Genomic DNA, 57,671 nt, shown 5'->3' with positions numbered 1-57,671 from the left:
ACCGTCAACACCCTGCGTGATGTACTCGGTACCCGAATCGACGGCAGTGAAGGCTGGTCCTATCGCCGCGCCATGCAGCGCGTCGCCGAGGAGGGTTGCGGCGCGGTGATCATGATCGGTCAGGACCAGAGCGCAGCATCCCTGCTGGATGAAGTTCGCCAGTTCCCGGAACCCCCTCTGGTAGCGGGACCCGCCAGCTCCGACGGCACCCAGAACTACCGGGTCATCGGCACCGGCTCCCAGATTCTCAAGCGCCTGGGTGTGGGCAAGATGCGTCTGCTGTCAGCCCCGGTCCACTTCAACGCGCTGTCCGGCTTCAACCTGGAAGTCACCGAATTTATCCAGCCCTGAGCGGGGCTGCGCCGCCCATCAGTCGAAGCGGGGCTCGCGCTTCTCCATGATGGCCATCACCGCCTCGATGTTTTCCGCTGAGCCGGCCTGGCGCGCCATGGCGGCCTGCTCCGCGGCGAAGGCCGCGTCGATAGCGGCCCGGTGAGGCAGGCGCAGGCAGCGCTTGATCTCGCGCAGCCCGTTCAGCGGCCAGCGCGCCACGATCTGCGCCCGGGCCAGCGCCCGCTCCAGCAATTCGGCCTCCGGCACCACCTCCAGTACCAGGTTGAGCTCCCGCGCGCGACCGGCGTCAATCCACTCGGCGCTGTAGAACAGCTCCGCCGCTCGCTGGGCGCCGATATTGGCCTGCAGCATGTAACTGCTGGCCCACTCCGGCGGCAGGGCCAGTGCGGCAAAGGGCAGCCGCAAGCGCAGGCTTTCGCCGGCGTACACCATGTCGGCGTGAAACAGGACGGTTGCGCCGCCGCCCACCGCGACACCGTGCACCGCAGCGATAAAGGGCTTGTCGAAGTCCGCCACCGCGCGGGCGGCGGATTCAAAGGGGTGCTCACCCTCACCGGCGTCGGTGAAGCTGGAGAGATCCACCCCGGCGCTGAAATTGTCCCCGGCGCCGTGCAGGACCACGCAGCGCACGCTGTCATCCTCCGCCGCCGCGGTAAAGGCTTCCCGCAGGGCAATCCACAGGGCATTGTCGATGGCGTTTTTCTTGTGCGGGCGATTGAGTGTGAGTTGCAGGACGGCGCCGTGGCGTTGTTGCAGCAGGACCTCGCTCACGCCTGCCCCCCGTGGAAGCGGACAAAGTCGGTCAGCGGGGCGCGCTCGGTGCGGCAGCTGTTGACCGCGTCCTCCGGGTCCGGGTAGCCGAAGGAAATCCCGAACAACAGTTTATTGGTGCCCTCGATGCCCAGCGTTTCCCGCACCGGGTTGGCCAGGAAGCTCAGGGCTGTCTGGGGGCAGCTGCCGAGGCCCCGGGCGGTCATGGCCAGCATCAGGGTCTGGGCAAACATGCCGAGATCGGCGGCTTCGCGCAGGCCGAAGGGTTCCGGCAGGAACAGGAAGGCTACATGGGGCGCATCGAAGAAGGTGAAATTGCGCATGAAGGCCTCCTGGCGGCGGGCCTTGTCTTCGCGGCTGATGCCGAGGGAGTCGTACAGTGCCTTGGCGGCCCCATACTGACGATCCTTGTAGACGCCCTCATAGGTGCCGTCGTAGGGAAAATCCATGCTGAATTCCCCCGCCAGGAATTTCTCCGGCAGGAGCCTGCGCAGTTCCTCCAGGACGGAGCCCGATGCCACGTGCACCTGCCATGGCTGGGTATTGCAGTTGCTGGGCGCCTGGGCCGCGTCGACAAAGATGGCCTCGAGGGTTGCCTGGTCAACCGGTTGCGGTAAAAAGGCCCGCAGTGAGCGACGCTCGGCCGCGACCGCACTAAAAACACTGGCCTGTTGGGACATAAAACCTCTCTGGTAACAAAGTGGGAAGTAATGGATGCGGAAGTTGAGCGAGCGGGCGACGGACGCGTGCCGGAATCGGCAGAGCCTCTGCTCACTCGCCGGTGAAGCGCGGAGGCCGCTTCTCCTTGAAGGCCTGCATGCCCTCCCGGGCATCCGCCGAGGCAAACACCGGGCCGGCGAGGGCATCGGAGGCGACCATGGCCGACTCTTCCGCCATGTTTTCCTGGTGTTCGCGCAGGGAGCAGGTCACCGCCTGGACGGCCAGTGGCCCGTTCTGGCAGATACGCCGGGCCATGCCGCGGGCGGTGGTAAGGGCTTCGCCGGGCTGCACGATACGGTTGATCAGCCCGCACTCGAGGGCCCGCTGGGCACTCATGTGCTCACCGCACAACAGCATCTCGGCGGCAATGCAGTAGGGTATCTGGCGCCGCAGGCGGATCGTGGACCCGCCCATGGGATACAGGCCCCGGGCCACCTCAGTGACCCCGAACACGGCGTCCTCGGCGGCGATCCGGATGTCGGTGCCCTGGAGAATCTCGGTGCCGCCGGCCAGGGCATAGCCCTCGACCGCCAGCAGAATGGGTTTACTCGGCAGGTTGTCCCGTAACAGCGCCTGCCAGTGCACGTTGGGCACTTCGGCCATCACTGCCAGGAACTCCTCATTGGCCTCCTGGCCGTCGGGGCCGGCCTTCAGGTCCATTCCGGCACAGAAGGTGTTGCCATTGGCGGTGAGTATGGCGCAGTAGAGGTCCTCCTCCTGGTCCAGCAGGCGCCAGGCCCGGTACATCCCCAACAGCATGGCGGGCGTAAAGGCGTTTTTCGCCTCCGGACGATTGAGGGTCACGATCAGGACGTGACCATCCTGCTCGATGATGCAGTTTTCGGTGCTGATATCCAGCTCTTCCACGGTGTTGCCCTCCCGCCCCACAGACATCTGCTTCTAACTCGCCAGGTGGCGCCCCGACAGGGCAATCTCGAGCGCCTTTGGATAGGCCGGCTTGCCACTTGGTGCCCTGGGCACTTCTTCCACCAGGTGCAGTTCCCTGGGAATCTTGTACCCCGCAATGTGCTCCCGTGCAACGCTTTGCAGCGATTCGAGGCTCAGTTCGGCGCCCGGCCGGGCTGCCACCACGGCAGTCACCTTGCTGCCGAGGCGCTCATCGGGGGTGGCAACCACGAGGCAATCGAACACCGCGGGGTGGATTTTAAGCGCCTGCTCTACCTCTTCAGGGTAGACCTTTTCTCCGCCTGTGTTGATGCAATTACTGCCGCGGCCGAAAACAGTGATGCTGTCGTCGGCTTCCAGGCGGGCTTCGTCGCCGGTCAGCAGCCAGGTCTGGCCTTCCACCGATACAAAGGTCCCGGCGGTTTTTTCCGGGTCGCCGTAGTAGCCGGTGGGAATGTGCCCGCCGCGGGAGAAGATACCGGTTTCCCCGGGCTGGGCGTGGCGCCAGCGCGCGTCGCCCTGCTCCACCAGCACCGACATGAAATCACTGCGGCTGACATTGCCAAGCCCTTCACCGCGCTTGCCGCCGCCATCCAGGCCCATGCTGCCGCTTTCCGAGGAGCCGAAGGAGTTGGTGATGAAGGCATTGGGGAAGTGTTCCTTGAAGGCATCCTGCTTGCTTTCGGAGAACACGGCGCCACCGGAGCCGATATTGAAAATAGCACTGAGGTCCCAGCGCCCGGGGTTGGCCTCCAGCGATTCCAGCAGGGGAATGGCCATGGCGTCACCGACGATGGTCACCGAGTTGACCTTTTCCCGCTCGGCAATGCTCCAGACCTGTTCGCCCACTAGAGAGTGGTGGGGATTGAGCACTACCGTATTCCCCGCCAGCAACTGGATACAGGCGTACCACCAGCAGGCGCCGTGCATCAGCGGCGCCAGCGCCATGCCGATAATGGGGAAATCGCCCACCCGGGATGCGATCTGCTCCGGCTCACTGATGGCCCCGTCCGGGTGATACCAGCCCCCGCCCCCCATGGCGGCATAAAACACGGCCTTGTGCGGCCACATCACTCCCTTGGGCATGCCAGTGGTACCGCCGGTATAGAGCACGAACAGGTCGTCGTCAGCCCGCTCGGGAAAATCCCGCTCCGCACTCTGGCCGGCCAGCACCGATTCGTATTCAGCGCTGCCCACGGCATCGACATCCGCTGCGCTGTCGTCGTCCACGTAGACCAGTGTGGTCAGTTTCGGGGCCGCCTCCAGCACCTCGGCGATATGCGGAGCGAACTCCCGATGATGCAGGCAGGCCACCAAGTCAGCGTTATCGAAGATATACAGCAGTTCATCGCGGACGTAGCGGTAGTTGACGTTGATGGGCACCGCACGCAATTTGAAACAGGCCAGCATGCCTTCAAGGTATTCGTTACAGTTATAGAGATACAGACCAACATGATCGCCTGGCCCTACCCCGCGACTGGCCAGGTAGTGGGCGAGCCGGTTGGCCCGTTGCTCGAGCTGGCCGTAGCTGGCACGCTGGCTCCCACACACCAGCGCATCGCGACCGGGAACCTTGTCGGCAACCATTTCAAACAGGTCGGCAATATTGAAATGCCTTGTCATAACGACGTCCTCGGCTGTTGTTGACAGTCTAGTTGGGTAACGGATGCAGTCCACCGGTCCCGGCGGAAGCGAGATGGCCTGAATCCGTGTGGGGAAAGGAAAATCAGGGTTTATCGGCCCCGACAATCCACATGGCGAAGAACTGGGCACCGCCGCCATAGGCATGCCCCATGGCGAGTCTGGCTCCCTCCACCTGGTGGGCGCCGGCGTCACCGCGCACCTGGCGAGCCGCTTCGGCGAAGCGGATCATGCCCGAAGCGCCAATAGGGTTTGAGGACAGCACCCCCCCGGAAGGATTCCAGGGAATGTCCCCCCCCTCATCCATGGACGTGGCCCCTTCCATGGTGAGGCGCCAGCCCTGGCCCTCCTCGGCAAAGCCCAGGTTCTCCAGCCACATGGGTTCGTACCAGCTGAAGGGAACGTAGATTTCGGCGCAGTCGAGCTCCCTGCGGGGATCGCGAATACCCGCCTGGGCGTAGACATCGGCAGCGCAGTCGCGCCCCGCGCGGGGGTTCACTTCCTCGCGCCCGGCGTACATGGTCGGCTCCGAGCGCATGGCCCCACCGCGAATCCACGCCGGGGGCCGGGGGCTGGAGTCCACGGCATCCTCGGCGGCAATCACCATGGCACAGGCCCCGTCCGAGGACGGACAGGCCTCCAGCAGGCGAATCGGGTCCCACAGCATCATGGACTCCTCCACCTCCTGCAGGGTGATATCGGGCTTCTGCAGATGGGCGAGCGGGTTGCGGGCTCCGTGCAGGCGATCCTTCACCGCGACCTTGATGCCCACATCGTAAGGCGCTCCGGAACGGCGCATGTACTCGCGAATAATCGGGGCAAAATAGCCCCCGGCGCCGGCGTTGAGGTGCACGGCGAAGGGTTGGGGGGTGGACAGCGCCCACATGGCATTGGACTCGGACTGTTTCTCGAAGGTGACCGTGAGGACCCGGCGGAAGGTGCCGCTCTGCACATGGGAGGCCGCCACCAGCGCGGTGGAGCCCCCCACTGAACCCGCGGTGTGCACCCGCAGCATGGGTTTGCCGTTGGCGCCCAGGGCGTCTGCCAGGTAACACTCGGGCATGACGATGCCCTCGAACATGTCCGGCGCCTTGCCGATCACCACGGCGTCGATATCCTCAAACCCGAGGCCGGCGTCCTCGAGGGCATTGACGGCGGCCTCGCGCAGGAGGCCGGCGATGGAAACGTCGCCGCGCCGGGTCTTGTACCGGGTCTGGCCGGTACCGATTACTGCTGCCAGTTGTGCCATTACGCTGCCTCCAAAACTGCGACCAGGTTCTGCTGCAGGCAGGGCCCGTTGGTGGCGTGAGCCACACCGCGCCCGGCCTCTCCGGCAACGATGCGCTGAAACACCTCGCCGATCCGGGACAGCCCCGAGGCCATCATCAGATTGCCGGCCAGCACCCCCCCCGAGGGGTTGACCCGGGTGTCCTCACCGAGGCCGAGCGCGCGGCTGAGGATGATTTCCTGGTGGCTGAAGGGCGCGTAGAGTTCGGCCACATCCACCGCGCCGGCATTCATCCCCGCGGCAGCCGCCGCCTTGCGGGTGGACACGGAATCGGTGAGGTCGCGCAGACACAGATTGTGGCTCTCTATCCGGTGATCGATCCCGCTCAGGCGAACGTAGGGCATACCCCAGGCTTTGGCCTGCTCCACAGTGGCGATAATCATCGCCGCCGCACCGTCGGATACCGGGCAGCAGTCGTGGCGGCGCAGGGGCGAGAGGTAATGCGGCTTGGCAAGAAGGTCGGCAACGGAGGTTTCACCGGCCAGCTGCGCCAAGGGATTGGTCATGGCATTCCGCCTGGACCGTTTTACCACTTCAGCCATATCACCCTCGGTGATCAGCCCGGCATCCAGCATCAGGCGGGCCTGCAGTGCCGCCAGAGACACGGTGTCCACCCACAGCGGCGCCAGATAGTAGGGGTCGAGCTGCTGCGACAGGACGATCGGCAATTCACCGGGAGAGGATTTGGCAAAGCCGTAGATCAGGGCCGAGTCCGCGTGGCCCATACGGATTTTTAACACGGCCTCATACAGCGCCCAGGCGGCGTCCATTTCCACATGGGACTCGCGTATGGGCGGCACCGCACCCAGGGCATCGACACCGGCCACGAAAGCGAAGGCAGCGCCCTGCAGATAGTCGCAACTGCCGGAACAGACGAAGTCCACGTCCTGGGCGTTGGCCAGCCCCACCTGGTCGAAGACGGCCCGCAATTCGGGCATGATCAGCTCCACCTCGTTGGCGGCACCGGCACTCGCCTGGCAGGGCGACTGATGAAACGCGACGATGGCAATTTCTCTCTGGGCACTCATCAGGCCTGGCCCTCCCAACCTTCCACCGGCAGCCGGCCAATCAGCTCCACCGGGACGTCGGGTTCCTCCAGGGGGCGGTAGTAGAGAATGTTGTCCATCTTGTAATCCCACTCCTGCGCCGGTTTCCACACCGCCTCAACCCGCTGACCGATATGTACCTCCTCGTTGACGCAGTCGCTGAGCAGGTGAATGAAGGAAATATTGGCACCGTCCGGCACCAGGTTGGCAACAATGTAGGGCGGCTTGATCGGGTTGCCGGGAATCGGGATGTAGACGATGGTGAAGGACTGCACCGTGGCCTTGTTGGACAGGGTTACCTCCTCATCGGTGGCAATGCCACAGGCCGGGCAGGACCCGCGCGGGGGAATGTAGACCTGGCTGCAGCCAGGGCAGCGCTGCCCGGTCAGGCGCCCCTGCTTGAGGGCATGCAGGAAGCGGCTGGGGGCGCGCCCCGCGGTGAACTGGTACTGCAGGTAGATTGGCGCGTCCATGCCGGTGACCGGCTCGCGTGCCTGCGCGTTGTTGTCTTCGCTCATGGCGCCACCCCCGCCAGTTCAAAACAGGCGATATCGCTGATATGACCACGGGGTTCATCTGCCCAGCGTACTTTGACCCGGGCGCCCGTGTGCAGGGCCGCTTCATCGGTCGCAGCAATACAGTGGATCATCGCCACATCGGCGCCATCGAGTTTGATCATCGCCCAGGCGAAGGGCTGCTGGAGGGGATGCGCCCGGCGCGGCTCACTGACCCAGCACCAGCTCATCACCTCGCCCTCCTGGCCAACCTCCACGAATTCGTCCAGGGCCGCCGCGGTCTCCGGGTCGTACTCCATCGGCGGCACGATCACCCGGCCGTCACTGGCGCGGATACCCTCGATGCGTTTGTCACGCAAGGCGGTGAGAAACCGGCCCATCACGGGCCCGGTGGAGCGGGTGTAGGTAAATCCCAGCTCGAATGCCTCGCTGAGTACGTCGACGTCGGTCATGGCTGCCCTCGCCTGATTGATTGGTCTTATGACGTTCAGTATCGAGCAGGCCCGGCCCTGTCTCAATGACATGAAGTTCCGGGACGGCTGACTTTTCTGATCAGCTGCCCGTGGACCAAAGGGTTATTCAAGGTCACCTGTGGTTCTGCTAGGGTGCGCGAGATAACTGCAGCCATGGAGCCACAGCATGCCCCTCACCCAGCGTCTGTTCGTTCGTTACTTCACCACCGCCCTGTTGCTGGCGGTGCTACTACCGTGCTGGGCGGTCTCCGCCAGGGCCGGCACCGCCGCTGTGGCCAGTCCGGAACCCCACGCCACCGCGGCGGCAGTGGCGGTGCTCGAGGAGGGGGGCAATGCGGTCGATGCCGCCATTGCCACGGCCTTCGTGCTGGCCGTTACCTACCCGGAGGCGGGCAATATTGGCGGTGGCGGCTTCATGCTCAGCTACATGGATGGCAGTAGCGACTTTCTCGATTTTCGGGAAAAAGCACCCGCCCTTGCCAGTCGCGACATGTACCTCAACGACAGCGGCGAAGTGCACCCCACCGCGTCGCTGTTCGGAGGCAAGGCCTCCGGGGTACCCGGCACGGTCGCCGGGATGAGAGCAGCCCACGAGCGCTACGGCAGCCTGCCCTGGAAACGCCTGCTGCAACCGGCCATCGACCTGGCTTACCGCGGCTTTGTGGTGCCCGAGCGCCTGGCCGAACTGGCCGACGAGGCGGCTGTCGAGTTTGGCCAGCACAGCAACTTCAGCAGCTGGTTTGGCGCCATGAAGGCCGGAGAGCGTTTCCCCCAGCCCGATCTGGCCACGACGCTGATGCGCCTGGCGCAGGACCCGGACGACTTCTACCGCGGGGTCACCGCAAAGAAAATCGTGCGCACGATGAAGGCCACCGGGGGCCTGATCACGGCTGCGGACCTGGCCAGGTACGAACCTGTGTGGCGCCGGCCGCTCAGCGCACAGTGGCGCGATTACGAGGTGGTCACCGCACCGCCGCCCAGCTCCGGCGGGGTCGCCCTGCTGCAGTTGCTGCACATGCACGACCTGGCCGGCGCGCACTTCGAGGGCTTGCCCCACAACAGCCCGCGCTACGTCCACCTGCTGGCGGAGCTGGAAAAACGCATGTTCGCCGACCGCGCCGAGTACCTGGGTGATCCCGATTTCGTCGACGTGCCGGTGCAGGAGTTGCTGGCACCGGACTACCTCGCCCGACGGGCGAAGGAGATCCGCCCCGACAGCATCTCCCCTGCCACGGCGATCGAGCCCGGCCTGGAATCCACCGAGACCACCCACTTCTCGATCCTCGACGGCGACGGTAACGCGGTGTCTCTCACTTACACCCTGAACTGGGATTTCGGCTCCGGTACCGTGATCGAAGGCGCCGGCTTCCTCATGAACAACGAAATGGATGACTTCTCGGCCAAGGCCGGTGTGCCCAACGCCTTCGGGGTAGTGGGTTCCGACCGCAACGCCATAGCACCGGGCAAGCGCATGCTCTCCTCGATGACGCCAACCCTGCTACTGCGTGACGGCCAGGTGGCACTCGTGGTCGGCAGCCCCGGTGGCAGCACGATCTTCACCACGGTCTTCCAGGTGCTGCTGAACCTCGAGGACTACGCCATGCCGCTGCAGGAGGCCGTGGACGTGACCCGCTTCCATCACCAGTTGCCCGAGGCCACGCTGATCCGCCACGACCAGCGCGATATACCCGCCGCCAACCGCAAGGCACTGGAAGCCATGGGCTATACGGTAGAACCCAACAGCTGGGGTAATCTCGGCGACGTCCAGGCCATACAGGTCAGGCAGGGCACGGTCAGCGCCGCCGCCGACAGCCGCGGCCGGGGCACCGCAGAGGTGATCGCGCCAGACTGAGGGCCCGGCAAGTTCCCATAGCTATACCGTCGCCCGCAGAATGCCCCGGCAGGGCTGATGAGCGCGGCAAAAGCTCTGATAATGCGGCAAGCAACGGGCGGCCACCCGTTGCTCTCAACGTACAGGCAGCACACAGGAGTGAAACCATGGGACTGGCAAGTATTGGCTATCTAAGAATCCAGGCGAGCGACGCCGACGCCTGGATGGACTTCGGCACCAACATGCTGGGCCTGATGGATGCACAGCGCGAAGACAGCGCCGGTGCACGCTTCCTGCGCATGGACGCCCACCCCTTCCGCTTCATGATCGAGCCCGGTGACAGCGATTGCCTGCTGGCCTGCGGCCTCGAGTATCGCAGCCGCGACGACTTTGACAGCGTGTGCGCCGACCTGGAGTCCGCCGGTTTCAGCGTCGAGCCGGGCGCCAGCGGTGAGGCCGCGCGGCGCTGCGTCAGCGGTTTCGCGTCCATCACGGATCCCGGCGGCAATCTGCTCGAGCTGTATTACGGCCGCAAGCTGGACTACAAGCCGCTGATTTCCCCCACCGGGGTTTCAGCCTTTGTGACCGGTGACGAATACACCGGTGACATGGGCTTTGGCCACGCGGTGGTACCCGCTCCCGACATCGAGGCCAGCATCGACTTCTACACCGGCCTGATCGGCCTCGCCATCAGCGACGACCTGACGCCGCCCATGCCGGAGGGCGCCCCCGACACCCGGGTGGTCTTCCTGCATGCCGACAACCCCCGGCAGCACTCCCTCGCCCTGTACAACCACCCCAGCCCGCTGGGTGTGGTGCACATCATGGTGGAAGTGAGCACCCTCGACGAGGTCGGCCTGGCCCTGGACCGGGTCAACAAGGCCGGCCACCCGGTGATCGCCAGCCTGGGACGCCACGTGAACGACAACATGTGCTCGTTCTACGTGTTGGCGCCCGGCGGAATTGCCGTGGAATACGGCTACGACGGACTGCAGGTGGACTGGGACAACTACACCCCCACGGTCAGCACCGAGGGCGATCTCTGGGGCCACGAGTACAACTTCCCGGGCTGACCCATCGCAGGCCGCCGGCTGCTGGTCCCCACTTACTGCAGTGGGGACTTCACCTCGACCTGGACCGGAATCCAGCGACTCTGGATATAGGACAGGGTCCCGTTGCTGCGCATCAGGTTGAGCGCCCGTTCCAGTTCTGACTTGAGCGCGAGGTCTCCCTGGCGAACCGCCCAGGCCAGCATTTCTTCCGTCAGCGGCGCATAGGTACTGATCAGGTCGCCGTTGGCGGAATCGTTTGCCAGCTGCCAGCTGGTGGGCGCATCGTGCACATAGAGATCGATGCGATCCTCCCGCAGGGCCTTGAACGCCTGGTCGGGATTGGCGAACAAGCTGACCTCGGCATCCGGCAACTCCCGCGCGGCAAAGGCAGCACCGGTGGTCTCCGGCTCAACGCCTACACGCACACCTTCCCGATAGATCGCCCAGGGCTGGGAAAAGCGGGCAATCTTGTCCTGGTACATGATGGCCATCTGCCCCACCCGCATATAGGGTTCGGTGAATGTCACCCGGGCACTGCGTTCTGCGGTAACGCTCAGGCCCGACATCAGCACATCGACCTCGCCGCGCTCGAGCGCAGGCAGCAGGGCGTCGAATGGCATCGGAACCAGCTGTACTTCCCTGCCCAGGATCTTGCCAACCGCCAGGGCATTGTCAGGTTCGATACCCACGATGCGGCCGTCCTGGCGATAAGCCAGCGGCGCATAGTCCGGTGACAGGCCGACCCTGAGGGTTTCCGCCTCGCCTGTTTCCGCCTCGCCTGTTTCTACCTGGACAAGCGCGGTGCAGAACAGGCACAACGCGAAAAATACCTTTATTGTTTTCATAACACATCCCGGATAAAAGTCGCTTGGCATGGTAGGTGACTTGCCCGCACCCCGCAATTCCCCGCGTCCCCACGAGAGCCGCGGTCAGTTCACCGGCTTCAGGCGCAGCGAGCTCCACACCGCCGCCACCGCCAGTGCGGCCAGCAGAGCCAGGACCGTGGCGGTACCGTAGCGAGCATCGACCCATCCGAGCCCGCCGCCGCAGAGCAGGAACAGGCCGATCACAGTATTGCTAACGGCGGTGTACTGGGCCCTGTTGCCTCCACTGGCCATATCCACCAGATAGGTTTTGCGGCCGATGCGAACGCCGTGGTGGGCCACCGCAGCAAAGAACAGGAGCAGGCCCGCCACTGGCGGGAAACCCAGCCAGGCCGGATGCCAGAAATTGAGTGCGAGGGTCGCCAGCATCAACAGCAGTGACAGCGAGGCCGCGCTGGCCATCACCTTCTCCGAGGCATGGTCGGACCAGCGTCCCCAGACGTTCCCGGACAGCAGTCCCGCCAGGCCTTCTGCCAGCAGCAGGGTGGCGAAACCGAAGCCCCCCGCCCGGCTGTTCTGCTGGATCAGTACCACCAGGTAGGGAATGGCGAAGGCGGTCGACACCAGCAACATGCGCGAGATCACGAAGTGGCGGAAGTCTGCATCGCTGTGCAACAGTCCGATACTGCGCAGGGCCTCGGTAATGGCGTTACCCCCGCCCTCGGTGGCTCCCGGGACCTCCGGCACCCCGGAGTAGACCATGGCAGCCAGTAACCAGAGCACGGCGGAGGCGGCCAGCAATCCGGCAAAAAACCAGCGACTGCCGGCCACCGCGTCGCTGCTGTAAAACAGGGGGGCCAGCAACAGGGTGCCGGCCACCGCCAGGGTGATGGCCCCCGAGGCCGAGGCCGCCAGACCGCTCAGCCTGCCGCGCCGGCTCTTGGAGACCGTCTTGCCCAGCACATCCTTGGCCGCCACCGAGCACACCCCGCGGCTCAGGCTGAACAGCGCCAACAGGCCGACAACGGTTATCCCGAGGGCATGCCCCTCGAGCGCAAGTACCGCGGGCAGCATCAACAACAGGCAGACGCCCTGGCCCACGCTGCCCGCCACCCAGAACACTTTGCGCAGCGGATACCCGCGCATCGCCTGGGCGACGAACAGCTGCGGCATCAGCGACAGGGACTCCCTCAGGGGCACCAGCATGGCGATGTACAGCGCTGGCGCGCCGAGAGAGGACAGCATCCAGGCCAGCACCAGGCGCGAGCTGGTGAGGGTGTCGCCAATCTTGGTCAGTACCTGCGACAGCAACTGCAGGGTAAAGGCCCGCGGCTGGTCAGCGCAGGCAGACTCCGGAATATCGCGGCAAACTCGAGCATCCTCCTCCTCGACCAGTTTTGCGTACACCTGCTCGCTGAATGCTGCCATTTATCCGTGTCCCCTTTGCGACTGCTTTCTAATGCGTATGATGCGAATGTTGTAAGCTGAGTGACTGCCGCTCAAGGGCGGCCCTCCAGCAGAAGTGTGCAGCGCCGGCGGCCGCTTTCGCAAGCGGCGGGTGACGTCGCTGGTTCACGACTGGCATAATCTTGCGGGAAAGTTCCCCGTACCTCAGCCGACCACTCACTCGAAACTCGCACAGCGACAAGGCAGTTACATGAACCAAAGCCCCCCTCCCCAGGCCTGGATGCAGGACAGTCTGCGCGAGGGCTACGTGGCCCTGTCTCGCGGCAATCACCAGGGGGCCATCAACTGTGCCCGCAAGGTGCTCACCGCCAAGCCGGACCTGGCCGAGGGCCACTTCCTGGTGGGCCTGGTCGCCCAGGATCGCAACGAGACGGGGATGGCCGTACAGGCCTTCGGCTCGGTCACCAAGCTGGCGCCGCAACACGGTGCGGCCTGGGCCCAGCTGGCGCGCCTGTTCATGCGCATGGGACACGTCAATCGCGCCGATGAGGCACTGTCGAAAGCGGTGGAATTCCAGGACGACAATCCTGCGGTCCAGGACGCCATCGCCACGGTTTATACCCTGCTGGGCGACGCGCGCGAGGCGGGCATCTGGCTGGATCGCGCCCTGGCCAGCCAGCCTGACAATCTGCCTTTCCTGATCAATCACGCCAACAACCGCATGTTCCTCGGAGACTTTGACGTGGCGGAGACCAGCCTCCGTCGGGCGCTGGGCAACCGGCCCGGCAACGCCAACGCCCACTGGTTGTTATCCAACCTGCGCAAGGCGCAGGACCGGGAGCACATCGGCCAGTTGCACCAACTGATCGGCGCGAGCAGTGACCCGCGCGACCTGGCCTACCTGAATTACGGCCTGGGCAAGGAACTGGAGGATCTCAAGGACTGGGACGCCGCCTTCGCTGCATTTGCCGCCGGCGCGAAGGCCCGCCGCAGTACCCTGCAATACGACGAGGCCGGTGAGGTGGCGCTGTTCGATACCCTGCAGGACCTGCTCACCGGGGACTGGCTGGCGAGTCGCGCCCCCGGCTGCCCCGACCCGTCACCCATTTTCATCGTCGGTCAGCCGCGTACGGGCACCACCCTGGTCGAGCGGATCATCACCAGTCATTCCCAGGTGCACTCCGCAGGCGAGCTGCGCCAGTTCGACGGCGCCATCCGTCGCCTGCTGAACTACCAGGGCAAGTCCCGCAACTCGGCGGAGCTGGCGCGGGGTGCCAGTGAACTCGACATGGCCAGGCTCGGAGAGGCCTACCTCAGTACCAGCCGCAAGCTGCGCGGCAACCTGCCGCGCTTTGTCGACAAACTGCCCACCAACTACCGCTACCTGCCACTGATCCTGGCGGCCCTGCCCAACGCGCGCATCATCCATTTGCGACGGGATCCCATGGACGCCTGTTTCGCCAGCTTCAAGCAGTTGTTTGCCGACGCCTACCCCCACTCCTACGAGCAGACCGAGATGGCGAGGCACCACGCCCGCTACCATCGCATGATGGGCGTCTGGCGCCAGCGCTTTGGCGAGCGCTTCTTTGAAGTCGATTACGAAGCCGTGGCAGCCAATCCGGAGCCACACGCCCGCACCCTGCTCGAATTTCTCGACCTGCCCTGGGAGCCCGCCTGCCTGGAATTTCACCAGCAGGACGCGGCCGTTACCACCGCCAGCGTGGTCCAGGTCCGTGAGGCGGCACATACCCGGTCAGTCGGTCGCTGGCGGCGCTACGCTACTCAACTCACATCGATAAGCGACACCCTGACGGCGCTGGGCATTCCGCTCGAGCACACGCGCTGAGACACTCCCGCCTGCTGCCGCGGGCGACTCAGGACGGCCTACCCCTAAGTGGGTAGGCGTTTTTACCCGCACCATATTGCATCACCGGAATCGTTTCCGTAGTCTGAAATTCGCCCGACAGAACTGAACCACCAAACCAGAATCCGCTGTAAAAACAGCACTTCAGTTCGCCGAAATGCCATAAAACCTATTCCAGCGTTTCGGGTGGCTGTATGACGCCCGCAAACCGTTTTCATTCCTGCAACCCATCCTGGGTGAAGGACGTGTACTTGCAAAAAAAGGGGTAGTCATGAGTCCAAACCAGTTTTCCCGGTCCCGCACCGCTCTCGACAGGGCCGCTCGCCCAGGCAAGAAGTTCCAGCGCAACGGCCTCGCCATTGCCGTTTCCTCCATTCTGATGACCGGTGCCGGCGGCGCGAACGCCCAGGCGCTGGAAGAAGTCATCGTTACCGCTACCAAGCGCGCCGCCTCGGTGATGGACGTGCCGCTGTCTGTCTCCGCCCTCTCAGGGGATTTTCTCCGCGATGTGAACCTCGATGACGTCAAGGACCTGGTTTCCTTCACCCCGGGCGTTACCGGTAACTCCAAAGACAGCTTCATGGACTCGATCCGCGTCCGCGGCATCGTGACCAACGACTTCGGCAACGGCGGCGACCCCTCCCTCGGTGTGTACAAGAACGGTTTCTACCAGGGCCGTAACGGTTCCGCGGTGTCCAGCCTGTTTGACGTCGAGCGGGCCGAAGTACTGCGCGGCCCCCAGGGCTTCCTGTTCGGGCGCAACTCTATCTCCGGCGCGCTCAATATCTTCACCCGGACGCCGACCCAGGGGGAGCGCGACGGTTACATGGACGTGCGTATCGGCGAACGCGGTATCTTCACCGGCGAGTTGGGCGCGAGCTTTGATCTCACCGACAGCTTCTCGGTACGGGTGGCCGGCTATCATTCCGAGGAGGATGGCTACGTACGCAACATCGCCACCGGCAAGGATCACATCGACCACAACAAGGATGCCATCCGCATCACCGGTCTGTACGACGCCGGCGGCAACCTGACAGCCAAGCTGTACGTCGAATACGAGGACCGCGACCAGTCAGGCACCATCTACCGCGCCACCGGCAATGCCGGTTCCTTCGCCATGCTGGAGGAAATCTACGGCGACATCGTGGTGCCCTCGGACCCGCGCAAGATCAACATCGATGAGCCGGACAACGGCATTATCGACGAGGGCGAAGCCATGAGTATCGGCCTGGTGGTCGACTACGACCTGGGCTGGGCCACCCTGACCTCCCTCACCGGCTACAAGGACCACAACTACCACTACACCGAAGACTACGACGCCACTCCTCTCACCATCTTCAACTATGAACAGAAGCAGGACGGCGACTATTTCGAACAGGAACTGCGCCTGACCTCCGACAACGAGGGCATGTTCAACTGGTATACCGGGGTGTCCTACTACCGCGAGGAGATCGACTCCCTGTTCATGGGCCAGCAGGACGAGGACCTGTACTGCACGGTGTACTGGGGCGATACCTGTGAGGGCGTGTTCGACTACTACAACAACGCCTACGACGGCGCCTACGCCTACGTGCTCTACGACTACTTCGGCACCTACGACTGGGTCGCCAGCCCCACCGGGCGCATGGACGACTGGAACCAGACCAAGGGCGTGTTCTCCGGCTGGGCGGCCTACGTGGATCTCAACTTCCGCTTCAGCGAGCAGTGGGACGCCAGCGTCGGCGTGCGCTACAACGAGGACAAGAAAGAGTTTTCCCAGGAGGTACGGACCGACCTCAACCCGAGCCCGGTCCTCGGACCGCGGGTGCAGACCGGTTTTTACACGCCTGACGGCCCGGTCAAGGACTCCCGCACCTGGTCCGAGCCGACCTACCGCGGCGTGGTCAATTACCGACCCAATGACGACGTGCTGCTGTACGCCAGCGTCACCACCGGCTACAAGCAGGGTGGCTACAACAGCTTCAAAGTGGACCCCGACGGTTTGTGGGGAACCATCTACGCCTACCCCGGCACCCACAAACCCGGCTCCTTTGACGGCGAGAGCGTGATCTCCTATGAGGTGGGCTTCAAGGGCACCCAGTGGGACGGCCGCAGCCAGGTACAGTTGAGTGCCTTTATCTACGAATACGAGGACCTGCAGGCCACCTGCGGCGTGCCCGGAGAGCCCGGAGTCGTCATCTGTAATGTCGGCACCGTGGACGCCAACGGTGTCGAGGGCACCTGGAACCTGGGACTGAATGACTACATGGATATCGGCCTCGGCTTCGCCTGGTTCGACAGCGAGGCCAAGGGTATCCAGGAATTCTGCTCCGAGGGTGAGCGCGTGCTGGGCGACATCAACGCCTGCGAGGGCCAGGCCATGCCGGGGGCACCCGAATGGACCGCCTTTGCGGTAATCAACGGCAGTGTGCCCGTCGGCAAGGGCGAGATCTACGGCAACCTGTCCTGGAGCTGGGAAGACGACGCCCCCAACAGTTACCTGCCGCTGAACGCCCTCACCACAAGCTTCCCTGAAGGCGCCCGCGAGGTCGGTGAGTTCAACGACGTACAACTGCTCGCCGGTTACCGCGCCGACAGTGGCTGGGCCGTGGCCCTGTATGTCGAGAACCTGCTCGACGACGAGTACTACGACGCGGGCAACAGCGGAGGCAACCCTAGCAACCCCTACGTTCAGTTTGATATCAGCCCGAGCCGCCCCCGGACCACCGGTGTGCGCCTGATGTACAACTTCTAGGAACCGTTCATGTCCAGCAAGAAAGGTATCACCCGCCGGGATTTCCTCGGCGGGGTTGCCGTCGGCATGCTCGCCGGCGGCCTCCAGCCACTGCGAGGCTTTGCCCAGACGGCTTCGGGTTCAGGGATCTACTACCCGCCCTCGCTCACCGGGATGCGCGGCAGCCACCCAGGCTCCTTCGAGGTGGCCCACTCCATGTCCTGGGCCGGCGCGAAATACCCGCAACCGAAGCAGCTGACAGAAGCCGTCTACGATCTCATCGTGGTTGGCGGGGGTATCTCGGGCCTCGCCGCCGCCCACTTCTATCGCCAGAAACTGGGTGCGGGGGCAAAGATTCTGGTCCTCGACAACCACGACGATTTTGGCGGTCACGCCAAGCGCAACGAGTTCGATGTCGACGGCAAGAAACTGATCTGCTACGGCGGCAGCCAGTCGATCGACACCCCCGGCAGCTATTCCCCTGCGGCCAGCCAGTTGCTCAAGGATGTCGGTATCCACACCGAGCGCTTCTACGACTATTTCGACCGCACCTTCTTTGAGCGCAACCAGCTCGAGCGAGGCCTGTACTTCTCGAAATCGCGTTACGGGCAGGATGTGATTGCCCCCGATTACCGCAATGGACCCTCGGCGGAGAATCGCCAGCACAACACCGACATTTTGCAGCAGTACCCCCTCGATGAGAGTTCGCGGCAGGCACTGCTCAAATTATTGAATGAAGAGATCGACTACCTGGCCGGCAGGCCACAGGCCGAGAAAGTGGCCTACCTGCGCAGCATCACCTACAAGGATTTTCTGCTGGGGGATGCCGGCGTACCAGAGCCGGTTTACGTCCTGCTCAGAGACGGCATTCGCGGCTGGTGGGGTGTTGGCTGGGATGCCCAGAGCGCCCTCGAGGCGGCCCGCATGGGCTTGCCCGGAACCCTGCACCTGGACCTGGGCGACTACGACCAACGTTCCCCGGAGCGGGACGAACCCTATATTTTCCACTTCCCCGACGGCAACGCCGGGGTGGCCAGGTCGCTGGTGCGCAACCTGCTGCCGGAGGCGATCCCCGGGTCCACCATGGAAGACCTGGTGCTGGCACGCGCCGACTACGCCGCGCTGGACAAGGCCGACAGCAACACCCGCATCCGCCTGAACAGTACCGCCGTCGATGTGCGGCACACGGCAGACCAGAAGTTCGTGGACGTCACCTACGTCAACCAGGGCGATCTGTACAGGGTGCGCGGCAAGCACACGATCCTCGCCTGCTACAACGACCTCATTCCCTATATCTGCCCGGAACTGCCCGCCGAGCAGCGCGAGGCCATCGAGTACTCCACCAAGGTGCCGCTGGTGTACATGAGTATTGCCCTGCGCAACTGGCGGGCCTTTGCCAGTGCCGGCTACAGCAGTTTCACCATCCCCGATCCGGAGATGATGCACTCCATCGGCATGGATTTCCCGGTGAGCATGGGCGGCTACCACTACGCCAACGACCCGGACCAGCCCACGGTACTGCACGGATCCTACGTACCCTGCGCGCCCGACCAGGGCCTGGAGGCCAAGGAGCAACATGTCCTCGGCCGGCGCAAGCTGTATGAAACCCCCTTCGAGGCGTTCGAGCAGCACATTGTCAGCACCCTCGACGGCGCACTGGGCAGCAACGACTTCGACCCGGAGCGGGATATCGCCGCCATCACGGTCAACCGCTGGCCCCACGGCTACGCCTACGAATACAACGAGTATTCCGACCCACCCGAGTACGGCCCGGATAACGGACCTCACCTGTTGGGCGCGCGCCAGATGGGAAGAATATCCATCGCCAATTCCGATGCCTCGGCATATGCTTTCGTCAACGGCGCCATCGACGCCGCGTGGCGTGCCACCAACGAACAGGTGAGTTGATAAAGTATGGAAGTGAGCGGAACTGCGCTTTCCCTGGTGCCGACGGCACTGGTTTTCATCATGGCGGTGTGGACCCGCCGCCCCATCGAGTCGCTGATCTGCGGCGGCCTGCTGGGTTTGATCATGCTCCACGGCAGCGGCTTCGTTACCGGGCTCGCCGAGACGTCCCTGCGGGTGCTGACCGATGAGGACGTAGCCTGGGTGATCCTGGTCTGCGGTTTCATGGGCAGCCTGATCGGCCTGCTGATCCGCACCGGCTCTGCCCGGGCCTTTACCATCGCCCTGGCCAAGCGGGTACACAGCCAGACCGGCGCCCTCTTCACCACCTGGGCTCTCGGTATTCTGATGTTTGTCGACGACTACCTGAACTCCCTGGCGGTGGGCGCTGCCATGCGCGACCTCACGGATAAATTCCGGGTGTCCCGGGAAAAGCTGGCCTACGTGGTGGACACCACCGCGGCACCGATCAGCGTGATTATCCCCTTCTCCACCTGGGGCGCATTCTTTGGCGGCCTGCTGGTCGCCAACGGACTGGCCGAGGAAGGCCAGGGCCTGGCGGTGTACATCTCCGCCATTCCCTACATGTTCTACGCCTGGGCCGCAGTACTGCTGGTACCACTGGTGATCTGGCGTGTCATCCCGGACCTCGGGCCGATGAAGGCCGCCGAGACCCGCGCCCGGGAACTCGGCCAGATGGTGCCCCCGGATGCCGAACACATCGAAAAGGCCAACAAGGCCATCAAGCCACGGGACGATGTGCGCCCGCGGATGTGGCTGTTCGTGGTGCCGATGCTGCTGCTGGTATCCAGCACCATGTACTTCGACAACGACTTCCTCGTGGGTATCTACATCACCCTGGGCGTCACGGTGTGCCTGGTCCTGGGCCTGCGCCTGCTGGACATGCACGACACCTTCGACACGGTGATCGACGGCTTCAAGACCATGATCGAGCCCCTCGCCGTACTGGTGGCCGCGTTCATTCTCAAGGACGTCAACGATGCTCTCGCCCTGCCCTCCTACGTGGTGGGTGCCATGGAGCCCATCATGACCGCGGAGTTGTTGCCGGCGGTCATTTTCGTGAGCATGGCGCTGGTGTCCTTCATGACCGGCTCCAACTGGGGCGTGTTCGTGATCGTCTTGCCTATTGTGACCACCCTCGGTCACAAGTTGGGGGCCGACATGACCCTGGTGATTGGCGCCACCCTGTCAGCGAGTACCTTTGGCAGCCACGCCTGCTTCTACTCCGACGCCACGGTGCTCACCTCCCAGGCGACCGGGTGTACGCCGCTGCAACACGCCCTGACCCAGTTCCCCTACGCCCTGATTGCCGCGGTGGTCTCCACCATCGGCTACCTGGGTATTGCCTATCTCTAGCGACATAACACCCACAACGAGGAGTTTCGAAATGCGTTTGATTGCAACCGCCTGTGCCGCCCTGTTCGCCAGTTCTGTGGCCCTGGCCGACGATGTCATCACCCCCGCCGAAATGACCAGGGCTGACATTGCCGGCAAGATATTCGACAGCGAAGCCACCAAGAAAACCGAACGCGACAACGGCACCGTGCTGGATATCACCTCGCTGCTGAGTTCCGACAAGAAGTTCGCTTCGGGAATGTACAAGGCCCCCGCCTCCCGCTGGGAAATCAATGAACCCTATGGCGTCGATGAGTTCATGTACTTTCTCGAGGGCAGCGTGACCCTCACCTCCGCCGATGGCAGTGTGCAGGTGATCGAAGCCGGCGAAGCCGTTACCATCCCGAAGGAATGGACCGGTGTGTGGGAGACCGAGGGCTATACCAAAATCTGGGTCATCTACTCCCAGGACGGTTCCGGACTGTAATCACTGACAGGGAATGCACACCAGCATGAACAAACGCCTGACGCGCACTACCCTCGGCCTTCTCATGGGCATGGCCCTGTGCCTGCAAGCCTGCACCGAGCAGGAGGCAGCGGCCCCGGTACCCGAGCCTGCTCCGCGCTATGACGGCGTGATTCTCAACGGCACCGTCTACGACGGCAGCGGCGCGCCGGGCGTGCAGGCTGATGTCGCCATTGACGACGGCCGGATCGTCGCCCTGGGCGACTTTGACAGTGACAACACCAAAGACGGTGGTTTCACTATCGACGCCAGCGGCAAGGCGGTGGCACCCGGCTTTATCAACATGCTGAGCTGGGCACTGGATTCCCTGATTCACGACGGCCGCAGCCAGGGTGATATTCGCCAGGGTGTGACCCTGGAAGTGTTCGGTGAAGGGGAGTCCTGGGGCCCCTGGAACGACACCATGAAGGCCGAGGAAAAGGCCCGCCAGAGCGACATTACCTACGACATCGAGTGGACCAGCCTGGGGGAATTCCTGGAGTACCTCGAACAGCGCGGTGTATCGACCAACGTGGCCTCCTTCGTCGGTGCCACCACGGTGCGGGTGCACGAAGTGGGATACGAGGACCGGGCGCCGACCGCTGAAGAACTCGAGCGCATGCAGGCGCTGGTGCGCCAGGGCATGGAAGAAGGTGCGCTGGGCGTGGGCTCCTCGCTGATCTACGCGCCGGCCTACTACGCCAGTACCGAGGAACTCATTGCCCTCACTTCAGTAGCCGCCGAGTACGGCGGCATGTACATCTCCCACATGCGCAGCGAGGGCAACCGGCTGCTGGAAGCCATCGACGAACTGATCACGATCGCCCGGGAGTCGGGTGCACCGGCGGAGATCTACCACTTCAAGCAGAGCGGTGAATCCAACTGGAGCAAGTTCGACGAGGCGGTGGCGAAGATCGAACAGGCCCGGGCCGAGGGCCTGCGGATCAGCGCCGACATGTACACCTACACCGCGGGCTCCACCGGTCTGGACGCGGCCATGCCGCCCTGGGTGCAGGAAGGCGGCTACGCAGACTGGCGTGAACGCCTGCAGAACCCGGAGGTCCGCGCAAAGCTGCAGGAGGAAATGCTCGACCGTGAAGCCGACTGGTCCAACCTGATGCTGGCGGCCGGCCCCGAGGGCACCCTGCTGGTGGGCTTCCGCAATCCCGAGCTGCGCAAGTACACCGGTAGAACCTTGAGCGAAGTGGCCGAGGAACGCGGAACCAACCCCCAACAGACCGCCATGGACCTCGTCATCGAGGACGGCAGCCGGGTCCAGGTGGTGTACTTCCTGATGTCCGAGGAGAACGTGAAGCGCGGGATCGCCCTACCCTGGATGAGCTTCGGTTCCGACGCTTACTCCATGGCGCCCGAAGGCGTGTTTCTCAACAGCAGTACCCACCCCAGGGCCTATGGTAATTTCGCCCGCCTGCTGGGCCGCTATGTCAGGGACGAGCAGGTGATTCCGCTGGCGGAGGCCATTCGCAAGATGACCTCTCTGCCGGCGGCCCACCTCGGCCTGCGGGAACGCGGCTCACTGGTGCCGGGGTACCACGCCGACGTGGTGGTGTTTGACCCGGACACGATCAACGATGTGGCGACCTACGACGACCCGCACCGCTATGCCGTGGGCGTCAGTGACGTGATTGTCAACGGCGTGCAGGTACTGCAAGACGGCGAGCACACCGGTGCCACTCCCGGGCAGGTGGTGCGCGGCCCGGGCTGGACGGGCTGGCAGGACTGATCAGCCGCCCTGCTCTGCACCAGGCCCCGGTGCCGGCATCAGTTTTGCCCCTTCCTGATCGGTATTGATCGCGCGAATGGGATAGGGAATCACAATGCCCTCTTCGGCGTAGCGCTTGTGCAGGGCCTTGACGAAGGCGGACTTGACCCAGAATCGCTGGTAGTACTCCTGGGCCCGCAGCATGACCGTGAGGTTGATACTGGAGCTGTCGAAGGTGTGGAACAGCACGAAGGTGTCGTAGTCCCCCACCCCCCACTCGTGGGTTTTCAGTATCTCCCGCGCCACTTCCAGGGTCACCCGTTCCACGTGGTCGAGATCCGAACTGTAGTGCACCCCCACCTCCACCGGCACCGACAGCTCCTTGCTGGGATAGAAGTAGTTGATGATCTTCGAGTTCGACAGGGCGCTGTTGGGCATGATCACCGTATTGTTGGGCAACATGCGAATCCAGGTGGACCGCCAGCCGATCTTTTCCACGAAACCCTGCTCGCCCGAGTCCAGTTCGATAAAGTCGTCTACGCGAATCGGCTTGTCGATAACAAGTTGCACACCGGAAAAAAAGTTTTCCAGGGTGGGCTGCAAGGCCAGGGCAACGGCGAGCGAGGTGATCCCGAGCGAAGCGACGATGGGGGTGATGGAAATACCCAGGGTCCCCATGATCATCAACAACCCGATACCGAAGATCACCCCGCGGGTGATGCCCTTGAGAATACCCCGGCTACTCTGCAGGGTTTGGGAGCCGTCCGCGGCGTGCAGTTGCAAGGCGCCGATGGCAAAGCGGTCGACAAAAATCAGGATGGCGAAAATCAACAGTATCTTCGCGGCCACCACGCTATTGCCGTTGATCGGGCTCTGCATCACCCCGTAGTGGCGCAACAGGCTCTCCAGCAGGAACAGGCAGGCCACCAGGATGGCGATGGTCAGGGGAAAGTTGGCCGCCCGCAGCAGCAGCGAGTCGTAGCGATACTGGGAACGGTCAGTCAGTCGCGTAAGGCGCACCAGAATGAAGCGTTTTATCGCCAGGAATACGATCGCCAGGGCCAGGACAGCCCCGGTCAGTAGCAGCCAGGTAGGGATTTCCAGCGTTCCGATGGACACTTCGCTCATGCATCGCCCGAGAATTGCTCCGATAACCGGGTACGATGCAAGAATTATTCCGCGCCGGAGCGACCCTCAGTCAAACACCGAGCGCAGCAGTTCGAAGCTGCGCTTGCGATCATCGAGGTAGTACATGTTGCTCACGACCATGACCTCGTCGGCGGCAAAGCGCTGCGCCAGGTCCTGCAGCTGGGCCCGCACCTGGGCCGGGGTACCCACCGCCCGGTTGCGGTTGCGACTGGCGATAAACGCTTCCTCGCGGGGGCCGACGGGCCAGGCCAGGGCCTGCTCCGGGGTCAGCGAGTGGCCGTCGCTCTGCCCGGTCACGAAGCGATAGAAGTTCAGATCAAAGGTGAGCTGCAGGGCCCGGGCGCGGGCCTCGTCGTCGGCACAAAACACACTGGTGGTGATGATGGCGTAAGGCGCTGGTTGCAGTTCCGAGGGCTGGAAATGGGCCTTGTACAGATGGGTCAGCTCCGCCGCCGCCTGGGGATTGATAAACAGCCCCAGGTTGTAAGGCAGACCGCGCCGGGCGGCGAGTACTGCGCTGTCGGGACTCGAGCCGAGCATCCACAGGGGCAACCCGGCGGGTGGCCGGGGGCTCACCAGGGGCTTCGCCGCCGGATCCCACAGGTAATCACTGAGCGCCGCCACCTGCTCCGGAAAGCGTTCGAAGCGCGGCCGGCCATCGGGTGACAGGGCGGCGGCCGTGGACATATCCGCCCCCGGTGCCCGCCCCACCCCGAGGTCAATGCGTCCCGGGTACAGGTTGGCCAGCAGGGAGAACACTTCCGCCACCTTGTAGGGGCTGTAGTGCGGCAACATAATGCCGCCGGAGCCCAGCCGGATAGTGGAGGTTGCCGCGCCCAGGGCCGCCAACAGCACTTCCGGCGCGCTGACCGCAACCGAGGGAAAGGCGTGATGCTCCGACACCCAGAAGCGCTCGTAACCGAGCGCTTCACAGTGCCGAGCCATGACCAGGGATTCTTGCAGTGCCTCGCCGGGAGTATCGGCCGAGCGCGCCAGGGATTGATCCAGTACCGAGAGTTTCATCCGCACAGTTTACCCGAGGCGCGAGCACATTCGTGCATCGTTCGCGATGGAGCTGCCCTCATCAGCCCCCGAGTTTCGCCTGCAGTAACAGTTCGGTGCGCCGGTCCGGCAACAGCACGCTGCGATCCACCCGGAAACAGGACAACAGGCTGTTCAGCTCGCCCTGGGGGTGCGGCTGGTAATCGGGCGGAATGGCGGAGCGCTGGCGCACCCGGAAATTGCCGGCGTCGGCAATGCCGTAAAAGGTCGGAGACGCGGGCGTCTTGGCGTTGTGCGGGGCAAAGCAGTGAGCGCGGCTATCCGGGTGCAGGTGGGGCCGCAGGTTGTTCATCAGGGCGATGATGGCGTCCCGGTGGAGGAAGTTGAGCACGTCCCAGAAGAAACACAGGTCGAACAGCGCGCCACCGGGCAGACAGAGGGCCTCCTCGATACGAGCTTCCAGGGACGGTCCTTCCTCGCCGCCCTCATTGCGGCGCAGCGGCAATTCGTCGTAGAGGTCGGCGAAGTGCAGCTTGCAGCGGAAGGCGGAGAAGAATTGTACGGTTTCGGGCAGCGCCGGGCCGATGTGCAGCACCGTCAACGGCCACTCGTCGTCGACGTGCTCAAACAGCGCGGGCAACAGCCGGGATGGCTGCAGGTCACTCATAATAAAAAGCGGGCTGCCGAATGGCAGCCCGCCCTGTCCTCATTGCCGATTCAGCCGCTTTTCAGATCCAGGTTGGGCGCATTGCTCGCCGGCGCGGCGGCGGGCTTGGGCGCGGGTGCGGGGGTTGCCGCCGGCTTGACCACGGCCTTCTCACCCGGGTCCATGTCGATGCTGCCCTTGAACACGGCGCCGTCTTCGAGGGTCATGCGCGGGGCGATGATATTGCCGCGCACGTGACCGGTCTTGGCAATGATCACTTTCTCGCCGCCGGTGATATCGCCAGTCACCTCGCCGTTGATGATCACGGTGCGGGCCTTGATGTCGGCCTTGACCTTGCCCGACTCACCCACGGTGACTTCATGGGAAGACAGGTCGATGGTGCCGTCTACGCTACCGCGAATGACGAGATCCTCGTCACCGGTCACTTCACCCTTGATCTTGATGCTCGGTCCAATCATTGCGGCACTCCTTGAGGCGGAAACTAGAGGTTGGCTGTAGTCGGGGGCAGCCTGCGACGGAGGATCCTGCGGTGCAGTCGCCTTGGGCTCTGGCACGGCAGCCGGACGTTCCGGTGCTTTGCCCTTATCTTTATTGCGATCAAACATTATTCAATTACCACGTGTAACCATAGGTGGGAGTTTTATGCTATCAGCCTGTCAACGACATAACTAGCATTCTGTGATCCGCATCACACTTTTACGCCCGAGCCGGCAGACTAACCGAGTGAAGACTAGACTCTCTGTACGTTTTTTGTTCAGCAAGCTCCCGTGTCAGGGAAGGTGGTACCCGTGACAATCATCCTGCTGGCCATTGTGGTCTGTCTCGCCTTCATCGTCCTTTCCCGTCCACGCCATCGTCGCGGGGAGCGCCGCAGAATACGCAGCGGTTCGCCGGGCTTTCGCTACCGCGGCGTGTCGGTACACGCGGGTCCCGAATGCTGCGGTGCCGTGCGCAAGCTTGAAAACAGGCGCTACCTGCAGGACGCTGCACCATTGCTGCCCCTGGCCCGCTGCGACGCGGAACGCTGCCAGTGCACCTACGAACACCACGAGGACCGGCGCAGCCAGGTCGACCGCCGCGACCTGCAGGACCTGGCCCTGGGTCTGCACCACCGCGCAGACGGCCCCGAGCATCGCCACAATCGCGGACGGCGCCGGCTCGACTATGCTCATTGACTGGGCCCATTGACGGGGCCCATTGACACTACACCCACCCGTCAACGCTGCTGTCTGCTGGAGTAGCCTACCCTAGCGCTCGATGTAGCGCCGCGCAAATGCTTCCATCGCCCGTTTCTTGTCATCCAGAGACGAGCGCTTCCCCAGCGTGAAATAAAAGGGCGGCACCACCCCGGCGGTCATGCCCTGCTGGCCCAGGCGCCGATAATCGTCCGGGGTGGCGGGTTCCGTCAGGCCGACCAAGGTCTCGAACGGCTCCTGTTCCCGGCCCGCTTCGGCGCGCAAGGCCGCGAGCCGTTGCAGCAGGGGCGGCACCTCCGCCAGGGTATTGCCCGCGCCAATCCAGCCATCACCGAGCACCGCGGCCCTGCGCAGGGCTGCCGGATTGGCGCCCCCCACCCACACCGGCACCGGTGCCGGCGGCGGCGGTTCGATCTGCAACCGCGGGAAGTCGTAGAACTCACCGTGGTGCTCCACCATGCCGCCGCGCCACAGGGCCTGCATGATCTCGATCATCTCGTCCATACGCCGGCCCCGGGCGCGGAACTCGACCCCGTAGATATCGAATTCGTCTTTCATCCACCCCGCGCCGACACCGAGGGCGAAACGCTCACCGCTGAACAGCGACAGCGCACCAGCCGCCTTCGCCACCTCGAACGGATTGCGCAGTGGCAGCACGTAAACAGACGTGGAAAAGCGCAGGCGAGTGGTCGCCGCGGCCATGAAGGCCAGGCTGACCCAGCAGTCGGGATAGGGATCCGCCGCCGTCATCGGCGGCTTGCCATTGTCCGAGTAGGGATACGGTGCCTTCACCTCCTCCGGGTAGACGGCATGGTCGGCGTTCAACACCCCCTCAAACCCCAGCTCCTCCGCGAAGCGGGCCACCGGCACCAATTGCTCCGCCTCCATCCACGTGACTGACTGCCAGAATTTCATGTACTGATCTCCTCCGCTCCCACAACCGGGCTCGCTCGCGATCGATGCTAGAGGGGCTTGCATCGGGCGGCAAGATATTTTTAATATGACCGCATTATTTTTTGGCTGATGCGCTCAAGCGGGTATTTGCGATGAACGATAACAACCTCCCTGCCACCTGGCCCGATTGCCGCTATGATTTTCGCGGCGCCAGGGTGTTGGTGACCGGCGGCACCAATGGGATTGGCGCCGGCATCGCAGCAGCCTACGCCGCAGCGGGTGCCAGCGTCACCATCACCGGCACCCGGTCCCGGGCCGCCGACTACGACCGCGATCTCAGTGCCTATCGCTACCTGCCACTGGAGCTGACAGACAACGAGCAGATCGATGCGGTGGCCGCTGCCCTGCCGGCGCTGGACATCCTGGTCAATAACGCCGGTGGCAACTTCATGCTGGAGGATGAATACCAGCCGGAGGTCTTCGAGAAGTCGATCCAGGTCAATCTGCTCAGCGCCTATCGCCTGGCCCGGGCCTGCCACCCCCTGCTGGCCGGGAGTTCGCTGCCGGGGGGCGGTGCGGTGATCGGGCTCGCCTCCATGACCTCCTACTTCGGGGTGGAAGTGGTACCCGCCTACGGCGCCGCCAAGGCGGCGCTGGTACAACTGACCAAGACCCTGTCCATGCGCTGGGCCCGCGACAACATACGGGTCAACGCGGTCGCGGCGGGATTGATTCACAGCAATATGACGGCCGGCTTCCTCGCCCACGAGGAAGCCGCGGCCCCCAGCCTCGCGCGCACCCCCCTGGGCCGTTTCGGCCAACCGCTGGATATTGCCGGTCCGGTACTGTTCCTGACCAGCAGCGCCGCCGGCTACGTCACCGGCCAGACCCTGCCGGTTGACGGCGGCTTCTCGGTGGCGGGTTGAGCCGTGCCCGCCGCAAAACAACGCCAGAACGCGCGCAGCGAAACCACCCGCGCCCGGCTCATCGCCGTCGCCGAACAACTGTTCGCGGAGCGCGGTGTCGAGGGTGTCTCCCTCAGTGAAATCAACCGCGCCTCGAAGCAGCGTAATTCCAACGCCTGCCAGTACCATTTCGGCAGCAAGGACGGTCTGCTACAGGCCATTGTGGACAAGCACGTTCCCGGTATTGCCGCGCTCAGGAACCAGCGTATCGCAGCGCTGGAAGCAGCCGGCGAACTGACCCTTGAGTCCGTGGTGAAGGCGTGGGTAGAGCCGGTCGCAGACAAACTGCAGGACCCGGACGGTGGCCTGCACTTCATTCGCGTCAATGCCCAGCTGACGTCGACCCATACCCTGTCGCTGTTGAAACCGGATACGGCCACCCTGCGGGCCGAGGGCGCCGAGCAGCTGGCGCGCGCCTTCAGGCTCACCCTTCCGCAACTGCCAGACGCGGTGCGTGAGCAGCGCCTGCAACTGGCGGCAAGCCTGCTGTTTCATGGCCTGGCGGACCATTCGCAACTGCTGGAGAACATGAGCCGCCAGCAGGTGACAGCGGACTCGATTCTGCGGGATGACCCGCTGTTTGTTCTCAACCTGGTGGACGCAATTTACGCGCTGCTGGCTGCACCGGTTTCCCCCGAAATACAGCAGCGGCTGCAACTGCTCTCCCCCTGAACCCCGGAGCCCCCGATGACAACGGCTATCCATATCGATGATCTCGCCCACCCCGAACTGAACCCGGCACAACGGGCCGCACTGGCCTACGGCGAGGCCCAGACGGTGGACTTCACCGAGGCGGCGGTGCTGGCGGCGGCCAGAGACCGGACCGGGCTGGAGGATTTCGGCCCGGATGATTTTCGCGAGCGCCTGCAACTGCTGCTCGATGAATGGGGGACAGATACGGGAATGACAGCGCTGCAGCGCAGCAACCTGTTCGGCTACCTGGTGCGCTATGCCAGCAATCGCCTGCTGATCCGGGATTTTGCCCGCCGTCACCCGCAGGCCCTGGAACAACCGGTCCGCCGCCCCCTGATTGTCGCCGGCCTGCCGCGCTCGGGCACCACCCACCTGCTCAACCTGCTGGCTGCGGACCGTCGCTTCCGTTCACTGCCCCTGTGGGAATCCTACGAACCCCTGCCTCTGCCCGGCGAGCCGGTGACCGACGACAGCAGCGACCCGCGCTACCAGCGCTGCGCGGCGCAGTGGGAAGGCATGCAGCAGACCACCCCACTGCTGGCCGCAATGCACCCGATGAACCCCGATCATATCCACGAAGAGTTGGAGCTGATGGGCCCCGACTTCGCCTCCTATAATTTCGAATGGCTGTCGCCCAGCCCGCGCTGGCGCGACCACTACTACACCCACGACCAGGGCCCCCACTACCGCTACATGCGCGACGTGTTGAAGTTATTGCAGTGGCGCAAGGGACCGGACCGCTGGGTGCTCAAGTGCCCCCAGCACCTGGAACAACTCCCGGTACTGCGGGAGGTATTCCCGGACGCCACCATCGTCATTACCCACCGGGACCCGGTGGCGGTGATCCAGTCGGCGGTAACCATGATCGCCTATGGCCAGCGCATGAACCGGCAACGCATCGACCTGCCGGCGCTGGTCGATTACTGGAGCGACCGGGTCGAACACCTGTTGCGGGCCTGCGTGCGCGACCGGCCGCAGCAACCGGAAGCCCGGACCATCGACGTCCCCTTCCATGAATTCATGGCGGACGACATGGCCATGGTGGAGAAGATCTACGCCCGCGCAGGTACCGATCTCGACATCCAGGCCCGGGAAGATATGCAGGCCTTTATCGTCGACCATCCCCGTGGCAAGGAGGGGCGCATCCGCTACCGCCTGCAGGAAGACTTTGGCGTCGACCCGGCGGCGCTGCGGGAGCGCTTCGGCTTTTACTTCGAACGTTTCGATGTGCGCCCGGAGGTACGCTAGCGCGCTCATCCCGAGCTGGCCCCAGCCGGCATATTTACCACCCGCAGCGCCAAATTGCGGGTGACAGCCAGCCCTCTCCTGTGTTCTACTAAATGAGAATTGCTTGCATTTGCAAGTAACCGCTGTCCGACAATCCCCGAGAGGTACACATGCGTTTTCCAAGCCCGGTCCTGCGCCGTGTAACGGCCGTGCTGGCCAGTGCCCTGCTGGCAACTTCCGCCCTTGCCAGCGAGGTCAACGTCTACTCCGCCCGCCAGGAAGCCCTGATCAAACCCATTCTGGATCGCTTTACCGAAGAGAGCGGCATCAAGGTCAACCTGATTACCGGGGGTGGAGACGCCCTGCTCACGCGCCTGCGCAGTGAAGGTCGCAACTCACCCGCCGACATGCTGCTGACCGTGGATGCAGGCCGGCTGTACCGGGCACGGGAGGCCGACGTGCTGCAACCCCTGCACTCCGACTTCCTGAAGAAAGTCGTACCCGCCAACCTGCGCGACAGCGAAGACTACTGGTACGGCCTGTCGGTGCGGGCGCGGGTGATCGCCTACAACCGCGAGCGCGTGAAGCCCGAAGAGCTCAGCACCTATGAGGCGCTCACCGATCCCAGCTGGAAGGGCCGCCTGTGTATTCGCTCCTCCGGCAACATCTACAACCAGTCCCTCGTCGCCGGCATGATCGCCACCGAAGGCGCCGACGCCGCGGCCAGTTGGGCCAAAGGCATCGTCGCCAATTTTGCCCGCCCCCCACAGGGCGGCGACCGCGACCAGATCAAGGCGGTGGCTGCCGGCCAGTGCGACGTGGCGCTGGTGAACAGCTATTACTACGGCGCCATGCTGCAGTCCGGTGGCGAAGAGGAGGCTGCCGCCAACAAGGTCGCCCTGTTCTTCCCCAACCAGGACGGGCGCGGCACCCACGTCAACGTGAGCGGTGCCGGCATCACCAGGGCCGCGACCCACGTCGCCGAAGCCAAGGCTCTGATCGAGTTCCTGGCGGGGGAAGAAGCCCAGCACTGGTACGCCGAACGCAACAACGAATACCCGGTGCGGGAAGATATCGAACCCAGCAAGCGGTTGCAGTCCTGGGGTGAGTTCGAATCCGATTCAGTTGACGTGACCGATCTCGGACGCTTGAATGCCGAGGCAGTCATGATCATGGATCGGGCCAATTGGAAATAGCCACCCGCACTCAAGCCCTGCCCCTCAGTCGCCGGTCACGCGCCAACCTCGGTTGGCGCGTTCCCATGTTGCTGACCGCGGGAGTGATTGCGGTGCCGGTGCTGGTTATCGTCGGCAGCCTGTTCCAGGGCTTCAGCCCGGTCTGGGAGCACCTGCTGGCCACCGTGCTGCAGGACTACGTGGTCAACTCCCTGCTGTTGATGCTCGGGGTCGGGGTCGGCACCCTGGCCCTCGGCCTGACCAGTGCCTGGCTGACCGCCATGTGCGACTTTCCGGGTCGACGTTTCTTCAACTGGGCGCTGTTGCTGCCCATGGCCATACCGGCCTACATCATTGCCTATACCTACACCGGGATCCTGGACTACGCCGGGCCCGTACAGAGCGCCCTGCGGGCGCAGTTTGGCTGGGGCTACGGCGACTACTACTTCCCCGCCATCCGCTCGCTGGGCGGCGCGATCTGCATGCTGTCGCTGGTGCTCTACCCCTACGTCTTCCTGCTGGCGCGGGTTGCCTTCAGGGAGCAGTCCACGGCGGTGCTGGAAGCCAGCCGCAGCCTTGGCAAGGGTCCCTGGCAAACCCTGTTCCAGGTCGCCCTGCCGATGGCGCGACCGGCGGTAGTGGCCGGGGTCAGCCTGGCGCTGATGGAAACCCTGGCCGACTACGGCACAGTCGCCTATTTTGGCGTCAACGCCTTCACCACCGGCATCTTTCGCACCTGGTACGGCCTCGGCGAATTGCAGACCGCAGCCCAGTTGGCCGCCTTCCTGCTGCTGTTTGTCTTCACCCTGTTCCTGCTCGAACACTACTCGCGCCGGCGCCTGCGCTTCCACCACAACTCGGCGCGCCAGCAACCCGGGCGCATTGTCCTGGAGGGCTGGCGCGGCGGCCTGGCCTGCGCGATCGCCGGGTTTATCCTGCTGGCCGGATTCCTGCTCCCGGCGCTGCAACTGGGACAGTGGGCGCTGGAGCGCTGGGGAGACACGGACCTCAGCGCCTTTTCCCGCCTGGTGGGCAGCAGCTTCGGCCTGGCGGCCATGGCCGCCGCGGCCTGCCTGCTGATCGCCCTGCTGCTGGGCTACGGCAAACGCCTGCACCCGGGGCCGGTGGAAAACCAGGCCGCCCGGGTATCGGCAATGGGTTACGCGGTACCGGGCACCGTCATTGCCGTTGGCGTGCTGATACCCTTTGCCTGGCTGGACAACCGCATCGACGGCCTGATGCGTGAACATTTCGACATTTCCACCGGGCTGTTACTCAGCGGGACCCTCACCGCACTGGTATTTGCCTACGTGGTGCGCTTCCTGTCGGTATCACTGCAAACGGTAGAATCCGGCCTGGCACGTATCCGCCCGAGCATCGACGAGTCTGCCCGCTCCCTCGGCCTGCGCCCCCTCGCGGTCTTGCGGCGTATTCACCTGCCCATGTTGCGGGGCTCCCTGGCCACCGCCCTGCTGCTGGTGTTCGTCGACGTCCTGAAGGAATTGCCCACCACCCTGATTTTACGCCCCTTCAACTTCAACACCCTGGCGGTGCGGGCCCACGAGCTGGCGTCGGACGAGCGCCTTGCCGATGCCGCCCTGCCGGCCCTGGCCATCGTGCTCATCGGCCTGCTGCCTGTTATCCTGATGAACCGGACCGCGGGCGCCCACGAACCACAGCAGAACTAGCATGAGCAGCCAACTGGCATTGGAAAACGTTGCCGTAGCCTACGGCAGTTTTACCGCGGTAAGCGGCGTATCACTGACCCTGGAGAGTGGCGAAATCGGCTGCCTGCTGGGACCTTCGGGCTGTGGCAAGACAACGCTCCTGCGCGCCATTGCCGGGTTCGAGTCGATTTCCGCGGGCCGCATCAGCCTGCGCGGCGACACCATCAGCCAGCCCGGCGCCATGCTGCCACCGGAGCGGCGCCGGGTGGGCATGGTATTCCAGGACTTCGCCCTGTTCCCTCACCTCTCGGTTGCCCGCAATATCGCCTTCGGCCTGGCGGCAATGCCGGCAGCCGAACGGCAGCAGCGGGTAGCGCAAATGCTGGAACTGGTATCACTGGAGACCTACGCGAACGCCTACCCCCACGAACTCTCCGGGGGCCAGCAACAGCGGGTGGCACTGGCTCGCGCCCTGGCGCCAGCACCGGAGGTGCTGTTGCTGGACGAACCGTTTTCCAGCCTCGACAGCGAACTGCGGGAGCAACTGGCCGGGGAGGTACGCGAGTTGCTCAAACGCAACGGTGTCACCGCCATCCTGGTGACCCACGACCAGCACGAGGCCTTCGCCATGGCCGACCGCATCGCCCTGCTCCGCCAGGGGCGGGTGGCGCAGCTCGATACCCCCTATAACCTGTACCACAACCCCGGCAGTGAGTTCGTGGCGGAGTTCATCGGCCAGGGCAGTATTCTCACGGTATCGGTCAACGAAGCGGGTGAACTCAACGACGGCCTGGGTATGCTCGATATGGGGCATCGCCACTGGCAGGCCGGTGAGACCCTGCGCCTGCTGGTGCGCCCCGACGACATCGAGTACGACGAGCACAGCCAGCTCAGTCTCGTGGTGCGTGGCAGGTCCTTTCGCGGGGCACACTACCTGTACGACCTGGTGCTTCCCGATGGCCAGCACGTACCGTGCCTGGCCCCCAGCCACATCGATGTACCCCCGGGCGGCCAGCTGCCGGTGCGTTTCAACCTGCAGCACGTGGTGGTATTCGAGCCCGATACGACCCCGGCCGAAAGTGCTACTGCCTGAGGGGCAGGTCCATCCAGGTCCAGGCCATGCCGTCGGGCTCGCGCCCGGCGGGAAAAACCGCGAGTTGCTCGAGGGTTCCGGCGTCCCGAGCCGAAATCAGGTCGGCGTGGGTGTGGGCGACAAACAGCAACTCGTAGTCCCGGGACAATAACAGGCCAACCGGAATGGAACCGCTGACGCCCTGACCGGCGAGAATGGAATCCGCGTCCTCGGGCACCGGAATATCGAATTCAATGCGCTGGACGACTTCCCGGCGCTCACTGTCGATCACCACCATGGCGTCGTCTGTGGCCAGGGTCACAAACACCCTGCCACGGCCGTCGTCGGCGGCAACCCGGATCGGAAAACCGCCTACCTCGATCTCCGCCAGCTTGCGCAAGGGGCGAACCGCAAAGACGCTGATGGTGCCCGCGTCCCGGTTGCTGACCCACACCTCGCTACCCTCCTTGACCAGCGCAATACCTTCGCTGCCGGCACCGGAGGCGGCATCATCCGCGAGCACTTCCTCGTTCAGGTCGAGCTCACTCACGGTACCGGAGCCGATACTGGCTACCCAGGCACCGCTGCCGTCGCGGGTAGCCGCCAGCATGTGTGCGACGTCGTGATCGACGGCAATACTGTTGCGCACGGTTTGCCCGGGGACATCCACCACCAGCACGCTGCGCTTGCCCTCAGCGGTCACCACCGCGGTATCCGCCCTGACCCAGGCAATGCCATGGGGCCGGGACCCCAGCGGAAGTTCGATGGTCGCTACCGGACGCAACTTGGCCAGGTCCAGCAGTGTCAGCGTGTGCCCGGGCTTGTCGCGGGTGCCGTAATTGGCCACCAGGGCGCGCAGGCCCTCCGGTGACAGGGCGATTTCGTGGGGCCCCTCCCCTACGGGCAGGGTAACAATGGGCTCGAAGCCCGGTGTTCGCAGCAGGGTCACGGAGCCCTCGGCCTTGTTCGCCACCAGCAGGGTGCCCGCCTCCACCGCAGGCGCCAGCCAGAGACTGAGCAGCAGGGCCAGGGAGCGTGCAAAGGTACGACGCATGATGTTCCTCTCGCGCGTTGTTATCAGAGTTCGCTGGCGCCCATCATAACCCAGTGAATCAGGTATCGCGCCCCGGGATGACTTCCCATTCGGGCGCCTCGAATTCCCCGATGACGTTTATTGCAACAAAGGGTGCCTCTGCTGCAATGATGTCACGCACCCGGGCCGGCAGGTTCTGCTCCATCGCGTCGCGCTGGTGTTTGCTGTCCCAGGTGGCGATGGCCAGCAGGACATCCGGCTCGCCCATTTTGCGGTGCAGGCGGGTTCCCCGCGCCCCCGGCGCGCGCTGGATAAGGCGGCTGGCTCGCACCCAGGCGTCTGCATACTGTTCCGGGCTGTAGCCGGGTTTGATGTGAACCTCGAAGATAAAGTGCATCACCTGCCTCCTCGACCGATGTTCAATTTCAGCCTGGGTACCTCGCCAGTCAGGTGATCCTACAACACTGGCGATGCCAGGCGGGAAACCTGAACCCCGAGGCGCCACCAGAAAGGCTTCTGGTCCAGGGCCTCGGGGTCGATCAACTCAGCGTGCTCAAAGTCCTGCACAAACATCGTTTCCATTTTTCCGGCGAAGCCCTCGTCTACGACAATAGCCGTCACCTCGAAATTCAGGCGGAAGGAGCGATTGTCGAAGTTGTGGGTTCCCACGGCGGAGATGCGGTCATCGACCAGCACCACCTTCTGATGGAGGAATCCGGGACGGTAGGCATAAAAGCGGATGCCCAGGCCACGCAGCCGATAGATGTAGTCGAAAGCGGCGAGGTAAACCGGCAGGCTGTCGCCCTTGCCCGTGGTCAGGATCCGCACATCCACCCCCCGCAGTGCAGCCAGTTGCAGGGCCTTCATCACGGCGTCATCGGGCACAAAATAAGGCGCAGTAATCCAGATACGTTGCTGCGCTCCGCTCAGGGCCGATACAAAAAACAGGCTTGCCGTCTCCAGCCGCTCGTTGGGCCCGGTGGCCAGGATCATCGCCCGGGTGTCCGACTCCGGGGCGGGCACCGGCTGCCAGCTGACCTCGGGAATCTGGCGCGTAGCCCAATACCAGTCCCACAGGATCACCCGTTGCAACTGTTGCGCGGCCGGCCCTTCAATCCTGACGTGGGTATCCCGCCAGGGCGAAAACTCCGGATCCTTTCCCAGGTACTCGTCGCCCACGTTATGCCCGCCCACCCAGCCAACCCGGCCGTCGACAACCACCATTTTCCGGTGATTGCGAAAATTGATCTGGAAGCGGTTACGCCAACCCTGGGTTGGCTTGAAGGAGCTGACCTGCACACCGGCCTGGCGTAACTCCTCCAGGTAGGCTGCAGTCAGCCCCTTGCTACCGACCTCGTCGTACAGCACCAGGACCCGCACGCCGGCCCGGGCGCGCTCGATCAGGGCGGACTGCACCCGCCTGCCGAGTTCATCGTCGTGGATCATGTAGAACTGGAACAGAATGTACTCGCGAGCACCGGCGATACCCTCGAGGATGCTATCGAAGGTCCTCTCGCCGTTAACCAGTAAATCCACCCGGTTGGCCCGGGTTTGCCAGAGCCCGGAAATCGATTGCAGCGCCCGATACCAGGGCTCCCCGGTGCCGATGGCTACCCGCCAGGGGGACATTTCCGTCTCGTATTTTTCCAGCAGACCGTCGATTTCATCCTTGCGGGCCGCATAGGTTTCCTGCATGCCCTCGAATTTGTTGCGCCCGAAGACCAGGTAGGCGGGCACCGCGACGAAGGGAAACGACACCAGGGACACCGACCACGCTGTCGCCCCCTGGGCCGTGCGTGTATTCATCACCGCCTCTATCGCACAGAGGATTCCCGCAATGTAAAAAGCCGTCGCAATCGAAGCATACATTTTTCGTTTCCCGGGCTTCACGTGTCCTCCACCGGATGCCAATACCAACGCCTACTGCAACCGGCGTTGCGACGCAGACACTCCTGTACCAAGGTAGCAGCTATTGTCCAAGGTGCCCCCGACAAGGTCATTGACGTACAATTGCGTATTCGCCCCCGTCGACGATGTCACCCACTTCCAGCGCCTGCAAATGACAGCAATACCCCAAAATCCGCTACCCGGAAAATCCCCCAGCCCCTGGCGCTTCTGCATTGCCCCCATGATGGACTGGTCGGATCACCACTGCCGCTATTTCTGGCGCCTGATCAGCAAACAGGCCCTGCTGTACACGGAGATGGTCACCACCGGCGCCCTGATTCACGGCGACCGCGAGCGCTTCCTGCATTACAACGCCGAGGAGCACCCGGTGGCGCTGCAACTCGGTGGCTCCAACCCGGCCGACCTCGCCCGCTGCGCGCGCTGGGCCCAGGAATGGCACTACGACGAGGTCAACCTCAATTGCGGCTGCCCCTCGGACCGGGTGCAATCCGGCATGTTCGGCGCCTGCCTGATGGCGCAGCCGGCACTGGTTGCCGACTGCGTGCGCGCTATGCGCGATGCCTGCGACATTCCGGTCACGGTGAAGCACCGCATTGGCATCGATGACATGGAGAGCTACCAGCAGATGCTGGATTTTGTCGGGCCGGTGGCGGATGCGGGCTGTGAGGTATTTATCGTGCACGCGCGCAAAGCCTGGTTGCAGGGCCTGTCGCCAAAGGAAAATCGCGAGATTCCGCCCCTCACCTATCCCTGGGTCTACCAGATGAAGCGCGACCTGCCGCACCTCACCGTGGTCATCAACGGCGGCATAACCGCGCTGGACGAATGCCAGCGCCACCTGGAGCAGGTGGACGGGGTGATGCTCGGTCGCGAGGCCTATCACAACCCCTGGTGTCTGGCGGAGGTCGACAGCACCCTGTTCGGGATGGACAAACCCGCCCCCACACGTGATGATGTCATGGAAGCGCTGTTACCCTACGTGGAGCAACAGCTGGCCCGGGGCGCCCGGTTAAATCACATCACCCGGCACATCCTCGGGCTCTACCAGGGCGTGCCGGGAGCCCGCCGGTTCCGACGCCACCTGAGCGAAAACGCCTATAAACCCGAAGCGGGCATCGACGTCCTGCGCGAGGCCATCGACAAGGTCCGCGCGCCCACCGCGACGACTGCTGCCTGAAGCCGTCACCAGAGCCCCAAAGCAGAGAGAGCCATGAGCGACAAACTCGAACAACTGAAGGCGATGACCGATGTCGTGGCCGACACCGGTGATATTGAAGCCATCCGCCGCTTTCAGCCGCTGGATGCCACCACCAACCCCTCCCTGCTGCTGAAGGCGGCAGCCCTGCCCCACTACGCCGAACTGCTACAGGGCGCACGCGCCTGGGCCACTGCCCAGGGCGGTTCCAGCACCGAGCAACTGGCCAACTGCTGCGACCGCTTCGCTGTCGATGTGGGCCGCGAAATTCTCGAAATCATCCCCGGTCGTATCTCCACCGAAGTGGACGCGCGCCTGTCCTTCGACGTGCAAGGCACCCTCGCCCGGGCCCGCAAACTGATCGGCCTGTACGAGTCAGCCGACGTGCCCCGCAACCGCATCCTGATCAAGGTGGCCTCTACCTGGGAGGGTATCCGGGCCGCCGAGCAACTGGAAAAAGAAGGCATCAACTGCAACCTGACGCTGTTGTTCGGCTTCAGCCAGGCGGCGGCCTGCGCCGACGCCGGTGTGTTCCTGATTTCGCCCTTCGTGGGACGCATCCTCGACTGGTACAAGGCCAATACCGACCTGAAAATAGAGCGCCCGGAAGACGACCCCGGCGTGCAGTCGGTCAGGCGCATCTACAACTACTACAAACAACACGGCTACCAGACCGTGGTGATGGGCGCCAGCTTCCGCAATACCGGTGAAATCGAGGCCCTGGCCGGCTGTGACCGCCTGACCATCAGCCCGGCCCTGCTGGAAGAACTCGCGGCAGACAGCGCAGCATTGCCGCGCCAGCTGGACCCGGCATCGGCCCGCAGCGACGACCCGGCCCACAGCCCGGTCGAGTCCGAGTTCAGGCTGGCGCTGAATGACGACGCCATGGCTACCGAGAAACTGGCCGAGGGGATTCGCAACTTCATCGCCGACCAGCTCAAGCTGGAGCAGCTCATCAGCCAGGCATGATTCGCGCACTCAAGGCTCTCTTTGAAACACCGCCCCAGGAGTCGGCGGAGGCACTGGAGCATCGCCTGCGGCTGGCGGCAGCGGCCCTGCTGGTGGAAACTGCCCGCGCTGATTTCGGTGAGGATGCCCGGGAGCGGGCGGCGATGGCCTCGCTGCTGGAACGGGCCCTGGGGCTGGAGCCGGCCGAGGTGCAGTCCCTGCTGGCGCAGGCGGCACAGCACGCCAACGAGGCAACCTCGCTCTACGAGTTCACCCGCCAGATCAACGACCACTTCAGTCCCGAGCGCAAGCAACGCCTGATCGAGGCCATGTGGTTGGTGGCCTGGGCCGACGGCAGTATCGACAAATACGAGGAAGCGTTGATCCGGCAGGTGGCTGAACTGACCTACGTGCCGCACGGTGACTACATTCGCGCCAAGCTCTCGGCGCAGGCGGCGAGCTCGCCCTAGCTACACTCGAGCACGGCCATCAGGTCGCTGAACCGGGCGCGATTTTCATCACTCAGGCCCATCAGCACCCGGTGGGCCTCGATCACCTTGTCCTTCACCACTTGCTCAGTGCCTTCGACCTGGGGAATTTCGTCAATCCCCGGAGTGTGGGCGCAGACTTCCTCGTGGAGGTCGAACAGCTGCTGGAAGCCCATGCTGTTGAGCAGGCGATTGATGCCCGGGCTGCAGCTGTAAAGGGCCGGGTGGAAGCCATAGCGGTCCTGCACTTCCAGCGCCAGTTTGGCCAGCAACCCCAGGGTCGTACTATCCAGGCCCTCGGTATCGCACAGGTCCACCCAGACACTGGCGAACTCGGGGTCGGAGAACATGCGCTGTATGAACTCGTCGATCGTGGTGCACAGCGTCAGCCGCACATCCCCTTCCATCCTGATTACGTACGCGCCATCCTGGCTGGCTGCTAGAATCCGGCCTTCTGACACTTCAACTCCGCTTGCTGATAAAGAGCGCCGCGATATCGTCCGGCGCCACTTCCACGTGATCCAGGCCGAGTCGGTCGACCATGGCCTCGGGGGTTTCCGCCTCGTGATCAAATGCGGCGAGCAGATGCGCCTCTTTCTCGATCAGGTCGGTACAGGGCAGTATCTCGAGTATGCCGTCGGAGAACAGGGCAATGGTAAAGCTGTCCGGCAGGCTGACTTCGTGCTCGGTGTACTCCACTTCCTCCATCAGGCCCACGGCTGATCCGCTCCCGGTGAGGTAGCGCGCCCCCTCGGGCGATACCAGCACCGGCTGGGGCAGGTGACCGGCGATACTGTAGCGCAGGGTATTGCGTTCCATGTCCAGTAAACCCACCACCATGGTGGCGAATTTGCCCACGTCCAGCCGCAGCAGCTCCTGGTTGGCCCGGTACAGCATGGCCACCGGACTCATCACGGTATCGTCTTTCTTGCGCGTGAAGTCGGAGCGCTTGCGGGCAAACAGGTTCTTCAGCAGCACCGTGGCGAAGGCCGAAGACGAGCCGTGGCCGGAAACATCCGCCATAAAAAACACCACGTGGCTGTCGCCGATGGTGAAATAGTCAGTGAAATCTCCACTGAGAAACAGGGAGGGAATCACAGTGTGACTGAAACTGTAGTCGCCAAGCAGCAAGGGGGTGGCAGGCAGCATGCTGAGCTGCACCTGGCGACCGGCCTGCTGATCCTGCTCCAGCACCTTCACCGTGCCGCGCAGTTCGGTGTTGGCCGCTTCCAGTCGCTTGCGGGACTCCTCCAGCTCCCGCCGCAGCTGGCGCTGCCGCACACAGCTCTCGATCGATTTGACCAGGGCATTGGCATCTTCCACCGGGCGCACGAAAAAGTCACTGGCGCCGAGGCGCAGTGCGGTCATGATCTGGGCGGCTTCGGCGTGGTCGGACAGCATGATCGCCGGCACCTGGATGTCCATTTCCCGCAGGGTGCGGCGGGCCGCCCCCCAGGACACACCGTTGAGGTCCATTTCGCACAGGATGACATCGAGGTCCGAGCTACCAGCCAGGGAAAAGTGGGAGTTGGTGACGTCGGTTACCACATCCACATGAAAGCCAGCTGATTTGACAATGTCCGCCAGCCCCTCTGCGCGGCCAGGGTCATCGTCAATAACTAGCACGTTACCATTGCTGGCCATCATCTCACTACGGACGGGTATTTGGCGCTGACACTACGCCCCTTGTACCCGGCAGGCAACCGCGACCGGGGGGCTTTGGGCAGGATTTCACACTATTGACACAATCGTGCCAAGTGCGGGGTTGCGGCTGCTCAGAACTCCTCCTCCCAGCCGTCTTCGGTACCGTAATTGGAGAAATCGTCCTGTATTCTGCCGTCATTCACCAGTACCTCACGCTGCTGCAGATATGCATCCCTGATGAAGATATAACGATCACCGGAGGTCAATTCATCCACATCCAGCAAACGGGCACGCGCATCGATCAGTTCGAGGCCGTACAGCGAGTTACGCAGGCGGACATTGTCGATATAGGTCTGGGGGATAGCGTACACATCAACGATGGACCCGGCACCGCTGCGCACGGTGCGCGGGCCAAACAGGGGCACCATGAGGTAGGGCCCCTCAGGCGCCCCCCACACCGCCAGGGTGTGGCCGAAGTCGGTGGGGTACGGGGTCAGGCCCATGCGGGTGGCCACATCGAAGAATCCAGCCACGCCAAAAGTGGAGTTGACCAGGAACCGCCCGGTGCCGCGGGCGGCGTTATTGAGGCGGCCCTGGAGCACTGCGTTGACTACCGAGTTGGCGTCGTAGAGGTTGGCAAAGAAATTGGTTACTCCGCGCTCGGCGAAGTCGGGCATGATGAAGCGATAGCTCTTGGCCACCGGCCGCATGAACCAGGTATCGAGGCCGTCATTGAAGGCGAACACCGCGCGATTGTAGTCTTCGAACGGGTCCTTGTTGGCATCGTCCTCAATAACCTGCTGGCCCCGGGCTGGTGCAGCCAGCAGGACCACGAACGTTAGCAGGAAAGGTAGCAAGCGATTCATACGAAGCCGTTCCAAATTCGGTGGCAGATGGTACGCCCCAGCCCGCCTAGGGGCAACCTTCATCAGAGGCAGGATCGAGGGGTTCCAGGGCGATGATGGCCCTGCGGGCGAACTGATTCAATTGCTCCGCCCCGAAACTGCGAATCACGTCCACTTCGGCGCCGAGCTCCCGGGCCAGTTGGTGGAGTACTTCGTCCCCGGATTGAGCGACGTTGTCCCGCAACAGCTCAGCCAGGCGCGCCGTTGCCGGATTCAATTCCATAAAACCCACGGTCTCCTCCCGGTCACGGTAGACCAGCAGGAAAGTGGGCTCGGAGACTTCCCGGGGGCGGAACGCCGGGCCGATCCGGTGTACGGGCCAGGCGTAACTCAATAGCCACGCGACCGGCGACCAGCGCGGGACGGCGTGCAATGGATCGAGGTCCCGGGGTAGCGCCGGTGGCTCGTCCTCGGAGACATCCAGCGCCAGCTCAACCCACTCGTAATGGGCCAGTTCGGCAATGAAGGGAGGGTCACACTCCCGGGGCGAGTAATCCTCGGTCAGGAAGCGGATAAACTCCTGGCTGATCTCGAGAAAATAGGGCGTGGCGCAACGGTGCACCGCCACGAAGGCACGCACCAGTTCCTGCCACTGCCCGGCGTCATAGAGGCTGCGCAGCACCGGGAAACCACTGCTGATGAAGCCCTCTATGTTGTTGTACACCAGTTCGCGGTACACCTTGAGCCGGCGCTCCTCTATCCCCTCCGGTGCATTTTCCGGCCGGGGGTCCCGCAGGTGGCGCGCCATGCCGAGCTGCGCGTCGAGCAGTGCAGACATCAGGCGCTCTCCCCCGTCGCCCGCTCCGGCGCCGCCAGTGCCTGGCGCCGGCGGACTTCGCCCACTTCCAGCAACAACTCGTCCAGGGGCGGGAGGTTGAAATCCCGTTCCAGCAGGGTCGGTACGGGGCCCAGTAAACCGTAGGCGTGGGACAACAGGGACCACACCGGGTCGATGACATCGGCGCCGTGGGTATCGACCTTGAGGTCGTCCGCCTCGTCAAAGTGCCCGGCCACATGGATGTAGCGCACCCTGGACAGGGGCAGGCCCTCGAGGAAGGCCGCGGGATCATAGCGATGGTTAATACTGTTCACGTAGATGTTGTTGACGTCCAGCAACAGTTCGGCACCGGAACGCTCGAGCACCTCGGTAACGAATTCCAGCTCGCTCATTTCCCGGTGGGCCTGGGCGTAATAGGACGCGTTCTCCAGCACCAGGGGCTGGCCGATCACCTCCTGGACCTGCTGGATGCGCTCCACCACGTGCGCCACCGCCTCCCGGGTGAACGGAATGGGCAGCAGGTCGTAGAGGTGGCCCTCGGCGGCGCAGTAGGTCAGGTGCTCGCTGTAAATCGACACACCCAGGTCATCCATCAGGGCGCGCACCGCGCGTACCAGGTCGAGGTCGAGGGGGTCAGGTCCGCCGATATCCAGCGACAGGCCATGCAGTACCAGGGGATAGCGGGCCGCCAGCTCGCGAAATTCGCGACCAAAGCGCCCCCCCACACCAATCCAGTTTTCCGGTGCGATCTCGAGAAAGTCGATTCCCGCGGGAGCTCGAGACAGAAGCGGGCCCAGCAGGGCCCGTCTCAAGCCGAGACCCGCGCCGCGGATCTCGCGTGTTGCCACCGACATTACTTGCCGCAAGAGCCTTCAGCTATTTTTTGTCACCGCAAGAGCCTTCGGCTTTCTTGTCGCCGCATTTGCCTTCGCCGCATTTACCTTCGGCTTTCTTGTCGCCGCACTTGCCTTCGCCGCATTTACCTTCGGCTTTTTTGTCGCCGCACTTGCCCTCACCGCATTTGCCTTCGCCGCACTTGCCTTCGGCTTTCTTGTCGCCGCACTTGCCTTCGCCACACTTGCCCTCTTCATGCTTGTCGTAGCTGGCCAGGTCGTACCCGCCTGAAAGCTGCTGGGCGGAGAAGGGGTTACTTTCAGCGGAGGCCATGGGGGCAATGGCACTGGCCAGGAAGGCGGCACCGAGCGCTGCGCTGAGGGGTTTCTTGAATTGAGCCATGATGAGTTCCCTGTGTCTGTTTTCTATAATCATTGTGAGCATAGCAAAACCCCACCGTCCGGGATCACACCCGGGTTCCATGCGGGGTATTTGCCTAAGCTCAGACACAGTATTGATGGTGAAGTTTCATCGCGCCCGAACACCGATTGGTAATATTTTACAATCTGTGAACCCGGTCTCGTCAGCGTGGGTGCTGCTCCAGCCACTGCTGAACGGCCTCCGCCTGAGCCTGCAGGCGCTTTTCCGACACCGGTAGCCGGGTCCCGAGCTGCTGGGCAAACAATGACACCCTGAATTCCTCGTGCATCCAGCGGTACTGCACCGCGGGTTCGCACAACAGCAGCAGGCCGGGATGTTCGGCCAGCGCCTCCGCCAGCGGTTGCCACAGGCCCTGCAGCAACGCGGTATTGCGCTGATCCTTGTCCAGCTGTCCGTTCAGGCGCTCCACGCGCTGCGCCAGCGCCTTCATATAGCGAGGGTACTGGGCGAGCCAGTTGCCGGGGGTGTCCCGCAGGAACCCGGGGGCCAGGAGAACCTGCAACTGCTGCTGGACGTCTTCCCGCGCTGCGGCAAATGCGCCCCCCTGCAACTTGCCCAGGGCCTGGCGGGCCGCCCCCAGGGGCGCCAGGGCATTGCGCACCAGCGCCTCCAGTTCATTGGCCGCCTTGACCACCGGCGGTCCTGCCCGCTGCTGCAGACCGTTGAAGTCTGCATCCGACCACGGCAGGGAGGCGTCCAGGCCCAGCGCCTGGACATAGGCGCCGTCAATCAGGTCATCCACCAGGCTCGCCCGCTCCAGGCCGGCTCCGGCCAGGGCCAGCTGGTCGGCGTTGGTGCGCAGCAGTTCCTTGCGCAGGAATTTCACCTGCTGGCGGTTCTGCAGGCGCAACAGGCGCAATACGCCCGCCCGGTGAGCGAGCCGGGCCTGCCCCGGGTAGTCCAGCAATTCCACGGCGGCATGCTCACCGTGATCCACCAGCGCCGGGTAGGACACGATTTCCACCCCGGCCTGGCGGAAGCGCCATTCCCGGGGCAACTGCCCCAGGTCCCAGCGGGTCACCTTGTCCCGGGCTGGAGAATTTTTACCGGCACTGCTGACACTTTCCCGGGTGTCCTCGCGAAATTGCGCCACCAGCGCCTGCAGATCGCGCCCCTGGGCCAGCAGCTTGCCGCGCTGGTCGACCACCCGGATGTTCATGCGGTAGAAGTCTTCCAGTTCGACCCCGTCCCAGGCCTCGGCAGCCAGCCTGACGCCCGCCAGACGGGACAGGGCCTTTGCCAGCTCCTGCACCAGGGGCCGGTCACCGGGCTTTAACTCCGCCAGCGCCCGATCCACGTAATCGGGCACCGGTACCAGTTGTTTGCGCTGGGCCTTGGGCAGGGATTTCACCAGCTGGATGCACTTGTCCCGCAGCAGCCCCGGTACCAGGTAGTCGAACCGGTGCCTCGGGATGCGGTTGAGCAGGCCCACCGGCACGGTCACCGTCACCCCGTCCGCCTCGCCGCCGGGCTCAAACTGGTAGCTCAGCCGCAGCTCAAGGTCATCCCATGCCAGATGGTCGGGGAACTGGTTACCCAGCTCGCCGGGATCCCTCGCCAGCAGCAGTTCCCGCGGTACTTCGAGGGTGGAGGCCGCCGCGCGATCCTTCTTCAGCCAGCCGTTCAGGTGCCGCAGGGTGATGATGTCCTCGGGCAGACGCTCGTCGTAGAAGGCGAAGAGGGTCTCCTCGTCAGCCACGATATCCCGGCGCCGGGTGCGCGATTCCAGGTCTTCCAGCTCCCGCAGCAGGCGCTGGTTGTGTTTCAGGAATGCCGGCGGCGGCTGCAGCTTGCCCGCTACCAGGCCCTCGCGAATCAGTAGTTCCCGGGCCTCCGGCGGATTGATCGGGCCGTAGTGAACGGAACGCTTGTCGGCCAGGGTCAGGCCGTACAGGGAAATGCGCTCATACGCCATCGCCCGCCCGCTCCGGGCCTGCCAGCGGGGCTGGTAGTAGTGGTGCTTCAGCAGGTCAGGGTTGATCTCCAGGGCCCACAGGGGGTCGATACCGCCGACCACCCGGGCAAACACGCTGGAAGTCTCCACGATTTCCGCGGCCACCAGCCACCTGGGTTTTTTCCGCGCCAGGGCGGAGCCGGGGAATATCTGCAGCTTGCGGTTGCGCGCCCCCAGGTACTCCCTCCCCTCCTGATGCTGGGCGATATTGCCCAGCAGGCCAGCCAGCAGGGCCTTGTGCACGCCGCTATAGTTTTCTTCGGGCGGCAGTTCCCGAGCCGGCCTGAGCCCCTGCTGGCGGCAGGCGATGGTGAGCTGGTAGTGGATATCCCGCCACTCACGCAACCGCAGAAAGGACAGGAACTCCCGCTGGCACAGCTTGCGCAACTGGTTCTGGCTCAGGCTCTGGCGCTGCTCCTCGTAGTAGCGCCACAGGTTCAGCCAGGCCATGAAATCCGATTTTTCGTGCTTGAAACGGGCGTGGGACTGGTCGGACTGCTGCTGCTTGTCTGCCGGCCGCTCCCGCGGGTCCTGGATCGACAGGGCGCTGGCGATCACCAGCATCTCCGCCAGGCAGTGTTGCTCGGCGGCCGCCAGGATCATCCGCCCCAGCCGGGGGTCCAGCGGCAGGCGACTCATCTGCCGGCCGATTGCGGTCAGTTTGCCGGCGGGCGACACCGCGCCCAGCTCTTCCAGCAGCTTGTATCCATCGCGCACCATGCGCGGATCAGGCGGGTCGATAAACGGGAAGTGCTTCAGCTCACCCAGGCGCAGGTTGAGCATCTGCAGAATCACGGCGGCGAGGTTGGTACGGCGAATCTCGGGGTCGGTAAACTCCGGGCGGCGCTCGAAGTCCTCCTCGCTGTACAGGCGGATACAGACCCCCGCCGCGACCCGACCGCAGCGCCCCTTGCGCTGGTTGGCACTGGCCTGGGAGATCGGCTCGATGGGCAGGCGCTGGACCTTGGTGCGGTAGCTGTAGCGGCTGATCCGGGCTTCGCCGGGGTCGATCACATAGCGAATACCCGGCACGGTTACCGAGGTTTCCGCGACGTTGGTGGCCAATACCACCCGCACCCCGCGGCGCCCGGACAGGTCGAACACCCGCTGCTGCTCCGCCTGGCTGAGGCGGGCATAGAGCGGCAGGATGTCCAGCTCGGTGTCCCGGCGCAACTGCTTGGCCAGCTCGCGGATATCCCGCTCGCCGGGCAGGAATACCAGCACATCGCCGCGCTCGCCGTAGTGGCCAGCGTCAATGTCCTGCACCACCTGCACCACCTGGGATTGCAGTCCCTGGTCGCGATCCTCGGCGGGGTCGATGTAGTGAGTCTCCACCGGGTAGGTGCGTCCGGAGACCTCGATCACCGGTGCGTTGTCGAAGTGCCGGGAGAAACTCTCCAGGTCGATGGTGGCCGAGGTAATAATGACCTTCAGGTCGGGCCGCTGTGGCAGGATGTTCTTCAGGTAGCCCAGCAGGAAATCGATATTGAGGCTGCGCTCGTGGGCCTCATCGATAATCAGGGTGTCGTACTGGCGCAGCAGGCGGTCGCGCTGGATCTCTGCCAGCAGGATGCCATCGGTCATCAGCTTGACCGCGCTGGCGTCGCTCACCTGGTCGGTAAAGCGCACCTGGTAGCCGACCACCTCACCGAGCGAAGTTTCCAGCTCTGCGGCAATGCGCTGGGCCACGGTGCGGGCCGCCAGCCGGCGCGGCTGGGTGTGCCCGATGCGCTGGCGGCGACCGCGCCCCAGTTCAAGGCAGATCTTCGGCAGCTGGGTGGTCTTGCCGGAGCCGGTTTCCCCGGCCACCACCACCACTTGGTGGTCGCGAATGGCCGCCATGATCTCCTCCCGCCGCTCTGCCACTGGCAGCTCTGCGGGGAAGCGGATGGGGGGAATCGTGCGCTGCTCTGTAACCGTCTCCTGCATACCGTGCTGCGAGCCTTCAGGCCTGTTCGTCGCGCAGCTCCCGACGCAGGATCTTGCCGACATTGGTCTTGGGCAGTTCGCTGCGGAACTCCACCAGCTTGGGTACCTTGTAGGCAGTCAGGCTGCGGCGGCAGAACTCGCGCACTTCCTCGGCGGTGAGGTTACCCGACTTGCTGACCACAAACATCTTGATCACTTCGCCGGCGGTGGCATCGGGTATGCCGACGGCAGCGCATTCCAGCACGTCCGGATGTTCGTAGAGCACGTCCTCCAGTTCGTTGGGGTACACGTTGAAGCCGGACACCACGATCATGTCCTTCTTGCGGTCGACGATCTGCAGGAAACCATCCTCGCGGATCTTGGCCACGTCGCCGGTTCGGAAGTAGCCCTCCGGGTCCATGACCTTGGCCGTTTCCTCCGGGCGCTGCCAGTAACCCTGCATCACCTGGGGGCCGCGCACCAGCAGTTCACCGGCCTCCTCGATGCCCAGGGAATTGCCCTCGTCATCGGCAATCTTCACTTCGGTGCCGGGTACCGGAATGCCGATGCTGCCAATGATGATCCAGTTTCCCGGGTTGGTGGAGACCACCGGCGAGGTCTCTGTCAGGCCATAACCTTCTGACACCGGGCAGCCGGTAATTTCCTGCCAGTGTTCGGCCGCAGCGTGGGTGAGCGCCATGCCGCCGGACAGGGTCAGCTTGAGGTTGGAGAAATCCAGCTTGCGGAAGTCCTCGTTATTGCACAGCCCCATGAACAGTGTGTTGAGGCCGCAGAAGATATCCGGCTTGTAATCCCGCAGGGTTTTCACCACCGAGCCCAGATCCCGCGGATTGGGGATGTAGATCATGTGGGAGCCCTTGAGCATGTTGTACAGCGACGTCATGAAGGCGTAGATGTGGTAGACCGGCAGCGGTTGCACGGTCACGTGAGCGTCGTCCCCCAGCGGATGGGTTTCCAGCAGGGCATCCACCTGCAGGGCGTTGGCCACCAGGTTGCCGTGGCTGAGCATGGCGCCCTTGGCCACGCCGGTAGTGCCGCCGGTGTACTGCAGCATGGCAAGCCCATCCCGCTCCAGCGGCACCGGGGAGAACGCCCGGCTGGCCCCTTCGTCCAGGGCCTTGTTGAGCGTGATCGCTCCCGGAATATCGAAGGGCGGCACCATTTTCTTGATGTGCTTGGCGACGTTGTTGATCACGAAACGCTTGAGCGGTGGATGCAGGTCGGCCAACTCGGTGACCAGGGTGTACTTCACACCGGTGCGCGCCAGCACATTGGCAGCGGTCTGGGCCACGTTGGCCTGCACTACCAGGGCCTTCACTCCCGCATCGTTGAACTGGTGCTCTATCTCGCGCTCGCTGTACAGGGGATTGGTATTGACGATCACGAGGCCGGCGCGCAGCGCGCCCAGCACCACCACCGGATACTGGATCAGGTTGGGCATCTGCACGGCGATGCGATCCCCCGGCTCGAGGTCGGTGAAATGCTGCACCCAGCTGGCAAAGGCTGCGGACAGGTGATCCAGGTCGGCGTAGCTCATGCTGTGACCCAGGCTGGAGAAGGCTGGCCGCTCGGCGAAGCTCGCAAAGCTGTGCTCGGCCATGCTCACCACATCGTTGTAGCGACTGACGTCAATACCGGGAGCTATGCCGAGTTCGGCGTCGAGTTTCGCGTACATCGCCGCCTGCGCTTCCAGAACCTGATCTGACATCGTTGTGGTACTCCCCTCGTGTAAATCTCGCCCCCACCGCGTCGGCCTGGGCTATGATGTGCCCCCTGTGACAGGAGGCAACAATGACAACTCGCAGTAATTTTACCTTCGACGAACTCACCGTCGGCCAGAGCGCCAGCTACCAGCGCCGTATCGACATGCAGCAGATCCGGCTGTTCGCCGCCGCCTGCGGCGATGTCAATCCGGTTCACCTGGACCCTGCCTTCGCCGCCACCACGGCCTTCGGCGAACCGATTGCCCACGGCATGCTTACCGGCGCCGTGGTATCGGCGGCCATTGCCATGGAACTGCCGGGACCGGGCACGATTTACCTGGGGCAGTCCCTGCGCTTTCGCGCCCCTGTAAAAGCAGGTGACACCCTCACTGTGGAACTCACAGTGAGCGAAAAACGCGAGCGACGACAGTGGGTCAGCCTGGACTGTACCGTGCGCAACCAGCACGACAAGGTGGTGGCCAGCGGCACCGCCGAAGTCATGGCGCCGACCGAGAAAACCGAGATCAGCCTGCCCCCCGAGCCGCAATTCACGGCCGACTGACCGCAGCCCGACTGAGCGCAGCCCGACTGAGCGCAGCCCGACTGAAACTCAGGCCGGGTCCTGGTCCTCGCCGGCGTCAGCGCCGGCCTCGGCCACCTGGGGCCGCGGCTCGCCGAACTGGCTGTGATCCAGGTACATCAGCTTGAGCATGACCGAGGGCTGGCCGGAGCCGGCATCGGCACCGAGCACCAGCACGCTGGGTTTGCCCTCTTCGTAAGTCACCCCGGTCACCCCGAATATCATCACATTGGGGTCGTCTTCCTGGGTAAATACCGTGATGTTTTTTTCCTGCCGCAGGGCGTCGGTCATCTGCGCCAGCAGCACGGTGAGTGAGTCGCGGAAACTGCCAAAGTTCAGTTTACCGCGGTACTCGCTGTGGTCCAGCGCCAGGTCAAAGCGGACCAGCGACTTGTCCTCCATCTGGACATTGGTCAGCGCAACCTGCTTACCCTCGGCAACCTCGCGGTAAATACTCTTGGCCTGGGTGCGATTGGCCTCGAGAAAGACCTTGTGCAACAGGTTTACGGACATCGTCAGGAATTGTTCCCGCGGGATGGACTGGGATTGTTCTCGCGCCATGGTGAGTCTCGCGTCGGTGCAAATCGGTGGTCATAAAGGGCCGCAAGTCTAATACCTGGGCCGGGCAAAAACCAGCGGCCTCGCTGTTGCCGGGCCGGGCCCTCTGCTATTATCGCCTGCCCTTTTTGCGGCCGAGATAGCGAGCTTCAGCAGCGCCGCGGTGCCCTGGACACGCCGCCTGCCGAACTGACCCCACATGCAGCGCGACAACCAACCCTGGCAAGCCATGCCTCCACCGCGCCTGCAGTGGAGCGATGCCGGCGTGCCGGGATCCAGCGAATTTGGCGATATCTACTTCTCCCGGGACGACGGCCTCGCCGAGAGCCGCTACGTCTTCCTCGAAGGCAACGGCCTGCCCCAACGCTGGGCGAATCACCCCCACGACGAATTTGTGATCGGCGAGACCGGTTTTGGCACCGGGCTCAATTTCCTGCTGACCTGGCAGGCCTGGGCCGCACTGCCACAACCCCGGCCCCGCCTGCATTATGTGTCGGTGGAACAGTTCCCCCTGCGACGGGCAGACCTGGAGCGCGCACTGGCCGCCTGGCCGGCCCTGGCCACGTTCGCGGCGGAACTGGTGGACCAGTATCCACCGCCGATCCCCGGCTGCCACCGACTGCTGCTGGCCGGCGGTGCGATCACCCTGGACCTGTGGTGGGCGGAGGCCGAGGATGCCCTGGCCGACCTGGACGACCACGGCCGCCGCTGGGTGGACGCCTGGTACCTTGACGGCTTCGCCCCGGCGCGCAACGCCGCCATGTGGACCGATAGCCTGCTGGGAAGGATTGGCGCACTCAGCAGGGCGGGAGCCACCGTGGCGACCTTTACCGCTGCCGGCGCCGTGCGCCGGGCCCTGCAGGCCGCCGGTTTCAGCATGCGCAAGGGGCCGGGGTTCGGCCGCAAGCGGGAGCGCCTGCTGGGTACCCACGCCGGCACTGTGCCAGTGGAAGGGGCCACTGCAGACACGACTCCCCCCGCCAGCCGGCCACTGCCAGCCGGCACTCCCTGGGACATTCCCGCCCGGAGCACACCGGCGCCGCGCAGCGCCCTGGTGATCGGCGCCGGACTCGCCGGCTGCGCCACTGCCGCCGCCCTGGCCCGCCGTGGCCTGCAGGTCAGCCTGCTGGAGGCCGGCGCTCTCGCGGATGCGGCGTCTGGCAATGCCCAGGGCGTGCTCTACACCCGCCTGTCCCGGCGGCACTCGGCACTGAGCGACTTCGCCCTGCTCAGTTTCGCCCATGCCAGCCGCGGCTATCGCGCCATGCTGGCCAGTGGCCAGATTCGCGCCGGGGTCGACGGCGACCTCTGCGGCTGCTTCCACCAACATCGCGATACGGAGGAACTCGCCGTGCTGGCCGAACGCCTGGCGGATATCCCGGAGCTGGCGTCAGTGCTGGATCCCGAGACAGCGAATGCGCGACTCGGCATTACCCAGACCCGCGCCGGTTACTGGTTTCCCGACTCGGGCTGGCTGTCTCCGCCCGCCCTTTGCCGGGCCTGGAGCGCAGCTGCGGGCATTACCCTGAGCGACCACTGTGGAGCCCTGCAACTGCGGCGGGAGGGGGAGTCCTGGCAGGCACTGAATGCCAGCGGTGAGGTGGTGGCGCAAGCGGATTGCGCGGTGATCGCCTGCGGCACTGCCAGCGGCGGCATCGCTGGCCTGGACTGGTTGCCGCTGCAGCCCATTCGCGGCCAGACCACCCACCTCCCCGCCGGCCGGCCCTTCAACCAGCTGCGGGCAGCGCTCTGCCATGAAGGCTATATTGCCCCGGCGCCTGGAGAGCACTGCATTGGCGCCACCTTCAACCTGGGTGAGGACACCTCACTGCAGCGGCCAGAGGATCACCGCTACAACCTGGACAAACTGGCCGCCGCAGTACCGGACTGGGCGAACGCCCTGGCTACCTGCGAACCGGACTCCCTCGATGGGCGCGTGGGTTTCCGCTGCACCACCCCGGACTACCTGCCGCTGGCGGGCCCGGTGCCCGATACCCCCGCCCTGCTGGAAGCCTTCGCCGGACTGCGCCAGAATGCCCGCAAAGCCATTGCCAGCCCCGGACACTACATGCCAGGACTCTACCTCAACACCGGTCACGGATCCCGCGGCCTCAGTTCAGCGCCGCTGTGCGCCGAACTCATTGCCAGCCAGGCCTGCAGCGAGGCCCCGCCGCTGCCGCGCTACCTGGCCCGCGCACTGGCGCCGGCCCGCTTCCTGATCCGGGACCTGGGCCGCAAGCGCCGGTGAGTCGCCTGCTCCTGCTGTTGACCCTGGCGCTGACGCCTGCGATCGTCGTCGCCCAGACGGTGCTGGACTACCGGGTACTCGAGCGTAAACCCCATTCCCGGGACAATTTTGTCCAGGGGCTGCAGATTGTCGACGGTGACCTCTGGGAGAGCACGGGCGGCTATGGTGAGTCCCGACTGCTGCGCTACGACTTCGCCACGGGCAAGCTGAGGGACGGCCGGCGTCTCAATCCGCGGCTGTGGGGCGAAGGCCTGGTCGTGGTGGAGGACCGGATTTTCCAGCTTACCTGGCGGGCCAGGGCCATGCTGGTCTACCGGCGGGACAGCCTGGAGGTGGAGCAGGTGCTGCGCCTGCCGGGTGAGGGCTGGGGGATCACCTGGAACGGTACCCAGCTGATCCAGTCAGACGGCAGCGACAAGCTGTTTTTCATGAACCGGGAAGATGCCAGGATCACCCGCACCCTGGCGGTCACTGCGGACGGCACGCCGGTCTACCAGCTCAACGAGCTGGAGTGGATCGACGGCCGCATCTGGGCCAACGTGTGGAAGACCGACGACATTGTTATCATTGATCCTGACACCGGCAAGGTTGAGTCGCGTCTTGACCTCACCGGCCTGCTGCCTGACAGTGACAGACTGCGCGGCACCGACGTTCTCAACGGCATCGCCCACAACCCCGCCGACGGCGCTATCTGGGTCACCGGAAAGCGCTGGCCCTGGTTGTTCCGGATCGAGCCCTTTGAGCGCGCCGACACCGCTCACTGAATCCGTTAGCTATCGCCAACCGGCGCACGATACGCGCCCTGCTGGAACCTATATGAGCACAAGCCCCCAGGCCCTCTCAACAGAAACCCACCCCGCCTTCGAAGCCCTGCGCCAGGTAGAGATCGACTCGCTCAACCTGCGGGTGGAAGAGTACCGTCACCGCGCCACCGGCGCCGTGCACTACCACCTGGCCGCCGACAATGCCGAGAACGTATTCCTGGTGGCCCTGCGCACGGTCCCCTCGGACTCTACCGGTGTAGCCCACATTCTCGAGCACACCGCCCTGTGCGGTTCCGAGCGCTACCCCGTGCGCGACCCCTTCTTCATGATGCTGCGGCGCTCCCTGAATACCTTCATGAACGCCTTCACCAGTTCCGACTGGACCGCCTATCCCTTCGCCAGCCAGAACCGCAAGGACTTCAACAACCTGCTGGATGTGTACCTGGACGCGGTGTTCTTCTCCAAGCTGGAGGAACTGGACTTTGCCCAGGAGGGTCACCGGGTCGAATTCGAGGAGGCTCACGACAGCAGCAGCCCGCTGGTCTTCAAGGGCGTGGTGTTCAACGAAATGAAGGGCGCGATGAGCTCCGTCAGCAGCACCCTGTGGCAGAATCTCTGTGAACACCTGTTCCCCACGGTAACCTACCACTACAACAGCGGTGGCGACCCGGAACACATTCCCGACCTGACCTACGAGCAGCTCCGGACCTTCTACAAAAGCCACTATCACCCCAGCAACGCCATTTTCATGACCTTTGGCGACATCGCCGCCAATGAGCACCAGGCGGTATTCGAACAGAAGGCCCTGGCGCACTTCGAACGCCAGGACCTGCGCATCGAGGTCCCGCCAGAGCAGTCCCTGCCACAGCCCCTGCGCATCAACCGGCCCTACGCCTTCGACGACAGCGGCCCCAGCGACAACAAGACCCACGTGGTTGTCGGCTGGGTCCTGGGCGAGAGCACCGACCTGCTGCAGATGCTGCGGGCACAGCTGCTGGCCAGCGTATTGATCGACAACAGTGCGTCGCCGCTGATGCACGCCCTGGAAACCACCGACCTGGGCCAGGCGCCCTCCCCCCTCTGCGGGCTGGAGGACTCCATGCGCCAGATGGTGTTCTGCTGCGGGCTGGAAGGCAGTGAAGCCGATCGCGCCGACGCGGTGGAAGCCCTGGTCCTGGAGGTCATCGGCAAGCTGGCGGATGAAGGCGTCGCCCACGAACAACTGGAAGCCGTCCTGCACCAGCTGGAACTGCACCAGCGGGAAATCAGCGGCGACTCCTACCCCTATGGCCTGCAACTCATCCTGCAGGCCCTGGGCTGCGCCACCCACTACGCCGACCCCATTGGCGTGCTGGACCTCGACCCGGTTATCGCGCAACTGCGACAGGACATCGAGAACCCGGAATTCATTCGCCAACTGGCCCGGGATCTGCTGCTCGACAACCCCCATCGCGTCACCCTGGTCATGCACCCAGACAAGGAACTGTCGGAGCGACGCGCCAGCGCCGAAGCGGAGCGGCTGGCGAAAATCAAGGCGGGGATGGAACCCGCCGACATGGAGCGCGTGATCCAGCGCGCCGAGGCGCTGGAACAGCGCCAGTTACAGGTGGACGACCCCAACGTATTGCCGCGGGTGGAGCGCAGCGACATTCCTGCCTCACTGCCGGAACTGGAATACAGCGAGCGCAACGCCGGATCGATGCGCCAGACCTGCTATACCCAGGGTACCAACGGCCTGGTGTACCAGCAGGTCATTTCGTCCCTGCCGGCGCTGGCAGACGAGCAGTTACCCCTGCTGCCTCTGTACACCAACATCCTCACCGAACTGGGCGTGGGCGGCGACAGCTACCTGGCCACCCAGCACCGGCATTCCGCTACCGTCGGCGCACTGAATGCCTTCACCTCCATGCGCGGGCACGTGGATAACGAACAACACCTGGACGGCAACTTCGTGCTGTCCTCCAAGGCGCTGGCGCGCAACGGCGCTGCCCAGACCCAACTCATGCTGGACACCCTGGCCTCGCCGGGCTTTGGCGAACACGGGCGGATACGCGAACTGATCAGCCAGCAACGGGCCCGCCGCGAACAGGCAGTTACCGGCAACGGCCACGGCCTCGCCATGGCCGCCGCCTGTGCCGGCATGAGCCCGCTGGCCCGGCTCAATCACAAACTCTCGGGCCTCTCCGGCATCAAGTCCCTGCGGGAACTGGACCAGAGCCTGCAGGTGCCGGACGCACTGGCGGCCTTCGCCGACGATCTGGCACAACTGCACAACCAGATCACCGGCATGCCCCGGCAATTGCTGTGCATCGCCGATGAACCCCACATCGAGAACTTTGCCCAAACCACCCTGGACGCCTGGAGTGCCGCCCCGGCCGCCACGGCGGGTAAACCCTTCCACCTGCCCCCGCTCCGCGAAACGGTCAAACAGCTGTGGGTGGCCAATACCCAGGTGAATTTCTGCGCCCGGGCCTACCCCACGGTACCGGTAGGCCACCCGGACGCGGCGGCGCTGGTGGTACTGGGCGGGTTCCTGCGCAACGGCTTCCTGCACCGCGCCATCCGCGAAAAAGGCGGCGCCTACGGCGGCGGCGCCACCCAGGACAGCGGCATCGCGGCCTTCCGCTTCTACTCCTACCGCGACCCGCGCCTGGCCGGCACACTGGACGATTTCGACGCGTCTATAGCCTGGCTGCTGGAGACTGCCCACGAGTCCCGCGCCCTGGAAGAGGCGATTCTCGGCGTGATCGGCAGCATGGATAAACCGAGCTCACCGGCCGGGGAAGCGAAGCAGCACTTCCACAACCGCATGTTCGGTCGTGACCACGACCAGCGCGTGATCTTCCGCCAGCGAATCCTCGATGTGTCGCTGGATGATCTGCGGCGGGTGGCGGAAAGCTACCTCAGGCCGGAACTGGCCAGTACGGCGGTGATTACCAGTGGCGCGCAGGCGGATGCGGGTGCCGAACTGGGGCTGGAGAAGTTGGTGCTGTAATAGACTTCCGGCTGTATCCGGAGTGTTTTGGAGTATTGAACCCGCGCCTGCGGGGTCCGGAGCCCTTCCGGGACTCGCCGTGAACCCATATATGGTCTCCTCCCCCGATGCAAGGCTGGAACTCGGTGTCAGGGACAGGTTGCTGCCATATATCCGGCCTGTTTG

General features: G+C 64.2%; 50 protein-coding genes (1 of these 50 running past the window's edge). 23 read left to right on the top strand and 27 right to left on the bottom strand.

All coding sequences use genetic code 11. The features are described from left to right. A protein-coding gene (gene ribB / locus FV139_RS12140; protein WP_148068729.1) for a 3,4-dihydroxy-2-butanone-4-phosphate synthase crosses the window boundary here: on the top strand, positions 1–351 show its final stretch. The gene continues 762 nt to the left of window position 1, outside the view; only the last 351 of its 1,113 coding nucleotides appear in the window; its start codon lies off the left edge, out of view; it ends in the stop codon at positions 349–351. Positions 352–369: 18 nt separating this feature from the next. On the opposite strand, the gene FV139_RS12135 is transcribed toward ribB, so the two are convergent. The 8 genes from FV139_RS12135 to FV139_RS21145 all read right to left on the bottom strand — a co-directional run bounded on the left by FV139_RS12135 (position 370) and on the right by FV139_RS21145 (position 7,693). After that, positions 370–1,125: an enoyl-CoA hydratase/isomerase family protein gene (locus FV139_RS12135; protein WP_148068728.1), complete on the bottom strand. Its 756-nt coding sequence runs from the start codon at positions 1,123–1,125 to the stop codon at positions 370–372. Beyond that, the gene (locus FV139_RS12130) at positions 1,122–1,805 is read right to left on the bottom strand and encodes a nitroreductase (RefSeq protein ID WP_148068727.1); all 684 of its coding nucleotides are present in this window, start codon (positions 1,803–1,805) and stop codon (positions 1,122–1,124) included. Before FV139_RS12130 ends, FV139_RS12135 begins: the two co-directional genes overlap by 4 nt. A 91-nt stretch (positions 1,806–1,896) precedes the next feature. Further along, complete coding sequence (locus tag FV139_RS12125; protein ID WP_148068726.1) at positions 1,897–2,712, bottom strand: crotonase/enoyl-CoA hydratase family protein; 816 nt, start codon at positions 2,710–2,712, stop codon at positions 1,897–1,899. Positions 2,713–2,745: 33 nt separating this feature from the next. Further along, positions 2,746–4,374, bottom strand: coding sequence for an acyl-CoA synthetase (locus FV139_RS12120; RefSeq protein WP_148068725.1), 1,629 nt, complete (start codon positions 4,372–4,374; stop codon positions 2,746–2,748). Between the two features lie 103 nt (positions 4,375–4,477). Further along, positions 4,478–5,641 carry a thiolase domain-containing protein gene (locus FV139_RS12115; RefSeq protein ID WP_148068724.1) on the bottom strand — a complete coding sequence of 388 codons (1,164 nt, stop codon included), beginning with the start codon at positions 5,639–5,641 and terminating at the stop codon, positions 4,478–4,480. Continuing rightward, positions 5,641–6,708 (bottom strand): lipid-transfer protein, encoded by a 1,068-nt coding sequence (locus FV139_RS12110; RefSeq protein WP_148068723.1) that lies wholly within the window; start codon positions 6,706–6,708, stop codon positions 5,641–5,643. The genes FV139_RS12115 and FV139_RS12110 overlap by 1 nt, the downstream gene beginning before the upstream one ends. Then, positions 6,708–7,244, bottom strand: coding sequence for a Zn-ribbon domain-containing OB-fold protein (locus tag FV139_RS21150; RefSeq protein ID WP_148068722.1), 537 nt, complete (start codon positions 7,242–7,244; stop codon positions 6,708–6,710). The genes FV139_RS12110 and FV139_RS21150 overlap by 1 nt, the downstream gene beginning before the upstream one ends. Then, complete coding sequence (locus FV139_RS21145; protein ID WP_148068721.1) at positions 7,241–7,693, bottom strand: Zn-ribbon domain-containing OB-fold protein; 453 nt, start codon at positions 7,691–7,693, stop codon at positions 7,241–7,243. Before FV139_RS21145 ends, FV139_RS21150 begins: the two co-directional genes overlap by 4 nt. Before the next feature lie 187 nt (positions 7,694–7,880). Between FV139_RS21145 and ggt the strand changes: the two genes are divergently transcribed. Both ggt and FV139_RS12090 read left to right on the top strand, forming a co-directional pair. Then, positions 7,881–9,566 (top strand): gamma-glutamyltransferase, encoded by a 1,686-nt coding sequence (gene ggt / locus FV139_RS12095; RefSeq protein ID WP_148068720.1) that lies wholly within the window; start codon positions 7,881–7,883, stop codon positions 9,564–9,566. Positions 9,567–9,712: 146 nt separating this feature from the next. Further along, the gene (locus FV139_RS12090; RefSeq protein ID WP_148068719.1) at positions 9,713–10,618 is read left to right on the top strand and encodes a VOC family protein; all 906 of its coding nucleotides are present in this window, start codon (positions 9,713–9,715) and stop codon (positions 10,616–10,618) included. A 32-nt stretch (positions 10,619–10,650) separates the two neighbouring features. On the opposite strand, the gene FV139_RS12085 is transcribed toward FV139_RS12090, so the two are convergent. Together FV139_RS12085 and FV139_RS12080 are read right to left on the bottom strand one after the other, a co-directional pair. Beyond that, positions 10,651–11,442 (bottom strand): transporter substrate-binding domain-containing protein, encoded by a 792-nt coding sequence (locus tag FV139_RS12085; protein ID WP_187276508.1) that lies wholly within the window; start codon positions 11,440–11,442, stop codon positions 10,651–10,653. 84 nt (positions 11,443–11,526) lie between these two features. Further along, complete coding sequence (locus FV139_RS12080) at positions 11,527–12,849, bottom strand: MFS transporter permease (RefSeq protein ID WP_148068717.1); 1,323 nt, start codon at positions 12,847–12,849, stop codon at positions 11,527–11,529. 229 nt (positions 12,850–13,078) lie between these two features. On the opposite strand from FV139_RS12080, the gene FV139_RS12075 reads away from it, so the two are divergent. The 6 genes from FV139_RS12075 (at position 13,079) to FV139_RS12050 (ending at position 22,915) form a co-directional block, all read left to right on the top strand. After that, a complete protein-coding gene (locus FV139_RS12075; RefSeq protein ID WP_148068716.1) occupies positions 13,079–14,674 on the top strand; it encodes a tetratricopeptide repeat-containing sulfotransferase family protein in 1,596 nt (531 codons plus the stop codon). A 289-nt stretch (positions 14,675–14,963) separates the two neighbouring features. Continuing rightward, the gene (locus tag FV139_RS12070) at positions 14,964–17,426 is read left to right on the top strand and encodes a TonB-dependent receptor (protein WP_235898642.1); all 2,463 of its coding nucleotides are present in this window, start codon (positions 14,964–14,966) and stop codon (positions 17,424–17,426) included. Between the two features lie 9 nt (positions 17,427–17,435). Further along, positions 17,436–19,313 carry an NAD(P)-binding protein gene (locus FV139_RS12065; protein WP_148068715.1) on the top strand — a complete coding sequence of 626 codons (1,878 nt, stop codon included), beginning with the start codon at positions 17,436–17,438 and terminating at the stop codon, positions 19,311–19,313. A 6-nt stretch (positions 19,314–19,319) separates the two neighbouring features. Further along, positions 19,320–20,687 carry a Na+/H+ antiporter NhaC family protein gene (locus tag FV139_RS12060; protein ID WP_148068714.1) on the top strand — a complete coding sequence of 456 codons (1,368 nt, stop codon included), beginning with the start codon at positions 19,320–19,322 and terminating at the stop codon, positions 20,685–20,687. 31 nt (positions 20,688–20,718) lie between these two features. Further along, a complete protein-coding gene (locus tag FV139_RS12055) occupies positions 20,719–21,153 on the top strand; it encodes a cupin domain-containing protein (RefSeq protein WP_148068713.1) in 435 nt (144 codons plus the stop codon). A 25-nt stretch (positions 21,154–21,178) separates the two neighbouring features. Further along, positions 21,179–22,915: an N-acyl-D-amino-acid deacylase family protein gene (locus tag FV139_RS12050; protein WP_235898641.1), complete on the top strand. Its 1,737-nt coding sequence runs from the start codon at positions 21,179–21,181 to the stop codon at positions 22,913–22,915. Here the strand turns inward: FV139_RS12050 and FV139_RS12045 are convergent, their stop codons facing one another. From FV139_RS12045 to FV139_RS12030, 4 genes are all read right to left on the bottom strand, one after another. Next, entirely contained in the window at positions 22,916–24,022 is a 1,107-nt protein-coding gene (locus tag FV139_RS12045; protein WP_148068712.1) for a mechanosensitive ion channel family protein, read from the bottom strand. A 66-nt stretch (positions 24,023–24,088) separates the two neighbouring features. Then, entirely contained in the window at positions 24,089–25,066 is a 978-nt protein-coding gene (locus FV139_RS12040) for an LLM class flavin-dependent oxidoreductase (protein ID WP_148068711.1), read from the bottom strand. A gap of 61 nt (positions 25,067–25,127) precedes the next feature. Further along, a complete protein-coding gene (locus FV139_RS12035) occupies positions 25,128–25,712 on the bottom strand; it encodes a hypothetical protein (protein ID WP_148068710.1) in 585 nt (194 codons plus the stop codon). Positions 25,713–25,762: 50 nt separating this feature from the next. Then, entirely contained in the window at positions 25,763–26,170 is a 408-nt protein-coding gene (locus FV139_RS12030) for a bactofilin family protein (protein ID WP_148068709.1), read from the bottom strand. A 330-nt stretch (positions 26,171–26,500) separates the two neighbouring features. Here FV139_RS12030 and FV139_RS12025 point away from each other — a divergent pair, with 330 nt between their 5' ends. Further along, positions 26,501–26,887 carry a hypothetical protein gene (locus tag FV139_RS12025; RefSeq protein ID WP_148068708.1) on the top strand — a complete coding sequence of 129 codons (387 nt, stop codon included), beginning with the start codon at positions 26,501–26,503 and terminating at the stop codon, positions 26,885–26,887. A gap of 72 nt (positions 26,888–26,959) precedes the next feature. On the opposite strand, the gene FV139_RS12020 is transcribed toward FV139_RS12025, so the two are convergent. Continuing rightward, positions 26,960–27,823: a TIGR03619 family F420-dependent LLM class oxidoreductase gene (locus tag FV139_RS12020; protein WP_148068707.1), complete on the bottom strand. Its 864-nt coding sequence runs from the start codon at positions 27,821–27,823 to the stop codon at positions 26,960–26,962. 131 nt (positions 27,824–27,954) lie between these two features. Here FV139_RS12020 and FV139_RS12015 point away from each other — a divergent pair, with 131 nt between their 5' ends. From FV139_RS12015 to FV139_RS11990, 6 genes are all read left to right on the top strand, one after another. Further along, positions 27,955–28,728, top strand: a complete 774-nt coding sequence (locus FV139_RS12015; protein WP_148068706.1) for an SDR family NAD(P)-dependent oxidoreductase — start codon at positions 27,955–27,957, stop codon at positions 28,726–28,728. Between the two features lie 3 nt (positions 28,729–28,731). Continuing rightward, on the top strand, positions 28,732–29,439 hold the full coding sequence (locus FV139_RS12010; protein WP_148068705.1) for a TetR/AcrR family transcriptional regulator: 708 nt from the start codon (positions 28,732–28,734) through the stop codon (positions 29,437–29,439). Between the two features lie 15 nt (positions 29,440–29,454). Further along, a complete protein-coding gene (locus FV139_RS12005; protein WP_148068704.1) occupies positions 29,455–30,708 on the top strand; it encodes a sulfotransferase family protein in 1,254 nt (417 codons plus the stop codon). Between the two features lie 149 nt (positions 30,709–30,857). Continuing rightward, positions 30,858–31,883 (top strand): Fe(3+) ABC transporter substrate-binding protein, encoded by a 1,026-nt coding sequence (locus tag FV139_RS12000; RefSeq protein ID WP_148068703.1) that lies wholly within the window; start codon positions 30,858–30,860, stop codon positions 31,881–31,883. Further along, a complete protein-coding gene (locus tag FV139_RS11995; protein WP_213004106.1) occupies positions 31,874–33,550 on the top strand; it encodes an ABC transporter permease in 1,677 nt (558 codons plus the stop codon). The genes FV139_RS12000 and FV139_RS11995 overlap by 10 nt, the downstream gene beginning before the upstream one ends. Before the next feature lies 1 nt (position 33,551). Next, a complete protein-coding gene (locus FV139_RS11990) occupies positions 33,552–34,622 on the top strand; it encodes an ABC transporter ATP-binding protein (RefSeq protein ID WP_148068702.1) in 1,071 nt (356 codons plus the stop codon). On the opposite strand, the gene FV139_RS11985 is transcribed toward FV139_RS11990, so the two are convergent. Genes FV139_RS11985 through cls form a run of 3 tightly spaced genes read right to left on the bottom strand, consistent with a single transcriptional unit; the run spans position 34,612 to position 37,503 of the window. Further along, the gene (locus tag FV139_RS11985) at positions 34,612–35,655 is read right to left on the bottom strand and encodes a YncE family protein (protein ID WP_148068701.1); all 1,044 of its coding nucleotides are present in this window, start codon (positions 35,653–35,655) and stop codon (positions 34,612–34,614) included. The two genes, FV139_RS11990 and FV139_RS11985, sit on opposite strands and share 11 nt — an antisense overlap. A gap of 58 nt (positions 35,656–35,713) precedes the next feature. After that, positions 35,714–36,031 carry an antibiotic biosynthesis monooxygenase family protein gene (locus FV139_RS11980; RefSeq protein WP_148068700.1) on the bottom strand — a complete coding sequence of 106 codons (318 nt, stop codon included), beginning with the start codon at positions 36,029–36,031 and terminating at the stop codon, positions 35,714–35,716. Between the two features lie 59 nt (positions 36,032–36,090). Next, on the bottom strand, positions 36,091–37,503 hold the full coding sequence (gene cls, locus FV139_RS11975; protein ID WP_148068699.1) for a cardiolipin synthase: 1,413 nt from the start codon (positions 37,501–37,503) through the stop codon (positions 36,091–36,093). Positions 37,504–37,693: 190 nt separating this feature from the next. Here cls and dusA point away from each other — a divergent pair, with 190 nt between their 5' ends. The 3 genes from dusA to FV139_RS11960 are packed head-to-tail and all read left to right on the top strand — an operon-like array spanning position 37,694 to position 40,155. Continuing rightward, the gene (gene dusA / locus FV139_RS11970; protein WP_148069054.1) at positions 37,694–38,719 is read left to right on the top strand and encodes a tRNA dihydrouridine(20/20a) synthase DusA; all 1,026 of its coding nucleotides are present in this window, start codon (positions 37,694–37,696) and stop codon (positions 38,717–38,719) included. Between the two features lie 33 nt (positions 38,720–38,752). Then, on the top strand, positions 38,753–39,706 hold the full coding sequence (gene tal / locus FV139_RS11965; protein WP_148068698.1) for a transaldolase: 954 nt from the start codon (positions 38,753–38,755) through the stop codon (positions 39,704–39,706). Further along, on the top strand, positions 39,703–40,155 hold the full coding sequence (locus FV139_RS11960) for a tellurite resistance TerB family protein (protein ID WP_148068697.1): 453 nt from the start codon (positions 39,703–39,705) through the stop codon (positions 40,153–40,155). Before tal ends, FV139_RS11960 begins: the two co-directional genes overlap by 4 nt. Here FV139_RS11960 and FV139_RS11955 read toward each other — a convergent pair. The 8 genes from FV139_RS11955 to FV139_RS11920 all read right to left on the bottom strand — a co-directional run bounded on the left by FV139_RS11955 (position 40,152) and on the right by FV139_RS11920 (position 50,366). Beyond that, positions 40,152–40,634: an STAS domain-containing protein gene (locus FV139_RS11955; protein WP_148068696.1), complete on the bottom strand. Its 483-nt coding sequence runs from the start codon at positions 40,632–40,634 to the stop codon at positions 40,152–40,154. The two genes, FV139_RS11960 and FV139_RS11955, sit on opposite strands and share 4 nt — an antisense overlap. A gap of 1 nt (position 40,635) precedes the next feature. Further along, positions 40,636–41,799 (bottom strand): PP2C family protein-serine/threonine phosphatase, encoded by a 1,164-nt coding sequence (locus FV139_RS11950; protein WP_235898639.1) that lies wholly within the window; start codon positions 41,797–41,799, stop codon positions 40,636–40,638. Positions 41,800–41,948: 149 nt separating this feature from the next. Further along, complete coding sequence (locus FV139_RS11945; RefSeq protein WP_148068694.1) at positions 41,949–42,683, bottom strand: MlaA family lipoprotein; 735 nt, start codon at positions 42,681–42,683, stop codon at positions 41,949–41,951. Between the two features lie 46 nt (positions 42,684–42,729). Next, positions 42,730–43,500 carry an HvfC family RiPP maturation protein gene (locus FV139_RS11940; protein ID WP_235898638.1) on the bottom strand — a complete coding sequence of 257 codons (771 nt, stop codon included), beginning with the start codon at positions 43,498–43,500 and terminating at the stop codon, positions 42,730–42,732. Continuing rightward, complete coding sequence (locus FV139_RS11935; RefSeq protein WP_148068693.1) at positions 43,500–44,354, bottom strand: HvfB family MNIO-type RiPP peptide maturase; 855 nt, start codon at positions 44,352–44,354, stop codon at positions 43,500–43,502. The genes FV139_RS11940 and FV139_RS11935 overlap by 1 nt, the downstream gene beginning before the upstream one ends. 22 nt (positions 44,355–44,376) lie before the next feature. After that, the gene (locus tag FV139_RS11930; RefSeq protein ID WP_148068692.1) at positions 44,377–44,736 is read right to left on the bottom strand and encodes an HvfA family oxazolone/thioamide-modified RiPP metallophore; all 360 of its coding nucleotides are present in this window, start codon (positions 44,734–44,736) and stop codon (positions 44,377–44,379) included. 181 nt (positions 44,737–44,917) lie between these two features. Continuing rightward, entirely contained in the window at positions 44,918–48,658 is a 3,741-nt protein-coding gene (hrpA, locus tag FV139_RS11925) for an ATP-dependent RNA helicase HrpA (RefSeq protein WP_148068691.1), read from the bottom strand. Positions 48,659–48,674: 16 nt separating this feature from the next. Further along, positions 48,675–50,366 (bottom strand): AMP-binding protein, encoded by a 1,692-nt coding sequence (locus tag FV139_RS11920; protein ID WP_328592289.1) that lies wholly within the window; start codon positions 50,364–50,366, stop codon positions 48,675–48,677. A gap of 83 nt (positions 50,367–50,449) precedes the next feature. Between FV139_RS11920 and FV139_RS11915 the strand changes: the two genes are divergently transcribed. Then, on the top strand, positions 50,450–50,923 hold the full coding sequence (locus tag FV139_RS11915) for a MaoC family dehydratase (RefSeq protein ID WP_148068690.1): 474 nt from the start codon (positions 50,450–50,452) through the stop codon (positions 50,921–50,923). Between the two features lie 48 nt (positions 50,924–50,971). On the opposite strand, the gene FV139_RS11910 is transcribed toward FV139_RS11915, so the two are convergent. Further along, on the bottom strand, positions 50,972–51,502 hold the full coding sequence (locus FV139_RS11910) for a hypothetical protein (RefSeq protein ID WP_148068689.1): 531 nt from the start codon (positions 51,500–51,502) through the stop codon (positions 50,972–50,974). A 196-nt stretch (positions 51,503–51,698) separates the two neighbouring features. On the opposite strand from FV139_RS11910, the gene mnmC reads away from it, so the two are divergent. Genes mnmC through FV139_RS11895 form a run of 3 tightly spaced genes read left to right on the top strand, consistent with a single transcriptional unit; the run spans position 51,699 to position 57,506 of the window. After that, on the top strand, positions 51,699–53,747 hold the full coding sequence (gene mnmC / locus FV139_RS11905; protein WP_148068688.1) for a bifunctional tRNA (5-methylaminomethyl-2-thiouridine)(34)-methyltransferase MnmD/FAD-dependent 5-carboxymethylaminomethyl-2-thiouridine(34) oxidoreductase MnmC: 2,049 nt from the start codon (positions 51,699–51,701) through the stop codon (positions 53,745–53,747). Next, a complete protein-coding gene (locus tag FV139_RS11900) occupies positions 53,744–54,511 on the top strand; it encodes a glutaminyl-peptide cyclotransferase (protein ID WP_187276507.1) in 768 nt (255 codons plus the stop codon). The genes mnmC and FV139_RS11900 overlap by 4 nt, the downstream gene beginning before the upstream one ends. A gap of 52 nt (positions 54,512–54,563) precedes the next feature. Continuing rightward, a complete protein-coding gene (locus FV139_RS11895) occupies positions 54,564–57,506 on the top strand; it encodes an insulinase family protein (RefSeq protein WP_148068686.1) in 2,943 nt (980 codons plus the stop codon). Positions 57,507–57,671 lie beyond the last annotated feature (165 nt).

It is taken from the genome of Parahaliea maris, from assembly GCF_008064665.1.
Taxonomy (GTDB): domain Bacteria; phylum Pseudomonadota; class Gammaproteobacteria; order Pseudomonadales; family Halieaceae; genus Parahaliea; species Parahaliea maris.
This window is presented reverse-complemented; position numbering and strand designations above follow the sequence as displayed.

Coding starts and splice junctions, on each gene's coding strand:
- FV139_RS12130 (WP_148068727.1), bottom strand. CDS start 1,805: ATGTCCCAACAGGCCAGTGTTTTTAGTGCGGTCGCGGCCGAGCGTCGC.
- FV139_RS12120 (WP_148068725.1), bottom strand. CDS start 4,374: ATGACAAGGCATTTCAATATTGCCGACCTGTTTGAAATGGTTGCCGAC.
- FV139_RS12115 (WP_148068724.1), bottom strand. CDS start 5,641: ATGGCACAACTGGCAGCAGTAATCGGTACCGGCCAGACCCGGTACAAG.
- FV139_RS12110 (WP_148068723.1), bottom strand. CDS start 6,708: ATGAGTGCCCAGAGAGAAATTGCCATCGTCGCGTTTCATCAGTCGCCC.
- FV139_RS21150 (WP_148068722.1), bottom strand. CDS start 7,244: ATGAGCGAAGACAACAACGCGCAGGCACGCGAGCCGGTCACCGGCATG.
- FV139_RS21145 (WP_148068721.1), bottom strand. CDS start 7,693: ATGACCGACGTCGACGTACTCAGCGAGGCATTCGAGCTGGGATTTACC.
- ggt (WP_148068720.1), top strand. CDS start 7,881: ATGCCCCTCACCCAGCGTCTGTTCGTTCGTTACTTCACCACCGCCCTG.
- FV139_RS12090 (WP_148068719.1), top strand. CDS start 9,713: ATGGGACTGGCAAGTATTGGCTATCTAAGAATCCAGGCGAGCGACGCC.
- FV139_RS12085 (WP_187276508.1), bottom strand. CDS start 11,442: ATGAAAACAATAAAGGTATTTTTCGCGTTGTGCCTGTTCTGCACCGCG.
- FV139_RS12080 (WP_148068717.1), bottom strand. CDS start 12,849: ATGGCAGCATTCAGCGAGCAGGTGTACGCAAAACTGGTCGAGGAGGAG.
- FV139_RS12075 (WP_148068716.1), top strand. CDS start 13,079: ATGAACCAAAGCCCCCCTCCCCAGGCCTGGATGCAGGACAGTCTGCGC.
- FV139_RS12070 (WP_235898642.1), top strand. CDS start 14,964: ATGAGTCCAAACCAGTTTTCCCGGTCCCGCACCGCTCTCGACAGGGCC.
- FV139_RS12065 (WP_148068715.1), top strand. CDS start 17,436: ATGTCCAGCAAGAAAGGTATCACCCGCCGGGATTTCCTCGGCGGGGTT.
- FV139_RS12060 (WP_148068714.1), top strand. CDS start 19,320: ATGGAAGTGAGCGGAACTGCGCTTTCCCTGGTGCCGACGGCACTGGTT.
- FV139_RS12055 (WP_148068713.1), top strand. CDS start 20,719: ATGCGTTTGATTGCAACCGCCTGTGCCGCCCTGTTCGCCAGTTCTGTG.
- FV139_RS12050 (WP_235898641.1), top strand. CDS start 21,179: ATGAACAAACGCCTGACGCGCACTACCCTCGGCCTTCTCATGGGCATG.
- FV139_RS12045 (WP_148068712.1), bottom strand. CDS start 24,022: ATGAGCGAAGTGTCCATCGGAACGCTGGAAATCCCTACCTGGCTGCTA.
- FV139_RS12040 (WP_148068711.1), bottom strand. CDS start 25,066: ATGAAACTCTCGGTACTGGATCAATCCCTGGCGCGCTCGGCCGATACT.
- FV139_RS12035 (WP_148068710.1), bottom strand. CDS start 25,712: ATGAGTGACCTGCAGCCATCCCGGCTGTTGCCCGCGCTGTTTGAGCAC.
- FV139_RS12030 (WP_148068709.1), bottom strand. CDS start 26,170: ATGATTGGACCGAGCATCAAGATCAAGGGTGAAGTGACCGGTGACGAG.
- FV139_RS12020 (WP_148068707.1), bottom strand. CDS start 27,823: ATGAAATTCTGGCAGTCAGTCACGTGGATGGAGGCGGAGCAATTGGTG.
- FV139_RS12015 (WP_148068706.1), top strand. CDS start 27,955: ATGAACGATAACAACCTCCCTGCCACCTGGCCCGATTGCCGCTATGAT.
- FV139_RS12005 (WP_148068704.1), top strand. CDS start 29,455: ATGACAACGGCTATCCATATCGATGATCTCGCCCACCCCGAACTGAAC.
- FV139_RS12000 (WP_148068703.1), top strand. CDS start 30,858: ATGCGTTTTCCAAGCCCGGTCCTGCGCCGTGTAACGGCCGTGCTGGCC.
- FV139_RS11990 (WP_148068702.1), top strand. CDS start 33,552: ATGAGCAGCCAACTGGCATTGGAAAACGTTGCCGTAGCCTACGGCAGT.
- FV139_RS11985 (WP_148068701.1), bottom strand. CDS start 35,655: ATGCGTCGTACCTTTGCACGCTCCCTGGCCCTGCTGCTCAGTCTCTGG.
- FV139_RS11980 (WP_148068700.1), bottom strand. CDS start 36,031: ATGCACTTTATCTTCGAGGTTCACATCAAACCCGGCTACAGCCCGGAA.
- cls (WP_148068699.1), bottom strand. CDS start 37,503: ATGTATGCTTCGATTGCGACGGCTTTTTACATTGCGGGAATCCTCTGT.
- dusA (WP_148069054.1), top strand. CDS start 37,694: ATGACAGCAATACCCCAAAATCCGCTACCCGGAAAATCCCCCAGCCCC.
- tal (WP_148068698.1), top strand. CDS start 38,753: ATGAGCGACAAACTCGAACAACTGAAGGCGATGACCGATGTCGTGGCC.
- FV139_RS11960 (WP_148068697.1), top strand. CDS start 39,703: ATGATTCGCGCACTCAAGGCTCTCTTTGAAACACCGCCCCAGGAGTCG.
- FV139_RS11945 (WP_148068694.1), bottom strand. CDS start 42,683: ATGAATCGCTTGCTACCTTTCCTGCTAACGTTCGTGGTCCTGCTGGCT.
- FV139_RS11940 (WP_235898638.1), bottom strand. CDS start 43,500: ATGTCTGCACTGCTCGACGCGCAGCTCGGCATGGCGCGCCACCTGCGG.
- FV139_RS11935 (WP_148068693.1), bottom strand. CDS start 44,354: ATGTCGGTGGCAACACGCGAGATCCGCGGCGCGGGTCTCGGCTTGAGA.
- FV139_RS11930 (WP_148068692.1), bottom strand. CDS start 44,736: ATGGCTCAATTCAAGAAACCCCTCAGCGCAGCGCTCGGTGCCGCCTTC.
- hrpA (WP_148068691.1), bottom strand. CDS start 48,658: ATGCAGGAGACGGTTACAGAGCAGCGCACGATTCCCCCCATCCGCTTC.
- FV139_RS11920 (WP_328592289.1), bottom strand. CDS start 50,366: ATGTCAGATCAGGTTCTGGAAGCGCAGGCGGCGATGTACGCGAAACTC.
- FV139_RS11915 (WP_148068690.1), top strand. CDS start 50,450: ATGACAACTCGCAGTAATTTTACCTTCGACGAACTCACCGTCGGCCAG.
- FV139_RS11910 (WP_148068689.1), bottom strand. CDS start 51,502: ATGGCGCGAGAACAATCCCAGTCCATCCCGCGGGAACAATTCCTGACG.
- mnmC (WP_148068688.1), top strand. CDS start 51,699: ATGCAGCGCGACAACCAACCCTGGCAAGCCATGCCTCCACCGCGCCTG.
- FV139_RS11895 (WP_148068686.1), top strand. CDS start 54,564: ATGAGCACAAGCCCCCAGGCCCTCTCAACAGAAACCCACCCCGCCTTC.